Annotated in this window: 55 protein-coding genes (2 of these 55 cut by a window edge); 34 read left to right on the top strand and 21 right to left on the bottom strand. The window is 33.5% G+C overall.

Annotated elements, in window-relative coordinates; genetic code table 11:
• Positions 1-245 carry the 3' portion of a diguanylate cyclase domain-containing protein gene (locus JOC75_RS17090; protein ID WP_204955201.1) on the top strand. It extends 1393 nt beyond the left edge of the window, so the window shows 245 of its 1638 coding nt (coding positions 1394-1638); its start codon lies off the left edge, out of view; the stop codon is at positions 243-245.
• A gap of 138 nt (positions 246-383) precedes the next feature.
• Here the strand turns inward: JOC75_RS17090 and JOC75_RS17095 are convergent, their stop codons facing one another.
• Positions 384-932: a CBO0543 family protein gene (locus JOC75_RS17095; RefSeq protein WP_239589542.1), complete on the bottom strand. Its 549-nt coding sequence runs from the start codon at positions 930-932 to the stop codon at positions 384-386.
• Between the two features lie 270 nt (positions 933-1202).
• Here JOC75_RS17095 and JOC75_RS17100 point away from each other — a divergent pair, with 270 nt between their 5' ends.
• The 10 genes from JOC75_RS17100 (at position 1203) to JOC75_RS17145 (ending at position 11563) form a co-directional block, all read left to right on the top strand.
• The gene (locus tag JOC75_RS17100) at positions 1203-1400 is read left to right on the top strand and encodes a cold-shock protein (protein WP_026558957.1); all 198 of its coding nucleotides are present in this window, start codon (positions 1203-1205) and stop codon (positions 1398-1400) included.
• 194 nt (positions 1401-1594) lie between these two features.
• On the top strand, positions 1595-2305 hold the full coding sequence (locus JOC75_RS17105; protein ID WP_204955202.1) for a response regulator transcription factor: 711 nt from the start codon (positions 1595-1597) through the stop codon (positions 2303-2305).
• A complete protein-coding gene (locus JOC75_RS17110; RefSeq protein ID WP_338036602.1) occupies positions 2286-3692 on the top strand; it encodes a HAMP domain-containing sensor histidine kinase in 1407 nt (468 codons plus the stop codon). Before JOC75_RS17105 ends, JOC75_RS17110 begins: the two co-directional genes overlap by 20 nt.
• 383 nt (positions 3693-4075) lie before the next feature.
• Positions 4076-4966 (top strand): peptidylprolyl isomerase, encoded by an 891-nt coding sequence (locus JOC75_RS17115; RefSeq protein WP_204955203.1) that lies wholly within the window; start codon positions 4076-4078, stop codon positions 4964-4966.
• A 192-nt stretch (positions 4967-5158) separates the two neighbouring features.
• Positions 5159-6328 (top strand): tryptophan synthase subunit beta, encoded by a 1170-nt coding sequence (gene trpB / locus JOC75_RS17120; RefSeq protein ID WP_204955204.1) that lies wholly within the window; start codon positions 5159-5161, stop codon positions 6326-6328.
• A gap of 415 nt (positions 6329-6743) precedes the next feature.
• Positions 6744-7760, top strand: coding sequence for an alcohol dehydrogenase AdhP (adhP, locus tag JOC75_RS17125; protein ID WP_204955205.1), 1017 nt, complete (start codon positions 6744-6746; stop codon positions 7758-7760).
• A gap of 205 nt (positions 7761-7965) precedes the next feature.
• Complete coding sequence (locus tag JOC75_RS17130; protein WP_204955206.1) at positions 7966-8607, top strand: hypothetical protein; 642 nt, start codon at positions 7966-7968, stop codon at positions 8605-8607.
• An 8-nt stretch (positions 8608-8615) separates the two neighbouring features.
• On the top strand, positions 8616-9272 hold the full coding sequence (locus tag JOC75_RS17135) for a response regulator (RefSeq protein WP_204955342.1): 657 nt from the start codon (positions 8616-8618) through the stop codon (positions 9270-9272).
• Positions 9262-10632 (top strand): PAS domain-containing sensor histidine kinase, encoded by a 1371-nt coding sequence (locus tag JOC75_RS17140; RefSeq protein WP_239589544.1) that lies wholly within the window; start codon positions 9262-9264, stop codon positions 10630-10632. Before JOC75_RS17135 ends, JOC75_RS17140 begins: the two co-directional genes overlap by 11 nt.
• 208 nt (positions 10633-10840) lie before the next feature.
• Positions 10841-11563, top strand: a complete 723-nt coding sequence (locus tag JOC75_RS17145) for a Crp/Fnr family transcriptional regulator (RefSeq protein ID WP_204955207.1) — start codon at positions 10841-10843, stop codon at positions 11561-11563.
• Between the two features lie 654 nt (positions 11564-12217).
• Here JOC75_RS17145 and JOC75_RS17150 read toward each other — a convergent pair.
• The 3 genes from JOC75_RS17150 to JOC75_RS17160 are packed head-to-tail and all read right to left on the bottom strand — an operon-like array spanning position 12218 to position 14491.
• Positions 12218-13876, bottom strand: coding sequence for a b(o/a)3-type cytochrome-c oxidase subunit 1 (locus JOC75_RS17150; protein ID WP_204955208.1), 1659 nt, complete (start codon positions 13874-13876; stop codon positions 12218-12220).
• On the bottom strand, positions 13876-14346 hold the full coding sequence (locus JOC75_RS17155) for a cytochrome c oxidase subunit II (RefSeq protein WP_204955209.1): 471 nt from the start codon (positions 14344-14346) through the stop codon (positions 13876-13878). The genes JOC75_RS17150 and JOC75_RS17155 overlap by 1 nt, the downstream gene beginning before the upstream one ends.
• A 19-nt stretch (positions 14347-14365) precedes the next feature.
• Complete coding sequence (locus JOC75_RS17160; protein ID WP_204955210.1) at positions 14366-14491, bottom strand: cytochrome C oxidase subunit II; 126 nt, start codon at positions 14489-14491, stop codon at positions 14366-14368.
• Between the two features lie 111 nt (positions 14492-14602).
• On the opposite strand from JOC75_RS17160, the gene JOC75_RS17165 reads away from it, so the two are divergent.
• Positions 14603-15097 carry a cupin domain-containing protein gene (locus JOC75_RS17165; protein ID WP_204955211.1) on the top strand — a complete coding sequence of 165 codons (495 nt, stop codon included), beginning with the start codon at positions 14603-14605 and terminating at the stop codon, positions 15095-15097.
• 37 nt (positions 15098-15134) lie between these two features.
• On the opposite strand, the gene JOC75_RS17170 is transcribed toward JOC75_RS17165, so the two are convergent.
• Positions 15135-15452 carry a winged helix-turn-helix transcriptional regulator gene (locus JOC75_RS17170; RefSeq protein WP_204955212.1) on the bottom strand — a complete coding sequence of 106 codons (318 nt, stop codon included), beginning with the start codon at positions 15450-15452 and terminating at the stop codon, positions 15135-15137.
• Positions 15453-15710: 258 nt separating this feature from the next.
• Here JOC75_RS17170 and JOC75_RS17175 point away from each other — a divergent pair, with 258 nt between their 5' ends.
• The 7 genes from JOC75_RS17175 to JOC75_RS17205 all read left to right on the top strand — a co-directional run bounded on the left by JOC75_RS17175 (position 15711) and on the right by JOC75_RS17205 (position 26301).
• Entirely contained in the window at positions 15711-16658 is a 948-nt protein-coding gene (locus JOC75_RS17175) for an aldo/keto reductase family protein (protein WP_204955213.1), read from the top strand.
• Positions 16659-16670: 12 nt separating this feature from the next.
• Positions 16671-17522 carry an NAD-dependent epimerase/dehydratase family protein gene (locus tag JOC75_RS17180; protein WP_204955214.1) on the top strand — a complete coding sequence of 284 codons (852 nt, stop codon included), beginning with the start codon at positions 16671-16673 and terminating at the stop codon, positions 17520-17522.
• 380 nt (positions 17523-17902) lie between these two features.
• The gene (locus tag JOC75_RS17185) at positions 17903-18793 is read left to right on the top strand and encodes a 50S ribosomal protein L11 methyltransferase (protein WP_204955215.1); all 891 of its coding nucleotides are present in this window, start codon (positions 17903-17905) and stop codon (positions 18791-18793) included.
• Positions 18794-19043: 250 nt separating this feature from the next.
• On the top strand, positions 19044-19973 hold the full coding sequence (locus JOC75_RS17190; protein ID WP_204955216.1) for a manganese-dependent inorganic pyrophosphatase: 930 nt from the start codon (positions 19044-19046) through the stop codon (positions 19971-19973).
• A 333-nt stretch (positions 19974-20306) separates the two neighbouring features.
• Complete coding sequence (locus tag JOC75_RS17195) at positions 20307-21905, top strand: histidine kinase N-terminal 7TM domain-containing diguanylate cyclase (RefSeq protein ID WP_204955217.1); 1599 nt, start codon at positions 20307-20309, stop codon at positions 21903-21905.
• 316 nt (positions 21906-22221) lie between these two features.
• A complete protein-coding gene (locus tag JOC75_RS17200) occupies positions 22222-22788 on the top strand; it encodes a TetR/AcrR family transcriptional regulator (protein WP_204955218.1) in 567 nt (188 codons plus the stop codon).
• A gap of 435 nt (positions 22789-23223) precedes the next feature.
• Positions 23224-26301 (top strand): efflux RND transporter permease subunit, encoded by a 3078-nt coding sequence (locus tag JOC75_RS17205; RefSeq protein ID WP_204955219.1) that lies wholly within the window; start codon positions 23224-23226, stop codon positions 26299-26301.
• 140 nt (positions 26302-26441) lie between these two features.
• Here the strand turns inward: JOC75_RS17205 and JOC75_RS17210 are convergent, their stop codons facing one another.
• The 4 genes from JOC75_RS17210 to JOC75_RS17225 form a co-directional block, all read right to left on the bottom strand.
• Positions 26442-26723: a YkvA family protein gene (locus JOC75_RS17210; RefSeq protein WP_204955220.1), complete on the bottom strand. Its 282-nt coding sequence runs from the start codon at positions 26721-26723 to the stop codon at positions 26442-26444.
• A 107-nt stretch (positions 26724-26830) separates the two neighbouring features.
• On the bottom strand, positions 26831-27220 hold the full coding sequence (locus tag JOC75_RS17215) for a sporulation protein (protein ID WP_239589545.1): 390 nt from the start codon (positions 27218-27220) through the stop codon (positions 26831-26833).
• A 14-nt stretch (positions 27221-27234) separates the two neighbouring features.
• Positions 27235-27363 (bottom strand): FbpB family small basic protein, encoded by a 129-nt coding sequence (locus tag JOC75_RS17220; RefSeq protein WP_146948295.1) that lies wholly within the window; start codon positions 27361-27363, stop codon positions 27235-27237.
• Positions 27364-27637: 274 nt separating this feature from the next.
• Positions 27638-28564 (bottom strand): LysM peptidoglycan-binding domain-containing protein, encoded by a 927-nt coding sequence (locus JOC75_RS17225; protein WP_204955221.1) that lies wholly within the window; start codon positions 28562-28564, stop codon positions 27638-27640.
• Between the two features lie 475 nt (positions 28565-29039).
• Between JOC75_RS17225 and JOC75_RS17230 the strand changes: the two genes are divergently transcribed.
• Positions 29040-29216, top strand: a complete 177-nt coding sequence (locus tag JOC75_RS17230) for a hypothetical protein (RefSeq protein WP_204955222.1) — start codon at positions 29040-29042, stop codon at positions 29214-29216.
• 56 nt (positions 29217-29272) lie between these two features.
• On the opposite strand, the gene JOC75_RS17235 is transcribed toward JOC75_RS17230, so the two are convergent.
• Entirely contained in the window at positions 29273-29872 is a 600-nt protein-coding gene (locus JOC75_RS17235) for a response regulator transcription factor (protein ID WP_204955223.1), read from the bottom strand.
• A gap of 11 nt (positions 29873-29883) precedes the next feature.
• Positions 29884-31002 (bottom strand): sensor histidine kinase, encoded by a 1119-nt coding sequence (locus JOC75_RS17240; protein WP_204955224.1) that lies wholly within the window; start codon positions 31000-31002, stop codon positions 29884-29886.
• A gap of 679 nt (positions 31003-31681) precedes the next feature.
• Here JOC75_RS17240 and JOC75_RS17245 point away from each other — a divergent pair.
• Positions 31682-32374, top strand: a complete 693-nt coding sequence (locus JOC75_RS17245) for a TerC family protein (RefSeq protein WP_204955344.1) — start codon at positions 31682-31684, stop codon at positions 32372-32374.
• A gap of 76 nt (positions 32375-32450) precedes the next feature.
• Here JOC75_RS17245 and JOC75_RS17250 read toward each other — a convergent pair whose 3' ends face one another.
• Positions 32451-33593: a glycerate kinase gene (locus JOC75_RS17250; RefSeq protein WP_204955225.1), complete on the bottom strand. Its 1143-nt coding sequence runs from the start codon at positions 33591-33593 to the stop codon at positions 32451-32453.
• A gap of 414 nt (positions 33594-34007) precedes the next feature.
• On the opposite strand from JOC75_RS17250, the gene JOC75_RS17255 reads away from it, so the two are divergent.
• Both JOC75_RS17255 and JOC75_RS17260 read left to right on the top strand, forming a co-directional pair.
• Complete coding sequence (locus tag JOC75_RS17255) at positions 34008-34535, top strand: hypothetical protein (protein WP_204955226.1); 528 nt, start codon at positions 34008-34010, stop codon at positions 34533-34535.
• 208 nt (positions 34536-34743) lie between these two features.
• Positions 34744-35472 carry a YwaF family protein gene (locus tag JOC75_RS17260; RefSeq protein ID WP_204955227.1) on the top strand — a complete coding sequence of 243 codons (729 nt, stop codon included), beginning with the start codon at positions 34744-34746 and terminating at the stop codon, positions 35470-35472.
• 46 nt (positions 35473-35518) lie between these two features.
• On the opposite strand, the gene JOC75_RS17265 is transcribed toward JOC75_RS17260, so the two are convergent.
• On the bottom strand, positions 35519-35704 hold the full coding sequence (locus JOC75_RS17265) for a hypothetical protein (RefSeq protein ID WP_204955228.1): 186 nt from the start codon (positions 35702-35704) through the stop codon (positions 35519-35521).
• 243 nt (positions 35705-35947) lie between these two features.
• Here JOC75_RS17265 and JOC75_RS17270 point away from each other — a divergent pair, with 243 nt between their 5' ends.
• Positions 35948-36574, top strand: a complete 627-nt coding sequence (locus JOC75_RS17270; RefSeq protein WP_204955229.1) for a metal-dependent hydrolase — start codon at positions 35948-35950, stop codon at positions 36572-36574.
• A gap of 98 nt (positions 36575-36672) precedes the next feature.
• Positions 36673-37527 (top strand): AraC family transcriptional regulator, encoded by an 855-nt coding sequence (locus tag JOC75_RS17275; RefSeq protein ID WP_204955230.1) that lies wholly within the window; start codon positions 36673-36675, stop codon positions 37525-37527.
• Between the two features lie 329 nt (positions 37528-37856).
• On the opposite strand, the gene JOC75_RS17280 is transcribed toward JOC75_RS17275, so the two are convergent.
• Positions 37857-38582: a 3D domain-containing protein gene (locus JOC75_RS17280; RefSeq protein ID WP_204955231.1), complete on the bottom strand. Its 726-nt coding sequence runs from the start codon at positions 38580-38582 to the stop codon at positions 37857-37859.
• A 320-nt stretch (positions 38583-38902) separates the two neighbouring features.
• Here JOC75_RS17280 and htpG point away from each other — a divergent pair, with 320 nt between their 5' ends.
• Complete coding sequence (gene htpG, locus JOC75_RS17285) at positions 38903-40783, top strand: molecular chaperone HtpG (protein ID WP_204955232.1); 1881 nt, start codon at positions 38903-38905, stop codon at positions 40781-40783.
• A gap of 372 nt (positions 40784-41155) precedes the next feature.
• On the opposite strand, the gene JOC75_RS17290 is transcribed toward htpG, so the two are convergent.
• The 3 genes from JOC75_RS17290 to hxlR form a co-directional block, all read right to left on the bottom strand.
• Entirely contained in the window at positions 41156-41824 is a 669-nt protein-coding gene (locus JOC75_RS17290; protein WP_204955233.1) for a GNAT family N-acetyltransferase, read from the bottom strand.
• A gap of 27 nt (positions 41825-41851) precedes the next feature.
• Complete coding sequence (locus tag JOC75_RS17295; protein ID WP_204955234.1) at positions 41852-42709, bottom strand: carbon-nitrogen hydrolase family protein; 858 nt, start codon at positions 42707-42709, stop codon at positions 41852-41854.
• 706 nt (positions 42710-43415) lie between these two features.
• Positions 43416-43781 (bottom strand): transcriptional activator HxlR, encoded by a 366-nt coding sequence (gene hxlR / locus JOC75_RS17300; protein WP_204955235.1) that lies wholly within the window; start codon positions 43779-43781, stop codon positions 43416-43418.
• A 193-nt stretch (positions 43782-43974) separates the two neighbouring features.
• On the opposite strand from hxlR, the gene hxlA reads away from it, so the two are divergent.
• Positions 43975-44607 (top strand): 3-hexulose-6-phosphate synthase, encoded by a 633-nt coding sequence (hxlA, locus tag JOC75_RS17305; RefSeq protein ID WP_204955236.1) that lies wholly within the window; start codon positions 43975-43977, stop codon positions 44605-44607.
• Between the two features lie 6 nt (positions 44608-44613).
• Complete coding sequence (gene hxlB, locus JOC75_RS17310; RefSeq protein ID WP_204955237.1) at positions 44614-45171, top strand: 6-phospho-3-hexuloisomerase; 558 nt, start codon at positions 44614-44616, stop codon at positions 45169-45171.
• Between the two features lie 148 nt (positions 45172-45319).
• Here the strand turns inward: hxlB and JOC75_RS17315 are convergent, their stop codons facing one another.
• Positions 45320-45661, bottom strand: a complete 342-nt coding sequence (locus JOC75_RS17315; protein ID WP_338036603.1) for a DUF2642 domain-containing protein — start codon at positions 45659-45661, stop codon at positions 45320-45322.
• A 219-nt stretch (positions 45662-45880) separates the two neighbouring features.
• Between JOC75_RS17315 and JOC75_RS17320 the strand changes: the two genes are divergently transcribed.
• A complete protein-coding gene (locus JOC75_RS17320) occupies positions 45881-46249 on the top strand; it encodes a hypothetical protein (protein WP_204955239.1) in 369 nt (122 codons plus the stop codon).
• Positions 46250-46364: 115 nt separating this feature from the next.
• On the opposite strand, the gene JOC75_RS17325 is transcribed toward JOC75_RS17320, so the two are convergent.
• The 3 genes from JOC75_RS17325 to JOC75_RS17335 all read right to left on the bottom strand — a co-directional run bounded on the left by JOC75_RS17325 (position 46365) and on the right by JOC75_RS17335 (position 51450).
• The gene (locus tag JOC75_RS17325; RefSeq protein ID WP_204955240.1) at positions 46365-47921 is read right to left on the bottom strand and encodes a response regulator transcription factor; all 1557 of its coding nucleotides are present in this window, start codon (positions 47919-47921) and stop codon (positions 46365-46367) included.
• A gap of 5 nt (positions 47922-47926) precedes the next feature.
• The gene (locus JOC75_RS17330) at positions 47927-49657 is read right to left on the bottom strand and encodes a sensor histidine kinase (protein ID WP_204955241.1); all 1731 of its coding nucleotides are present in this window, start codon (positions 49655-49657) and stop codon (positions 47927-47929) included.
• Positions 49658-49767: 110 nt separating this feature from the next.
• Positions 49768-51450 carry a methyl-accepting chemotaxis protein gene (locus JOC75_RS17335; RefSeq protein WP_239589557.1) on the bottom strand — a complete coding sequence of 561 codons (1683 nt, stop codon included), beginning with the start codon at positions 51448-51450 and terminating at the stop codon, positions 49768-49770.
• A 344-nt stretch (positions 51451-51794) separates the two neighbouring features.
• Here JOC75_RS17335 and JOC75_RS17340 point away from each other — a divergent pair, with 344 nt between their 5' ends.
• From JOC75_RS17340 to JOC75_RS17360, 5 genes are all read left to right on the top strand, one after another.
• Positions 51795-52814 carry an ABC transporter substrate-binding protein gene (locus JOC75_RS17340; protein ID WP_204955243.1) on the top strand — a complete coding sequence of 340 codons (1020 nt, stop codon included), beginning with the start codon at positions 51795-51797 and terminating at the stop codon, positions 52812-52814.
• Positions 52815-53090: 276 nt separating this feature from the next.
• Positions 53091-54614, top strand: a complete 1524-nt coding sequence (locus JOC75_RS17345) for a sugar ABC transporter ATP-binding protein (RefSeq protein ID WP_204955244.1) — start codon at positions 53091-53093, stop codon at positions 54612-54614.
• 1 nt (position 54615) lies between these two features.
• Positions 54616-55638, top strand: coding sequence for an ABC transporter permease (locus tag JOC75_RS17350; RefSeq protein WP_204955245.1), 1023 nt, complete (start codon positions 54616-54618; stop codon positions 55636-55638).
• A complete protein-coding gene (gene yjfF / locus JOC75_RS17355) occupies positions 55635-56630 on the top strand; it encodes a galactofuranose ABC transporter, permease protein YjfF (RefSeq protein ID WP_239589546.1) in 996 nt (331 codons plus the stop codon). Before JOC75_RS17350 ends, yjfF begins: the two co-directional genes overlap by 4 nt.
• Positions 56631-56679: 49 nt before the next feature.
• Positions 56680-57671, top strand: partial view of an immunoglobulin-like domain-containing protein gene (locus JOC75_RS17360; protein ID WP_204955246.1) — the start only. It continues 4990 nt past the right edge of the window; the window shows 992 of its 5982 coding nt (coding positions 1-992); it begins with the start codon at positions 56680-56682; its stop codon lies beyond the right edge, outside the window.

Below are 57671 nucleotides of genomic sequence, written 5' to 3' on the forward strand. Positions count from 1 at the left end.
TCGCCCGCTCAAAAACATCATCTCCATTAGAAGAAGGAAAAAAATTAGGGCAACAAATTATAGAGTCTATTAACAAATCAATCTCTTTAAATGAAAAAGATGAAGTTGTTATAAAATGTAGTATTGGTGGCGCAATATGGCCAGACTATTCAATTGAACCAGATGACATTATTCAATTAGCAGATGAAGCCTTGTATCAGTCTAAACGTACTGGAAAAAATAAATTCACCTTTTATAAGAACTAGTTTACTGATGGGTTGTACGTGAGAATAGGTACTCTATAAATACTGATCGAAACCATATGTAAAGCCGAGGAAGCTAGCAACCTTCCCCGGGAACTTTTGTTTGAAGTGATATAGATCTGATTTATCACTTCCAACAAATTAACTGTGTCTGTTTCTAAGAATAAAATTTATGAATAATCTAAGAGATATTCCGTATAAACATAGTCCAAGAAATGAGTAGGTGTGCGTCCACCATTTTAGTTTTGTGTACATATCAAACTGTTCAAAACTGACTTCTATAATATAGGAGAGAATAAAGGATAATATCACATAACGCCATATATAAGAAAACCAACTCTTTGAGTATTGATAGATAAGCATTGAACAAATAGGAATGACAACAAGGTCTGCTGGAAATAGGGGTGGAAGAACTGGTATTAACTTATCAGGATATCCCCAAAGTCCTAATGTGGTACCGATTAAATCAAGGAAAGAAGCGCTAATTGCGCTGAAAAGACCAAAAACCGTAATTTCTAACAGGCGATTTTTATCAACTAATCTCCACCATATAAAGTAAGGTATAACAGTAGCTAATAGTAATACCCACCAAGTTACAGCAAATAAGTCATCTTCAAGCCAGTGGACATAGCTTTTTTGGTTAAGCTTGTCGCTTAATCTTTGTAGCTCGTTAAAGGACGGGATATGCATAATACCCTCCTAGTAATGTTTAATTATTATCATATTGTTTTCAAAAAAAGCGTTTTTATGTGCATGAAAATACATGAAAACATTTTCAATGTTTATCATTTATGATTCTTGATTTCAATAAATGATAATGTTACAATTGACTTAATTATTTTTGTTCGGATAAGACTGAAAGTAGGAATTTGCTTTTCTAAAGCACCTCTTAAAAGATCGTTGTCTAGCAAGAATAGTAATATCATGTGGATAATTATTTTCCACGTAGGAGGAAAAACAATGTTACAAGGTAAAGTTAAATGGTTTAACTCAGAAAAAGGTTTCGGTTTTATCGAAGTTGAAGGACAAGACGATGTATTCGTACATTTCTCTGCTATCCAAGGTGATGGATTCAAAACTTTAGAAGAAGGCCAAACGGTTACTTTTGAAGTTGAGCAAGGTGCTCGTGGACCACAAGCTGCTAACGTTCAAAAATAAGTATAATGCTGCTTAAGCAGCTACTATAAAGATCCCTTTTTGGGGTCTTTTTTTGTTATTAATATCTCATTCTAATAAAATAGCAATAATTCCGGAGACTTGAGAAATAGGATAAACAACTCTTTACTTTGTACATTAACTAAAAAAAGATAAAATAAATACATATACAATTACTTAATAACGGTAGGTGCAAAATGAAGGTTCTTGTCATTGAAGATAATGTAGGTGTGTGCTCGATGATCGAAATGTTTTTTTCAAAAGAAGGAATTAGTGGAGAATTTGTTCACGATGGGCAACAGGGATATGAAGCATTTAAAACTGGTCATTGGGATTTATTAATTATAGATTGGATGCTTCCTGGCTTGGATGGGATTTCATTATGTAGAAAAATTAGACAAGATAATTATACGACCCCAATTATCATGCTAACAGCTAAAGATAGTGAATCAGATCAAGTATTAGGCCTTGAAATGGGGGCTGATGATTATGTGACAAAACCCTTTAGTCCGCTTGCATTAATGGCTAGAATCAAAGCTGTTACAAGAAGATATCAAGTATTAGAGCAAGAAAAAACAGAACCAGAGACAGATCTTTTGAAATCTGAGAATTTTATTATTAGTAAAACAACAAGAGATGTATACCGCCAAGGAGAAAAAATCACAAATCTTACTCCGAAGGAATTTGATCTTCTTTATTATTTCCTGCAAAATCCAAGACAGGTTTTTACAAGGGAGCAGCTATTAGAACAAGTGTGGGGTTATTCATTTTATGGTGATGAACGAACGGTTGATGTTCATATTAAACGATTGAGAAAAAAAGTTGAAACACAAAAAAATCCATTCTTTCATACCGTTTGGGGAGTGGGCTACAAATTTGAGGAATTGAATGAAGACAATGAGAATTAAATATATTTACCAGCAATTTCTTAGTCATATTAGTGTTCTTATTGTGGCTTTTGTGATTCTAAGCTTTCTTTTTGCTCATTATGTAGAAAACGTAGTTTATCAAAATAAAGTAAATGAATTAACAAAGTATGGTGAAACAATATTAACTGATTTTGAACAAGTTGGGCAAAATCATGTATTGGTTCAATATAAGCGAGTATTAGATGGACAGAATATTTATTTTAGTATATTTGATCAACATGGTCGAATTGTTTTTCCCATTTCAAATAGTTCACCGCAAACGAGTATTACCGAGGAGGACTGGAATAAGCTTTCAAATGGTGAGAAGGTAGTGACAAAGCATAACGTCAAATGGGCTGATCAAGAGGTTTCATTAGTCGCGATACCTTATATCGCAAGAGAAGGCTTAATAGGTGGAATATTACTTATTTCACCAATCAGTGGTTCAAGAGAGATGATTACTGAGGTTAACCAATACATACTTTATACAGTTTTTGTTGCTTTATCAATTTCCTTTTTACTTAGCTGGATTCTTTCTAAGATTCATGTTAATCGAATTAAGAAAATTAGAAGTGCTACTTCAAAGATAGCAAAAGGTGATTATAATGCACATATAACCACAGCTAATTTCGATGAAATCGATGAAATGGCTAATGATTTTAATAAAATGGTAGATCAATTGAAGTTATCAAATGAAGAAATAGAAAGCTTAGAAATGCGTAGAAGACGGTTTATGGCAGACGTTTCACATGAACTTCGTACACCATTAACAACGATTAGTGGAGTGATAGAAGGTCTACGACATAATATGATTGAAGATGCAGAAAGAGAAAAAGGAATAAAGCTTGTAAGTGATGAAACAAAGAGACTTATTCGTCTAGTTAATGAAAATCTTGATTATGAAAGAATTCGTTCTAATCAAATAAAACTAGTTAAAGAGGAAATACAATTAAAAGAAGTACTAGAAGTAATTAAGGATCATTTGTTATATCAAGCAGAAACAAAGAATGTTGATTTATTAATTGAAGCTGAGGAAAATAGCAGTGTTTTTGCTGATTATGATCGGCTTATTCAGATATTGATGAATATAACAAAAAACAGTCTTCAATTCACAGAAACAGGCTGTGTTTGGCTAAGAGGCTGGCAAGCTAACCAACAAACAATTATAGAAATTGAGGACACTGGAATTGGTATGAATCAAGGAGAAATCGAATCGATATGGAACCGTTTTTATAAAGCTGATTTATCAAGATCAAGTAATCAATTTGGAGAATTTGGGTTAGGCCTCTCGATCGTTAAGCGTTTAGTAGAATTACATGATGGAGAAATATCTGTTGAAAGTAAAAAAGATCATGGAACAAAATTCATTATCGTACTTCCAAGCTAACTTCACTAATATGTAGTTAGCTTCTTTGGCTCTGTTAAACTTTGTTGTTGATTTCCTTACAGGCATTCGCTTTCCCAGGAAAAATAATAAAAAATCCCAACTACCGGCTTTTTTAAAGGACAATTCTTCCTAGGTCCGGGAGCCTCCCTCGTAAGCTTGAGCGCCTGTGGGGTTTCTCTTTGACACGCTTCTCTAAGCAGGAATCTCATATATTCACCTCCAATCAACAAAGTGCTAAAAATCAACATTAAGCTTTAACATAGCCTCTTTTAAAAACTCTAAGAACATCTACAATATTTAATGCTTTGTTCATAGTTTATTCATAATTGTAAGATATCATTTAAAATAAGCAAAAAATGATAATAGATGAAGGAGCTTTTTAAATGATAGAGAAAATTTTTTCAAGTAAAAAAACAGTGGCAGTTTTAGCTGTGCTTTTAATAGTAGTAGTTGCGGCATTTGTATTTCTTTCAACAAGAAGTGAGGTTGTTGCTAAAATTGGAAGTGAATCATTAACAAAGGATGACTTGTATACATTTTTTGTTGAACAAAATGGAGAAGCTGCTATTGACTCACTCATTACGAAAAATATAATTGAGCAGGAAGTAAAAAAGGAGAAAGTGTCTGTTTCACAGGAGGAAGTAGATACCGAGATTGAGGCAGTTATTGCTTCTTATGGTGGAGAGGAAACATTTAATCAAACGTTAGCAACTAGTGGCTTAACAATGGAAGATGTTGAAGGAGATATTAAAACAAATCTTCAAATTGAAGCATTATTGAAATCTCGTATTGAGATAACAGATGAAGAACTACAAACTTATTTTGATGAAAATAAGGATTCATTTGCTAAGACAAAGCAAGTTAAAGCAAGTCATATATTAGTAGAAGATGAAGAAACGGCTAAAGAAGTAAAAGAAAAGCTTGATGGTGGAGAGGATTTCGCAGAATTAGCGAAAGAATATTCAACAGATACTGGTTCAGCTGAAGCTGGTGGAGATGTAGGCTTCTTTGGTGCAGGTAGTATGGTTGCAGAATTTGAAGAAGCTGCTTTTGCGATGAAGGTAGATGAGCTTAGTGAACCAGTGAAATCAGAATATGGCTATCACCTTATTAAAGTAACAGATATACAAGAAGCAGAAGAAGCAACATTAGAAAATAGTAAAGAAGAAATTAAAGGCATTCTTTTCGATGAAAAACTGACAACTGAATACCCAACATGGTTAGAAGAGAAAAAGGAAGAATACAAGGTGAAAAATTACCTTGCAGCAGAATAACAGGTAGAAACAACACTTATTAAACTAAAAAATTAGTACTATAGAGGGCATAAACTAAGAACTCCATTTGTGGGTTCTTTTCTTTATTTTCGTTTTATTTACCTCTTATTAGACATGCATATGATCATAAATACATGATATAATTTATCTATTCAGAATATTTTAGCTTCTAGCAGAGGAGAGATTAGAAAGATGACAAATAGTACAGTAGAAAAGGGTTATTTCGGTGAATTTGGAGGTAGTTTTATACCACCTGATTTGAATAATGTATTAGGAGTTTTAGATGAGAATTTTGAAAGATATAAGGATGATCCTGAATTTATTGAAGAATTTAATTATTATATGAAAGAATATATTGGACGTGAAAATCCACTAACATATGCTGAAAATTTAACAAAGCAAGTTGGAGGAGCAAAAATTTACTTAAAGCGCGAAGATTTAAATCATACTGGAGCACATAAAATTAATAATGCAATTGGACAAATACTATTAGCAAAAAGGATGGGGGCAACACGAATCATTGCTGAAACTGGTGCAGGTCAGCATGGAGTTGCCACAGCTACAGCCTGCTCGATTATCGGTGGAATGGATTGTATCATTTATATGGGGAAAGTAGATACAGAAAGACAAGCATTGAATGTTTTCCGCATGGAGCTTTTAGGTGCAAAAGTTGTTTCTGTAGATAAGGGACAAGGTAGATTAAAGGATGCAGTAGATGCTGCTTTAGATGATCTCGTAGAAAACTATCAAAGCACATTTTATCTTTTAGGCTCTGCTGTAGGCCCACATCCATTTCCAACAATGGTTAAGCACTTCCAATCTATTATCAGTGAAGAATCTAAAAAACAAATACTAGAAAAGGAAGGTAAGCTACCAAGTGCTGTTGTTGCATGTGCTGGAGGAGGTAGTAATGCAATTGGTGCATTCGCACACTATATCGAAGAAGATTCAGTAAAATTAATAGGAGTTGAACCAGCAGAGGCACCATCCTTGACACAAGGTGTTCCAGCTGTCATTCATGGATTTAAATGTTTAACACTCTTAGATGAAAATGGAGAACCAATGCCAACATACTCGATTGCTGCAGGCTTAGACTATCCAGGTGTTGGACCAGAACATAGCTATTTAAAAACAACGAAACGAGCAGAGTATGTAACAGTAACTGGTCAAGAAGCACTTGAAGCATTTCAGGTTCTATCAAAAGTAGAAGGAATTATTCCGGCCTTAGAAAGCTCACATGCTGTTGCATATGCTATGAAATTAGCAAAAGAATTGAAGAAAGAAGATTCCATCATTGTTAACCTTTCAGGTAGAGGTGATAAAGACGTAGAACAGGTTTTTAACATGCTGAAATCTAAATAAGATAAGTAAACGAAGGCATAAAAAAGGTCATCATATCCTTTTTTATGCCTTTTTTATAATGGCACTTTTCTGGAAGATTGTTGCTAATAGACGTCACTATTTGTTGTAACCAGTGTGTTATCACATAAAAGGTATGATTTGTAGAAGAAAAGTTGTCACTATATTTAATACGATGCTGATTTCTTTCGGTATTTATAAGCAACAAAGTTTGCGAAGAGAGCCTTTGTTATTGTTGATTATGTAATGGACAGGAAGTGGATGATACCGTAAGAAGAGGTAGGCTGATCTATTTGTATACCAATGTTGATAAATTTAGTTAGTTGTGAGTTTTATCACATCTTAATAAGCCTTTTCCTATTAATCTATAGATAAGGAAATGATCATTTTCACTAACTTTTATATAGGGGGAAGTAGAGTGAAAGCAGCAGTAGTAAATGAATTTAAACAATCATTAGCTATAAAAGAAATCGATGTGCCACAACTAGAGCATGGAGAAGTTCTTGTTAAAATTAAAGCCTGTGGAGTATGTCATACAGATTTACATGCAGCACATGGAGATTGGCCAGTAAAGCCGAAGCTCCCATTAGTTCCAGGTCATGAAGGTGTAGGTATTGTAACAGAAGTAGGAGAAGGTGTTACACATATCAAAATTGGTGATCGTGTTGGAGTACCTTGGTTGTATTCAGCATGTGGTCAATGTGAGTATTGTTTGAGTGGTAAAGAAACCCTATGTGAATCACAGCAAAATTCAGGCTACTCTGTTGATGGAGGCTATGCAGAATACTGTAAAGCAGATGCAAATTACATTGTGAAAATACCTGATCAATTAACATATGAAGAAGCAGCACCAATTTTTTGTGCTGGTGTAACAACATATAAAGCGTTAAAAGTCTCTGGTGTTAAGCCAGGAGAATGGGTAGCAATCTATGGTGTTGGTGGTCTTGGGCACGTTGCTGTTCAATATGCAAAAGCAATGGGAATGAATGTAGTAGCTGTTGATTTAGGAGAGGAAAAGCTTCAATTAGCTAAAGAATTAGGTGCAGATTTAGTTGTTAATCCCATTGAAGAAGATCCAGATCAATTTATAAAAGCCCGAACTAATGGTGTGCATGGTGCCGTTGTTACAGCTGTATCTAAGCCTGCGTTTCAAGCAGCATTTCAATCTGTTCGCAGAGGTGGGACTTGTGTGCTCGTCGGATTACCTCCAGAGGAAATGCCGATACCGATCTTTGATACTGTGTTAGGTGGCATTAGTATTATTGGTTCTATTGTTGGTACGAGAAAGGATCTTCAAGAAGCTCTTGAGTTCGCCGCAGCAGGAAAGGTGAAAACAATCATTGAAGTTCAGCCTTTAGAAAATATTAACGAAGTCTTTGATCGAATGGTAAACGGTGACATTAACGGTCGTATTGTTTTGAGCTTAGAAGATTAAGTATAAATGAATATGTAACTTACCACTATTCTAATTAGTGGTAAGTTAGCTACTTATAGTAAAGACATACTTTTTAATTTTGAAATATTAATCAAAACCTTATTGAAAGAACGTCCTTTTACACTATTTTTTTATTTATTTTCTTCAACTGCTCTAACTACTCCAATACTTTTTTCCCAATGATTAATCAACAAAGGTGGATCACATGAATAGCCAAATTAAACAGAAACAAGTGATAACTCAAATTATTGCAGAGTATGAAAATGAGTTAAAAGAAATTTCGATGTTTCTCCATGAAGAAATTGCTCAGAATTTATATGCAGTATTTAATCATTTACAGTTTTTACAACAGCATATGGACAACCAAGATAGAATGACACTAAATAACATGATAAAATTAACAAAGAAAACAATCGAAGATACAAGGCGGCTATCAACTAAAATTAACCCATTTGTTCATAAAAGGCTTGAGGGAGCTTTAGCCACATTTGTTGCTGATATTAGAAAAGATACACAAGTTGAAATAAAGTATGTCAACTTTAATGGATTAAAGCAAATATCTTTATTTACAGAAGTAATATTATATCGAATCGTTAAAGATATAATTACAGCTTATACTGACCATTGTAAAATTCAGCATATACTAATTGAAACAATTTGGGAGGAAGAGCTTAAAGTAAAAATAGATATTGTAGAGGTCGAAAAAACATCAATGGAAAAAGACGAATTTTCATTGTTATATCATGGAATTGAGGAAAGAGTCATGCTAGTAAGTGGGAGAGTTAATTTGTTAAATCCATGTAAAAATCAAACAATCTTAAATCTTAGTATACCGAATGTGAGGTGAATGAGTTGATAACGTCAATATTATTAGTTGATGATCATGCAGTGGTACGAACAGGGTTAAAAATGCTATTAAATGATTTGAGTGATATGGAAGTAGTTGGCGAAGCTTCTGAAGGAGAAGAAGCAATAAAGAAGGTAGAAGAGCTTCAGCCAAGGGTTGTATTAATGGACCTTAGCATGCCACATGGAAAAGACGGACTATCAGCAACAGTTGAGATAAAAAAAAGATGGCCGGAGGTTCAAATTTTAATTTTAACAATGCATGATGATGAAGAATATCTATTTCGCGTTATTCAAGCAGGAGCATCAGGATGTATTTTAAAAAGTGCTCTACATCATGAACTCATTCATGCGATTTCGGTAGTTGCAGAAGGCTCAGCTTATTTGTATCCTACTGCAACAAAGAAATTAATGGAAGATTATTTAGAGCGTATGAAAAGTGGGAAAGATGCTGACACATACTCACTACTAACAGATCGTGAAAAAGAGGTATTAACCTTAATAGCTAAAGGTTTTTCAAATAAAGAAATAGCTGAGAAGCTTGTTATTAGTGTTAAAACAGTTGAAAACCACAAATCGAATATTATGGAAAAACTAAAACTGAAAACAAGACCAGAGCTTGTTGAATATGCGTTAAAAAAGGGATTATTAGGTTATGGAATATAGCACACCAATTAAAACGTATAGAAAGGAACAGATGGTGAATAAAGAGAATGCTCCACTGATTATTGTCAATAACAATGGTAACATTGAATCCTTAAATAAAGCTGCTGAGGAGCTACTTGGATACCGATTAATTGATATCAAGAACAGAGACGTCTCCTCTATTTTCACGAATATAAATAGTAATGACTTATTGAATTCATCAGAAAAAATACTAGAAACAATGTTAAATGTAAAAAATGCCCAAAGATCTGTTAAGGTTCATTCTGAGATCGTTGAACTGTTTGGGCAATCACTCATCTTTCTTTCTATTGAAGAACAAATTGAACAACAGCACTATTTTCAAAAAATCGAAATAGAGCTACAGGAATCTTTATCTGAATTGATTGACTTGAAATTTGCCTTAGATGAATCATCTATTGTTGCGATTACAAATCAAAAGGGGATTATTACATATGTAAATGAAACATTTTGTACGATCTCTAAATATACAAATGAAGAACTTATCGGTAATAGTCACAAAATTATCAATTCAGGTTACCATTCTAAAGAGTTTTTCAGAGATCTATGGAACACTATTTCTTCTGGGAAGGTGTGGAAAGGAGAAATAAGAAATAAAGCGAAAGATCATACTTATTATTGGGTGGATACTACGATTGTTCCATTTTTGGATAAAACAGGAAATCCGTATCAATATTTAGCTATTCGTAATGAGGTTACAGCTCGTAAACATGCAGAAGAAGAATTGCAGAGAATGATGTCAAAACTAATTGGTATCCAGGAGGAAGAAAGAAAGAATATCTCCAGAGAGCTGCATGATGGAATCGGTCAGAATCTGTACAGTCTCCTTATCATGATCAATCGTTTAAGAACAAATTCAAATCCAGAAATAATTGAACAGCTAGAAATGGAAATCTCTACGATTATTGAAGAAATTAGACAAATATCTTGGCAGCTAAGACCTTCTATACTTGATGATCTCGGATTAGTTCCTGCTATCCGTTCTTTTGTAAATAAGTTTTCAGAGCATTATGGTTTTAAGACAGATTTTACATATAAATTACAAAAACGACTTCCATCTGAAGTTGAAACTAGTATATACAGAATTATTCAAGAAGCTATGACAAACATAAGGAAGTACGCGGAAACAAAAGAGATTTTCCTATCATTATCTGAAGAAGAAGACTATTTACTTGTACAAATTAAAGATGATGGAATTGGCTTTGATCCAAATATAAAAAGAAATGGTGTCGGGCTATTTAGTATGGAAGAAAGAGCCCGTTCTATAAAGGCAAAAATCGATATTAACTCAAAGATAAACGAAGGAACCATAATAACAGTCAAGGTTCCGTTTAATAAATAGGAAGAAGAGCATCAGTTATAAAAGCTGGTTGCTCTTTTTTAGTGTTAACATTCGCTCTTCACCGATTTTTAATACCGGAAATTTATGTTTTTATACTTAATAGGGGATATTTCCTAAACAAATAAGGGAATTCCCTGATAACAATTTATGTCTTTATTTTTTAAAATGGAGGTAGATAAAAAATTATGATTATGGGATGTGGATGAAAATGCCAACAACTATAAACCGAAAAACAAACCAAAATGTAGCAAATACAAATATTTTTTCAATAGATAGTATGAACTCATTAAAAAATAAAATGACAATAATGACAGTAAAGAATGAAGACCATTTATATTATGAAGGAGATAAGGTTGATAAGCTTTACTATATAATAGAAGGAACGATCACCTTATATAAAAGTACAGAAGATGGAAAAGTATTAACATTAAATTATTATGAAGCTGATGATCTGCTTGGTGAGTATCATACAAACGAAATGCGAGGAGCCATGGAGAATGCGAAGGCATTGGGAACTACAGTAATTGGTGTTATTAATAAAGAGGATATTGAAATGTTGATTTGGCAAAATCCTCAATTTTCCCTAGAATTCACAAAATGGATTAGCTTTACACAGCAGCTTACTCAAACAAAGCTTCGTGATTTAATGTTTTTTGGGAAGAATGGTGCACTTGCATCAGTTATCATTCGAATGACAAACACATATGGAATTAAAAAGGGTAATGTGTGGGAAATTTCAAAGAAATTCACACATGATGAAATCTCTTGCTTAATAGGTACACCAAGAGAAACGGCCACACGTATGCTTAATCAATTTAAAAAAGACGGACTTATTGATAATCAAAAAGGCTTTATAACAGTTTATGATCTTCAGGGACTTCGTCAAATTTGCCGCTGTGAAGCTTGTCCATTACAGGTTTGTCGACTGTGAAGGATAAATATAGGGATTGTATTATATGATAAAAGGACTCAAATTTGTGTGTAAACTTTGTTGCTCTATAACAAGTATTGTGGTGGTTGATTTTAGCTACAGGTTGCTCGCTTTCCGCGGGGCGGGCGGTGAGCTTCCTCGGCGCAAGCGCCTGTGGGATCTCACCTGTCCCGCTGCTCCCGCAGGAGTCTCGCACCTTCCGCTCAAATCAACCCTAAATAGTTTCCGCTAATTAAGTATTGTCAACCCAAGAAAATATATTGAAAACAAAAGCGCTGTTGAATTCAAAAATCAACAGCGCTTATATCTATGTGAATTTCTTTATATTTTTGAAAGAGCATTCTACGTAATATAGGTTTTGTGTATTGAACCATTATTTAGTGTAGGCTCTTTTCTGAAAGATTGTTGATAATGGTACTAATCACATATTAAAGACAGTTTTTTAATGATTTAATGAATATAACGTGCTAATTTAATAAGAAAGTTGCCACTAGGCAATAGCAGGAAAGTTTACGAAAAGAAAACAGCCTTAGTGAAAAAGTCTCAATATACACTCATTAATCTTCATTCGTGGTAAAATCAACAACCATTGCTGTTAAAACCGTTGTGACAAGCAGTAAAGCGCAAACTACTGAAAACATATCAATCATCTCCCTACCATGTTTTAAATCCAGAAGAACCAGGAGGTGCATGTTCAATCATTTGTATCAATGGAATCGTATATGCAATAGCAATTAAAGCAATGGCAATACCAATCCAAATCCACCAATTTTCCAAAAATTTAGGTGTATCAGACACATCACTTTCGGCCATCGGAAATTCAACTGTATCTTCTATTGAATTAGCTTTAGGTGAAGCAAGTAATGTGTAAAACACAATATAAATTAAAATCATCGCAGATAGAAACAAAATCGTTCCACCAATCGCCATTGTTACATGATTAGACAGAATTCCTTGGAACCACTCTAAAGCATTGGGATCATCCATATAACCGGCATAAGCTGTTCGTCTTGGTGCACCTAGTAAGCCTAAAATATGCTGAGATGTACTCATAAGCAACATCCCGATTGACCAAGTTATCACTTGAATGAAGGCAAGCTTTTGAATTGCTTTTGTTAGTTTTCTACCAGTAAGATAAGGTATCAACCAAAATGTTAACCCCATAAATGTCATCGCAACAGGAGTTCCAACAGTTATATGAAAATGCCCAACAACCCATAATGTATTATGAATCACTTCATTCAGCTGGAAACTAGCATTTATAATTCCACCAGCTCCACCTGGTATAAAGAAAAACATCGCAATAAATAAAGAAGTAAATCGAATGTCCTTCCAAGGCAATTTAAAGAACCATCCAAATAATCCTGTTGCTCCTTTATCTCTACCTGTTTTTTCAAATGTCCCAAACATAGAGAAAGCAGTCATTAAAGAAGGAATAATAACCATAAAAGTTAAAATAGTTTGTAGAAACTTCCAGAAGCTTGATATACCAGGCTCTGTTAACTGATGGTGAAATCCTACAGGAATTGAAAATAAAATAAACAATACAAAAGATAAACGAGCTAATGAATCACTAAAAACTTTTCCCCCAATGATTTTTGGTACAATCAAATACCATGCAATATACGCTGGTAAAAGCCAGAAATAAACGAGTGGATGACCAAAATACCAGAACAATGAGCGACTTAATTCAACATTAATTGTATCAACCCAACCAAATGCCCAAGGAATAAACTGGAATAAAACAGTTGCAACTACTCCTAAACAAGCAATAATCCACAGGATAAGCGTTGAGATAGTCATAAAAGCAAATAATGGACTTAATTGACCTTTATTTTGTTTTCTCCATTTTACATAATGTCCGATTAAAGCAAAGCTATATATCCATGTGCCTACTACAAAAAGCGCTAAGCCAACATAATACCAGCCACTAGCTTGTAATGGAGCATAAAATGTATAAAGAACAGAAGCTCGACCTGCAATGATTTCAACAATGGCGAGTAATGTTCCAGCAGTTGTCACAATAAAACCTATCCATGAAAATAAATGAACTTTAGGTCCAAATGAACCAAGTGAATAACTCATACCAGAAATAAGAAAGCCAAATATAAAATAAGTAGTGAAAATAAGTGCAAGTAATACACCGTGTGCTGTTAGAATTTGATAGTAGTCAAGCCATGGTGGTAATGTTAATGCATCATTACGTATAAAAACCTGAAGTAAACCACAAAACGTACCAATCAAAAACGCGATGTAAGCAAAAATAATATTTGTTAACGCTAATCGTTTGTCTGCTAAACTAATTTGTTTCATTACTCAATCACCTCAATCTTTGTCTTCATAAAATGATGACCTGATCCGCAATATTCGTTACAAATTACTAAATACTCACCGGGTTTATCAAAGGTATATTCCTTTGTATTGATTTGACCAGGAACCACCATCATATTCACATTTGTGTTTATGATTGAAAAGCTGTGAGTCACATCTGTACTAGTAACCTTAAAGATTATTTTCTTTCCAGCAGGAACCTTTATTTCAGGAGGTTCATAGCCAAAAGCCTTTGCAACAATAATCACCTCATACGTATCATCATTGATTTTATGAACGCCTGGATTATCAAATGGTGCAGTTTGATCTACTTTCTCAGGATCAATAGTTTCTAATCCTCCAGAAGGCTGATGATTAAATGCGAAAGCAGTTACACCAATAATGCTTAAAAATAATAGTAATGATAAAATGCCAAAGCCTAACCAAATTTTTTCAAACTTATGAAAATGCATCTTAAAAATGCCCCCTTAATTAACGTGTGATATAAAAGAAATAAACACTAAACCACATGACCAAGATTAATAACCCTATTGAAAACACACTAATCAATGTTCCTTTAAGCTCGTTATTATCTTCACCTTTGTATTTTTTGCTCACTGAGATCCCCCCACGTTTTACTTTCGTTAATGTAAGGGTAAAGGAATTTTATAATAATAGATGTGATAAATCTCACGAATTGAAACGGAAATAGAAGAGGAGGAAAAAAGCATGGCTATAGAAAGTAAAGCAGTTTTTCTTAAAAAAGGGGAAAGAATCCCAAATAATGAAAAATTGCCAGTTGTTATTTATCAACAAGTTAATCGTAAGGATATCGAGGAGTTATTTCATCAACATAATTGGTTGAACAGTTGGACAAATGGAGTTTACAACTATCATCATTTTCATAGTAATACTCACGAGGTGCTAGGTGTGGTAGGTGGTGAAGCAGATATTTTACTTGGAGGAGAAACAGGGGAGGTTATGCATATATCTTCTGGTGAAGTAATTGTTTTACCTGCTGGAACTGGTCATAAAAGAATATCATCTTCTAGTGATTTTAAAGTTGTAGGAGCTTATCCATCCGGGATGGAACCAGACTTAAAGAAAGAGGATTTACATTGTGAAAGGTTTAGAGAAGAAATTAATTCTGTACCTTTGCCTGATCAAGATCCTATCTTCGGGAATCATGGTCCTTTAATAGAATACTGGAATATAAAAAAGTGAACTTCATTTTTGAAGTTCACTTTTTTATAAGTCACATTTACCCCCATTGTGCGCCCCATTTTTTCATTTCCTTTAACATCATATGAAGGGAATGACCTTTTTCCGTTAATGTATATTCAACAGTAACAGGTACTGTCGCAAAGGACTCACGAGTTAAAACTTCATTGCTTTCCAAATGGCGGAGTGTATCAGTTAATGCTTTAGGACTAATTTTCGGGATTGCTTTTTGTAATTCACCAAATCTTCTTGTTCCGTCAAAAAGCTGTTTAATAACAAGAAAAGACCATTTGCCACCTATAATATTTAGTGCCTTTTCAATAGAACACTCGACATGTAACTCGTTCATTTTCTCCATAGTATCCTCCTTGTAGCTACTATAAAAAGTATAGTAGATTACTTATTTTTTATTATATCAATAATATTTCAGTACTTGTATACACATATTGAAATATTTATAATTTATAAATGTAAACGATATCATAAATGAAAGTATTTAGAGTGATAGTAAGGAAGTTATTAAAAATAAGGAAATATGCGATTAGTTTTCAAGCAAGATGAAAATTACTTACTATAAGATAACGTAACAAAACTTTATGAAATGGAGATGTTAAAAATGAAATATAGACGATTAGGAAGATCAGGATTAAAAGTGAGTGAAGTGAGCTTAGGAAGCTGGCTTACTTACGGGGCTTCGACAGATAAAGAAAAAGCTATTAAAACAATTGAAACAGCTTATGATATTGGAATCAACTCATTTGATACAGCAAATGTGTATGCAACTGGAGAGTCAGAAAAAGTTGTTGGAGAAGCACTTGCAAAGTATAGTAGAGATTCTTATGTGTTAGCAACGAAGGTTTATTGGCCAATGGGAGAAGGGCCAAATGATAGTGGTCTTTCAAGGAAACATGTATTTGAGCAGCTTCATAGTAGCTTAAAACGTTTAAATACTGATTATGTCGACATCTATTATTGCCATCGTTATGATGCGGAAACACCAGTAGATGAAACATTAAGAACAATTGACGATCTTATTCGCCAAGGGAAAATTTTATATGCTGGTGTAAGTGAATGGACAGCTCAACAAATTCAAGAAGCAGTTGGAACAGCTGATAAATATTTATTGAATCGAATTGTCGTGAATCAACCAAACTACAATATGTTTCACCGTTATATTGAAAAAGAAGTTGTCCCAGTTAGTGAGCAGCATGGTATTGGTCAAATTGTGTTTTCTCCTTTAGCACAAGGTGTTTTAACTGGAAAATATAGCTTAAGCAATCGAGCTCCAGAGGGAAGTCGTGCGACAGATCCTAATTCAAATATGTATATGAATCAATTTTTAACTGATGAAACTCTTGCAAAAGTGGAGAAATTAGGAGGGATAGCAAAAGAATTAGATATTAGCTTATCTCAATTAGCAATTGCTTGGATTCTACGTCTACCGAATATTGCGAGTACATTAGTTGGTGCGACTAAACCAGAGCAAATAATTGAAAATGCTAAAGGCTCTGATGTTATTTTATCAAACGATATCATTACACAAATTGAAGAAATCTTAATATAAGGTGTGAAATTCATGAAAAAAGTGGTTGTAACTGGTGGAAGTGGTCTTCTTGGTCATTCTGTTATAAAAGAATTTCTTGATAACGGATATGAAGTATTAAATGCAGATATGAAACATCCAGAGGATCCAATCTGTAAAACAGTGATAACAGATTTACAAAACTTAGGTGAAGTATATGGAGTATTAGCTGGTGCAGATGCTGTTGTTCATCTTGCAGCCATTCCTGTTGCTTATTCACATCCTAATGAAGTCACTTTCCAGAATAATGTCATATCTACATATAATATATTAGAAGCAGCAGGAACTCTTGGAATTAAAAAAGCGGTTATTTCATCTAGTGAGTCTTCTTATGGTTTGGTCTTTGCTTTGAAAGAACTGAAACCACAATATGTTCCAGTTGATGAAGATCACCCTCAATTACCTGAGGATAGCTATGGATTATCAAAAATAGTGAATGAACAAACAGCTGATATGATTCATCGACGAACAGGGATGCAAGTTGTTTCTATGAGATTAGGTAATATCATTGCTCCTCATATGTATGATAACTTCCCTCAATTTATCAATGATCCAGAGCAGCGAAAGGTTATTATGTGGAGTTATATTGATGCAAGGGATGCAGCAGTTGCCTATCGGTTGGCTGTTGAAGCAGATGGCCTAGGATCAGTTGCATTAAATATTGCAGCAGATGAAACAAGCATGAACATTGAAAGTCAAAGTTTGATGAAAACAGTTTATCCTACTGTTGAAATTCGCAAATCACTAGAAGGGTATGAAACACTATTTTCTAATGAAAAAGCTAAAAAAGTACTAAATTGGCAGCCACAACATAAATGGAGAGATTATGTGAAGGTTGAGAAATAATGAATTATCATGAGGACCTAGTAAATTACTGGGTCCTTTTTACGAGGTAAGGAAGAAATAATATCCTGAAACTCCATGAACAAAAGAATGTGTAAAATCCAACAAGTAGGTTTCATATAACTAAAAACAATTTGCTATCTTAATTCAATTTATATTAAACTGTGAAAGGACAATAGAGCATCTTGTTTTTACATAAAGTCATATACGTACATAAACTTTGTTCGTGATGTTTAAAATTTAAAATGAAACATATTTTATTAACTTAATTGTATCTTTTCAAATCACAAAAAAACTTAGTTATGCCTGTTTCCATAGAATGATTAAGTAAATTAGCAAGTAATTTGCAGAAAAGAGACTTACACAAAGAGAGGGAAAAAACAATGTTACATGAATTTTCAATAGATGTACCATTTAAAGAGATCGATGAAGTTACTGATCTACTAAATGCAGCAGGAATTTATAATTTATATTACGAATCACCTATCGAGATTATCAAGGTTCAAAATGGTTACGGGTACGAAGAAAGAGAAGATCAGCATGTAGAATTAAAAATATATGCTAGTGATTTAGAGGTTGAAAATCTCCCTGATGCTTATTATCCTTTATTACAATCAACATTAACAATCTCAAGAGACAGTATTACACATACTGCACATGAAGAAACAGACTGGGAGCAAACCTACGATTTCCAAGATATTGACCTAGGAAATAACTGGGTTATTCAGTATCCTTCTTCTAACGAAATTTATGAGAATAAAAATGTATTAAAATTCGATCCTTTAGCTGCATTTGGGACAGGTCTTCACGAGACAACTCAAGGCTGTTTACGAATGATCGTAGATAAAGATTTTACTGGAAAAACAGTTCTTGATTTAGGAACAGGTTCTGGTATGCTGGCAATTGCTGCATCATTAAAAGGTGCCAGCAAGGTAGTTGCAGTAGATTATGAGGATGTTGCAAGAGAGCTCTATCATAATGCAAAATTAAATGAGTTAGAAAATGATTTGCAGGTAGTGCAGGCTGATTTAATTACTGGAGATTATACAATTGATGCAAATTACGATTATATCTTTATTAATATTGGTGCAAATGAAACGATGAGTATCTTGAAAAAACATACATTATTAAATAACAGTAATGAATTTATCATTTCAGGTCTTGTTGAATGGCATATTGATCAGTTGATAGAAATGTTCCAAATTGATGGTTTTTCAATAAAAGAAAAACAGCAAACAAATGAATGGGTAACAATTCATTTTACAAAGGCTTAATATCTGCACGATCGTTTATCTTAGAGTAGGGAATAGTGGATAGGTTAAGATGTATGTGAAAGATAAAACAATTTTAGAGCCAGAGGTAATTACTTTCATCAATTCCCAGGTGTGTTGATTGCTGCTTTCATTGGCAGAATAAATCTTGCTTCTTTTTCCTTCTATTAAGTTGGTATTTTTGGTATTTTCTTAATTTATAAATTAAAATTATGATATGATAGACTATATTTCATTTATAAAGGAGATAGTTATGGAAAAAGTACTTGTTTTTGGTCATAAAAATCCTGATACAGATACAATCTGTTCTGCGATTGCCTATGCTGAATTAAAAAATAAAATTGGTCAGAATGCTGAACCTATTCGTTTAGGTGAGATTAGCGGTGAGACTCAGTTCGCCCTTGATTACTTTAAGAAAGATGCACCACGTCTTGTAGAAAAAGTAGCAAGTGAAGCGAGTAGTGTAATTTTGGTGGATCATAACGAACGCCAACAAAGTGCTGATGATATTACTGAAGTACGTGTACTTGAAGTAATTGATCATCACCGAATTGCAAATTTTGAAACAAGTGATCCTTTGTATTATCGAGCTGAACCAGTTGGTTGTACAGCAACTATCCTTAACAAAATGTATAAAGAAAATGGAGTGCAAATTGAAAAAGAAACAGCTGGTTTAATGCTATCAGCAATCATTTCTGATTCATTATTATTCAAATCTCCAACATGTACTCAAGAAGATATTGATGCAGCTAAAGAATTGGCTGAAATTGCTGGAGTTGATGCACAGGTTTATGGTTTAGATATGCTTAAAGCTGGAGCAGATTTAAGTGATAAATCAGTAGAACAATTAATTTCACTTGATGCAAAAGAATTCCAAATGGGATCTAGTAAAGTAGAAATCGCTCAAGTAAATGCAGTTGATACCAATGATGTACTTAAACATAAAGCTGAAATTGAAGCAACACTTGCTAAAGTGGTAGAAGAAAAACAATTAGATTTATTTTTATTCGTGATTACTGATATCTTAACAAATGACTCTGTTGCTGTAGCAATTGGAAATGCAACAGCTAAAGTTGAACAAGCTTTCAATGTTTCACTTGATAAAAACGAAGCAGTACTTAAAGGTGTAGTATCTCGTAAAAAACAAATTGTTCCTGTATTAACAGAAGCATTTGCAAAATAAATTAGAAAAAGCCACAAATCTTTCATATGATTTGTGGCTTTTATTTTTGGTCAGATTCTATAACTTATTTATGATTGGAAAATAGAAGCAAAAGTATTCATAAAACTTGAACTTCCAATGAAAAGGTAAGGTGTAAAGTTAATGTTCTATTAAGCACATTTTAAATAGAAAATTATCTCCATATTACAGGTTTATATGGTAATATTTAACTAGGTAAATGATAGTAGGATTTTTATAGAATGCAAAGTCAAAGTCTGTTTCTTTCCCTTTTATACTTTAAGTCAGTATAATAAAAATCGTAAAAACAAATAAATAGTGGAGTTATGATAAAAAATGCCCTCAGATATCTTTATTTATATTGTTTTAATGTCTGTTGCAGGTGTTTTAAATATTTTCATAGGTATTTATGCATATGCAAAGCGCAGAAGCTTTTTAGGTAGTCAAACATTTATTTTTATATCGTTTTTTTCTTCTATATACACTTTTGGACATGCATTTGAACTTTCGAGTCAATCATTAGATATGATTGTTTTGTGGACTTATTTTCAATATCTGGGATTGCCTTATATAGCTCCTTTGAGTTTAATGCTGGTTTTACAATATATAAGAAAAGATAAGTATTTAACAACCAGAAATCGTTTTTTTCTACTTCTTATACCAATTATTACAACAATGCTGGTTTTAACTAACCATCTTCATCATCAGTTTTACCAAACTGTTTACTTAAGAAATGATGTAATACCGATGATTGATTTTGTTATCGGACCATGGTATATCGTTCATGGTAGCTATACATTTGGCTGTTTACTAGCAGGTGGAGTTTTGTTACTAAGTTATTGGAAACAAACAAAATCAACGTATTGGAAGCAAATTTTTGTATTACTTTTAGGACTTTATCTACCAATGATCTCATCATTTCTTTATTTATTAGGATATACTCCATATGGCATGGATCCTGTGCCGATTGTGATGAGCGTAACCTCTTTCTTGTATATATGGGCATTTATGTCTACCAATATACTTGAATTAGCTCCAATTGCTAGAGGACTTATTTTTGATAGCATGAGAGACGGTGTACTAGTTTTAGATCCTAGTCAGCGTATTGTCGACTTTAATGATGCAGCAAAGAAAATAATAGGTGACAAATTAAATGATAAAAAGATCGGGGAAAACATTCATTCTTTATGGCAGGAAAATGAGTTGAATACATTTTTGTTCCCATCAATTGATCATCTAAACCATAAGGAAGAATTTGAACTAGAATGGTCAGGCTTAAATTCCTATTATCAAATTCGTTCAACACCTGTTAAGAAAAAATCAGGCTTTATTGTTGGAAGTACAATTGTTATCGCTGATATTACCGAACAAAGACAGCTTTATCAAAAGTTAGAGCGACTTGCCTATACAGATGGTTTAACGGGTATTTTAAATCGTAAAACTTTTATTGACCGTAGTGATACGATCATAAAGGAAATGCATAAAGAAGGAATTTCTAGCTCCCTAATAATTTTTGATATTGATCATTTCAAAGCTATAAACGATAAATATGGTCATCGAATGGGTGATGAAGCTATTTGTCACGTAGTATCGATTTGTCAAAGGTTTTTGCAGCCAAGTGACCTGTTTGGCCGTTATGGTGGTGAGGAATTCGTTATTTGTTTACCTTCAACTACACTTCACGAAGCTGGTGAATATGCAGAAGCAATTCGACGAAGTATCGAGAATACACCATTTGAACGAGAAAATAAAAAAATCCCCATCACGGCAAGCTTTGGTGTTACACATGCTAATAAAGATATTGTAATAGAAGACTTATTGAGTTATGCAGATAAAGCATTATATAAATCTAAGCATAGTGGTAGAAATACTGTACATCTTGCGCAAACAAATCGAGTATACCATCGTGGTGATCAATTATTGATTAAGACATAAACCTAGGCTATTTTCGTAAACTTTGTTGCTTTTACAATTCTAATGAAAATAACTCTGTAGAAGTCTAGTGGCATCCATTCATCTACAAATCGCGCCTTTTATGCGATAATCCACTGGATCTAACAGATAAAGGTATCAATTAGCAACGATCTTTCAGAAAAGAGCATAAACTAAAGATGAGAAGCCACTTACGTATGTATGATTCAGAAAGTGGCTTTTTGACTCTTAAAAAAGCACATTAAAATTTGACGTTAGAAAAAATCAGTTCTATATTTACAATATCAGAGAATAAATTTCTTAGAAGAGGAGGATTGCGTTGACAAGAGGAGAAGATCAAAAAGTGAAAATACTTAAAGCTGCAAAACAAATCTTCGGTAAAAAAGGTTATTATGATACGAAAATGCTGGAAATTGCTGAACAAGCTGGAGTATCAAAAGGAACAATCTATTTATATTTCTCCTCTAAGGATGAACTGTATATTGAAACACATGAACAAGGATTTCGCCAATATCTAGTGATGCTTGAAAATGAAGTAAATAAATTTACTACCTTTAAAGAAAAATTAATTTGTATTGCCGAGAGACAATTAGCTGTTTTTTATAATGACAGACATACACCTAATAAATATCTTCAAGCTTATAACAATGACCCAAAAATGATTCAATGTTTACATAACTTTCTTGATAACTATCATAAATATGTTGTGTCTATTATGAAAGAAGAACAAATCGAAAATCCGAATGAACATGCAAAAGCATTTATTGGTATACTTGAAAATTATAAAAGAGATATTTTTTTTAATAAAGATTATGATTATGCAATGTTACTTCAAACTGTATTGTTCGTTGTTGATTTATTTATACATGGCTGTAAAAAAGGGTGATTTGTATTGAGGAGATTCCTCATGCTCGTTTAGTACTCACTGGTCATTTGTTTTTTAGTATAAAGTTTAGTTAAATTGATCCTTTGATTGTTTATTGAGTACCCACTGGTCATTTTGTTTTTTATTTTAAAGTGTTAGCTCGAAGATTTTGTCGAAAATTGTCTGGTCGCTGATAAACCCGAATAATCGCTGATAAATTTCTAGAATCGCTGATAAATCCGAATAATCGCTGATAATTTTCCAAAATCGCTGATAAATTCGCCAAAACGAAGTTGAATTTCTAATGTGTCTTTTAGAAGCTCATATAATGAGTGATTTACTAGTATATAAGCAGTTATCTAGTATTTATTTGAAACATTAGAGCATTTTTGCAATGAAAAAACATTTGATTTATTGAATACATTAATATGTTTAAAAAACGGAGGGAATCATAATATGTTTGATTTGTTAATAAAAAGACCAAAAGTCACATTAACATTTTTAGTATTATTAGTTATTGTTGGTGGCTTAACAGCTTTGCAGCTTTCTAAGCGGGAAATTCCAGAAATCTCGGTTAATGTTGGGACTGTAACAACGATTTATCCTGGAGCAGAACCTGAAATGGTTGAAAGAACGATAACAAATCCTTTAGAAGGAGAGCTTGAGTCTATTAAAGGCATTGAAAAAATCACCTCGGTTTCTGGAGCGGGTATTTCAAATATTGTTCTAGAAGTAGCAGATAACGAAGATAGAGATAAAGTGTTCCAAGAAGTACGTCAAGCTGTTTCAGACACGAGTAAAGCTTTTCCAGAAAATGTACTGAATTCAACAGTAAATTCAGATATTCAAACAGGCGCTTTGTCTTCATATCATTTGCTAAGTGATGAACGGGAATTATTACAAAGTCAAAGAGAAATGATGATGACTTGGCAGAAGGAACTGGAAAAAATAGCCGGTGTACGAAAAGTAGGATTTAAGGGAATTAGTGAGGATGAATATTTACTAACTCTACAACAAGAGAAAATGAAAGAGTATGGAATTGTTTTACCTGATATTATTAATGCAATTAATAATGAGGTTGAAATAACACCACTAGGTGCTCAAGAAATAGATAGTGAGAAAAAGCAGCTTTCTCTAGAACATATAGAAAATATTGAGCAAGTTGAGAAAATCTTTGTTACACAAGTTAATGGTGAAGCAGTCTTTATTGGTGATCTTGCAGAATTAACATTGGTTCCAAAAGAGAAGCCAAGTCTTGTTAATTATAATGATTCCCCAGCGATTTCTATGACAATTTTTCAAGAAAAGGGAGTAGATATTCCTTCTCTTCATGATCAAGTTGACAAAAAAGTAAAGCAGCTTAGTAAGGATTTACCACAAGATATTACCTTAGATATGTATTATACACAGGACACAATTGTTGGGAAGATTTTTAAGGATTTAGGAACTTCATTTTTCATCTCTATCCTAGTTGTTGTGCTTGTTACTTTATTAGGGTTAAACTTCAACTCAAGCTTATTAGTAGCAATTGCGATTCCATCTTCAATTGCATTAGGATTGATTCCTCTTCCTTATATGGGGGTGGATTTAAATCAAATATCGATTATCGGTATGATCATTGCACTTGGTATCCTAGTTGATGATGCTATTGTTATTAATGATAATATCCGCAGAAGATATCGCTTAGGTGACAGTCCATTACAAGGAGCTTTACAGGGTGCCAAGGAAGTAAGAGTATCGATAATTACGTCAACATTAGCTATTGTATTCACTTTTTTGCCTCTACTATTTATAGGTGGTTCAAGTGGAGCATTTATAAGAGCATTACCTTCTGTTTTGATCACGACAATAATTGGATCAACAATTATTGCCTTAACTCTAGTACCTATCTTTCTAGTATGGAGACAAAAGGTCTTTGAAAAAAATCCAAAAGCTACGCAAAAAGATGGACTACTAGGAAAACCGTTGGAAGCATTAGCAAACTGGTATAGTCATAAAGTATTGAAAAAAATAGTGAAATTCCCGATGAGAATTGGTTTGGGTGTCTTACTATTTTGTACCCTTATTTATGGGTTAGTGCCATTTATTCCAGTTGTCTTTTTCCCTAGTGCAGATCGTGAAGAGGTAACCATCACTGTAACACTACCACCAGAGGAAACACTATTAAATACAGAGGAATATTTAGAAGAAATGAGCTCTTATTTACAAAAAAATGATCCTGCTATCTATGAATTGACAATGTTTGCTGGTACAAGTGAACCTGGGTTGTTTGGAAGTGTTGTTTCAAATCCTGGAGAAAACATAGGGCAATTGGTGGTTAGGGTGGACCGAGAATCTCAGACTGCATCTGAAACAATCGACAAATGGCAGGATCAATTAAGAGAAATCTATTCTGAAGCAATAATTTCCATGTCAACAATCGAAGCTGGACCTCCAGTTGGAGCACCGATTGCGGTCACTGTTAAAGGAGAAAAATTAGATGAATTAATGAATGCTGTAAACGATATAAAAGGAGAGATAAGTAATCTAGAAGGCAGTGGTGCTGTTTTAGATGATGTGGGGATATCACGTCCAACAATTACTTATAATCCAATTAGAGAAGAACTTCAGAAACATTCAATTACCACTAGTGAAATTAGTGAGCAAATAAGATTAATCACAGATGGAATTCCAATGGGATCTTATGATAATGGGATAACTAGTCGTGATTTCACAATTAAACTAGATGGTGTTGCAAAAGGTGAGAGCATAAATTTAGAAGAAATCCAGTTACCTTCTAAAGCAGCTAATCAAGAGGGACCACCATTACTAGTTCCTTTGTCAGATCTGATAAATGTAAATGAAGGAGAGCAAATTCAGTCGATTCCACATATAAATGGGGAACGAACTGTTACCATAAGAACATATCCAAAAGATGAACAAAAAGCAGAAGTAGAATCTGAAATTAAAGGAATCGCTGATAACTATACATCTGATTCAATTTCAGTTTCTGTGGGCGGTGAGTCCTCAGCTCGATCTGATTTCTTTGTTGAAGTCGGAAAGCTATTTATAATTGTGATTTTCTTAATTTATCTGTTAATGGTTGTTCAATTCAACTCATTACGACTTCCATTACTCATTATGAGTTCAGTATACCTAGCGATTTCAGGAGCTTTAATCGGTCTTTTCATTACACAAACTGGTTTAGGGTTTATGGCTATGATGGGGATTGTGTCGTTAGCAGGTATTGTTGTAAGAAATGCTACTGTATTTATTGAATTTATGGAGCAGCGAATTCAAGAAGGAGCTAGTTTGGTAGATGCAGTTATAGAATCAGGTCAGGCGAGATTACGTCCTGTTATCTTAACAGCTGTGACATCAATGGGAGCTTTACTTCCAATTGCTTTTAGTGGTGATGTATTATTTACGCCACTAGCCATTTCAATAATTTCTGGTATCTTTTTCTCAACAATATTTACATTATTATTTGTTCCAGCTTTTTATATAATGATTAAAAGAAAAAAAGTAAACAACCAGGAAACAGCTGTTAATTAATTTGGGTAATTTTTCATACAATTTATATTTACTATTGTAAATAATCATTACTATAAAAAAGAGGTTAATCCATGGTGCCAAGAATCGGCACAGGTTTAACCTCTTTTTTCCATGACTATTACTTAAGTTAAAACATTAATTTACTCCTTATAAAGTCCATGCTTTTCTTTCAGAGAATCTGGAGCCATCTTAATCATTCTTTCTAAAATAAACGTTGCAATAACAATATCATCCACAATTCCAAACAAAGCTAAAAAGTCTGGAATTATATCAAATGGAAAGAAGGCATACGTGATAATGAATAAAACACCAAGTAGTTTCTTATGACCTTGTACTTCGTTCGTAAGAAAGAAATCCTTTAAAAAGGGGATGAACTTCCAGAATTTAAAGATAAACTTTATTCTCTTAAAATATTTAAACATCTAATCACCCCTAGTCATTTATGATTGTATAGAGTTGTATGGAAGAGCAATAGCTTGATGTAATCTAGGGAGATATTTGATAGCCTTTTACCTTCAATTTTCTCCGATTAAACGACTTGAATAATATCTTGATCTCTACTTTCCACACCTTCATTAAAGGTTAATCTAGTTTTGAATCGGTAGGATATATCATCAGATGATGGTGGAATATCCTCTGGTAGTTTGAAAGTGAATGATATTTTATTTGCTTCTTGAGCATTAATTAATTTTGTAGACAAAATTGTTGTGCTATCTATTACTTTTTCAACATTAGTAGATTTATCGATTAAAACAAGATCACTATCTATTCTTCTAAGCTGTTGTTCAATTGTTCCACCTTTAATATAAAAATGGCCGCTAATAAGTTCACCTTTACAATATCTATCTTTAGGTAATATGAGGTCAATGATCGCAGAACCTATACCTAAAAGTGACATGTATTTTCTAAGTAACATCATTGATTTCCTCCTTATTATTTGTTTTGAATACTATATTTTTCATCAATACGTTTTTCGATTTTTTCCAGCTGCTGTTTATCTTTAAGAAGTTCTTCTTTATTCTTTTTTATTAAATCTACCATTGCAGTCTTTTTAGAAAACATAATCATTCTCCTTTTTAAATCGTTCTCCAAATGTTAAAGGTGAATAACAAAGAAAAAACCTTTACCAATGAGGTAAAGGTTTTTTAAAAAAATAGACCTTTACCAAATAGTAAAGGTCTTGCTAACAACTTTCGTTGCCAACAAAGCCGAGAGCAATTAGCTCTGTAGTGACGACTCTGTTGTAAAAGCTACTCCCCTTTAGGAGACCGATTCAGTTATTTAAATTAATAATATGATACTTTTATTTAAACGTCAACATTATTTTGAAAAGTATTTATTTTTTTATTTTGATAGTTTGAAGAATGTCAATCATTTGTGGAGTTATTTCTTCTGATTCTTCTTTATTCAAATAATGAATGGTAAATCGAATAAGTACACCATCAACCTTTTTAACGACAATAGCTGTTTGTGTTTTATTTGTGTAACCATGAAGAAAGAATGCAGCATTACGGTAAAATTCAGGGAAATCATTGTTTATAGGAATTTCCTTTATTGTATTTCCTTTTAAATATGCTTTTGAATTCTCTTTAATCTCAGGTAATTTTGTCTGAGAATCTAACACTTCTACTCTAGAAAAATAGGCATCTTCATCCGTATATTGGAGTAGATATCTCCGAGGTTCTTCTGCATCAAAAGTAAAGTCAGAGCTGAGCTTAACAGATAATTCTACGTGTGAAGCATCAAAATGATGATTGACACGAGTTTTTGCTGCTACATTAAGCAATTGTCCAACTTTAATGGTATTTGAAGATAAATAGTTTAGTGATTTTAATTCTGAAACTGATAACCCATAATTTCTAGCTATACTATATAGAGTATCACCTTTTTTTACAGTTACATTTGTTGGAATAATAAGCTTTTGCCCTTTAAAGATCATATTAGATGATAATTGATTGATATGCTTTAGCTGGGAAACAGTGCTGTTGTATTTTTTCGCAATGCTATACAAAGTATCTCCATGAATGATGGTTATTGTAGAGGGGATCGATAATGTATGACCGGAATAAATCAACGAAGAAGTTAGATTGTTAAGCTGTTTTAACTGCGCAACGGTAACATCATTTTCTTGAGCTATATTGTATAGAGTATCACCTTGTTTGATTTCATAAGGTGTTGATGCTTCTACTTGATTTATTCCAAACATACATGTAAAACCTAAAGCTAGGGCGATTGGTTTAATGATAAAGCTTTTGTGTTTCATAACTGGACCTCCTTATTATTTTTTATTGCTAAACTCCCTAGTAGCTACAGAAGCTACAATAGAATAGAAGAGCCATTTTTACGGATGGAGAGACCGTTGATCATTTTTTAGTGAAATCAATTTTAATATTCCGTATTACTTTATTTGACGTTTTATAATCCTTAATGTTTCATAGAGATAAGCCTATTTTAAAGGTTTAAGGTAAAAGGTGAAAAATGGAGAAATTTGCAGATTTTTTTATTTGAATTTAAAGTGTTTTAGTGAGACTTTTTTGGTCTATAGAGTTATAATTTTGAATATAATAATTTTCACTAATGAACTTTGATTTTATTTAGTGAAACATGTAATATAAGGTAAAATTTGCAGTCTATGTTTAGTGTTTGCTCTAGGTGACTTGCTTATTTTTTATGTGTTTCACATATACACAGCAAAACTATAAAGCCTAATATATTGGTAGAAGGGTGTGTGTAATAACATGGAAGCTAAAATCAATAATAATATTACAGTTAATTCAACAATTTCTTTAAAAGGTATTGTAAAAGCAATTTTTCAAGATACAGTTCATGTACAAATCGGTGGGAAAATTATTACCATGCCTATTGCCGATTATAATCTTTTAAAAGGTGATCAGACACCTAAGAGTGAGTCATAAAAAAATCGCGACGTGTTTTATACACGTTGCGATTTTTACGTTTCACATGATTAGCTCTATTTAAACCAACCTTTTTCCTTTGATTGAGTAATAGCTTCGATTCTATTCTTTACATCTAGCTTTTCTAATATCGTTGATATATAGTTTCGAACTGTTCCAGTTTTTAGGCTAAGCTGATCAGCGATCTCTTTCGTATTTAAGCCATCTGCCACAAGTTCAAGTACTTCCTTTTCCCGATCTGTTAATGGGTTTTCTTCACCATATACATCATCCATTAATTCAGGTGCATAAATACGTCTCCCTGCCATAATATCTCGTATAGAGCTAGCTAACTCGTCGCTAGGACTGTCTTTTAAGAGATAGCCTTTTACACCTGCTTTTAAGGCTCTTTGAAAATATCCAGACCTGGAGAAGGTTGTCAGAATAATAACTTTACAATCAATATCCTTGAGCTTCTCAGCTGCTTCTAGACCAGTCATACCTGGCATTTCAATATCCATTATACAAATATCAGGCTGATGCTGAGTGACAAGAGCTAGTGCTTCTTTCCCGTTACTAGCTTTTCCGACTACTTCCATATCATCTTCTAAATTAAGTAATGATCCTAATGCACCTAAAAGCATTTGTTGATCTTCCGCAATAACAATTCTAATCATAAGAGCCCCTCCTAATCGATCTGTTTTACGACATTAGGTACTTTTATGACTAGCTTTGTACCATCTTCCGTAATAATTTCAGAACTTCCATTAACAAATTCTAGACGTTCCCTCATTCCAGAAAGTCCGTTACCCTTTGAAAAATCAACAGCTTCACAACCAACCCCGTCATCCTTTACGATCATTTTCACTTCATTTTCAGTTTGTTCTAATGAAATAAAACAAGTTGATGCTTTACTATGACGGACAACATTTGTAACTGCTTCTTTTAAACACATACTTAAAATATTTTCATTTAGTAATGGTACATTTGTTAATGATATTTGTTCATCCATTACTAATTTGATTTCGGCAGCATTTAAAATTTGTTTTACATGAATTAATTCATCTTTTAATCGTATTCCTCGCATCTGCGACACAATCTTACGTACTTCATTCAGTGCAGTTCTCGCAGTTTGCTGCACATCCTTCATTTCATTCTTTGCTTGCTCTGGATCTTTGTGAATGATTTTTCTAGCCAAATCACTTTTTAAACCAATCATTGACAGCTTTTGACCTAACGTATCATGAAGATCTCTTGCTATTCGCTGTCTTTCTTCTTTTATGACTAATTCTGATATTCTTTTATTTGCGTCCTCAAGCTTTTCCTGAAGTTGATCACGTTCTTTACGACTATGAACACTAAACGGTAGCAAGACAACACTAAGGGAGCTTAAAATAACAAAAGGTAATTGTTTTAATAATAAATCCTCGTGTAAAACAATACTAAAATTTATTGCTATCGCTGTAATAACTAAATGCACAATATAAATCGTCATAAATGGTATGCGTTCCTTTATATTTCCAATAAAATACGCAATATAAAAGGAAAAGTAAAAATAATTAAAAAGATAGGTTGATGTAAAGGAAATACTAATTAAAATGAATGCTAATAAATAAACTCTCCACTTCTTAGCAATAAAGGCATATCGAAAAGTGATGAAAAATACAATCGTTAATAAAATTCCGACAATAATTTCTGCCGTAGAAGAGGACTGGAAAATAAAATAAAAAGGTAAAATGCTTAAAAATGCCCATATATATGGGGATACTCCATTACCCTTTTGGAGAATTGTTAACTTTTTCTTCATAAATTAGGCCTTCTTTTGGTGGAATGACTTAGTATAATTTTAGTGATATTTTACCATATTTCTCTATTTTATGCTAAAAGAGATGATTGGAAATCATAAAACTAAGATTCGATGATAAAATACCTATATATTCATTTTAATACTAAATCTGATTAAATAGACTTCCTTTTTGAAAATACATTTTTTTAGGGTGTTTTGTATATTGTTGTAGATTCTAAGGTGTTGGCTAATTTTTAAATCATTTCATCCTTCGCTCCAAAGTGGAATGTAGCAGAAGAGACTTGATACCTATGGGTGTTAGGACGGTCAAGCTCCCACAGGTGAATTCTTTTGTCTTGAGAATTGAAACGAACTCGGCACATTTAAAAAATTCAAAGATCCTAAAAAGACCCTGCAAATCTTTTAATCTAAGAAAATATACTAGCTAGATATAATAGACATATACTAGGCTGTTGCAGTATAATAAAAAACATCATAAACAATCCTAAAGTATCTTCCAACGTAAAGGGGAGTAGCGTCAGGTAATAACCTGAAACAACGTCGTCATCACATGAACAGTAGTTCATCGGCTTTGTTGGCATATTTTGTGCTCAGCGAGACCTTTGCCTATATGGCAAAGGTCTCTTTTGTGGGATTTTTGAGAATTTGATATAGGTTATAGGGGGCAAATATTTTGGAAATGGAATTTCTCAGTGCGCTTTTGGCAATTGTTGTAATTGATTTAGTTTTAGCAGGAGATAATGCAATCTTAATTGGACTAGCTGCAAGAAACTTGCCAAAGCATCAACAAAAGAAAGTAATCTTATGGGGATCAATCGGAGCAATCGTTATACGTATTATTGCAACATTAGCAGTTGTATGGCTGTTAGAAATACCAGGTCTTCATTTAGTCGGTGGTCTTTTATTAGTTGTTATCGCTTATAAGCTACTTGTTGATGATTCAGATCATGGTGATGTTAAAGCAGGTGATAACTTCTGGGCAGCGATTCGAACTGTTATTATAGCAGATGCTTTAATGGGACTAGATAATGTACTAGCAGTAGCAGGTGCATCACATGGTAATATGACTTTGGTTGTTATCGGTTTATTAATTTCGGTACCAGTTGTAATGTGGGGAAGTACGCTTATTCTTAAGTGGATTGATCGTTACCCTATCATTGTTACAATTGGATCGGCTGTACTTGCATGGACAGCATCTAAGATGATTGTTGGAGAACATTTCTTAAGTGGATTCTTTGCAAACAGCTTTGTAAAGTACGGTTTTGAAGTACTAGTTGTTGCCGGAGTTATTTTAGCAGCGCGATATGTAAAAGCAAAGGCAACAATCAAAAAAGAAGAAGCGGTTCTCTTGAAAACTGGTTCATCTAACTAAAAATATACAGTTAAAGGCTCAAATCCAGTTTAATAGTGGAATTGAGCCTTTTTTTTATCTACGTGTCTATAAAACCTTATTTAAGAAGATCCAACTTTATAATGGAAGCAATATTTTTTGCTGTTATTGTTGTATATATTTCTGCTTGATCTACAGCCTGAGCTAGTGTCATAGCACCTGGAACAATACTAAATAGGGCAGCAATTCCATGATCCTTCACTACTTCACTTTCATTTGATAATGCCCCTGTAATAGCAATAACAGGAATATTGTATTTCTTAGCGGCTCTTGCCACTCCAATTGGCGCTTTGCCGTGTATTGTTTGAGAATCAATTCTTCCTTCACCTGTTATAACACATGTTGCATTCTTAACATGTTTATCAAAATCAACCTTCTCTAAAACAATATCAACACCACTTTTAAATTTAGCTGATGAAAAAGCTGCCATTACTCCAAATCCAAGGCCTCCAGCAGCACCTGCACCAGGTTTATTTCTTAACTTTAATTTTAGTGTTGTTTCAATAAGATCTGCAAAATGTTCTAAATTTTTATCGAGAATCTTTACTGTTTCATTTGTTGCTCCTTTTTGAGGACCAAAGATTGCTGAAGCACCTGATGGACCAATCAGAGGATTATCTACATCACAAGCAACTTCTATTTTAGTTTTGTGTATTCTTTCGTCGATCGTTGTTAAATCTATCATTGATAAATCAAGTAAACTAGCTCCACCAAATTTGATTTGCTGGCCTTTAGAATTTAGGAGTTTTCCTCCTAATGCTTGAATCATACCAGCACCACCATCGTTTGTAGCACTTCCACCAATTCCAAGTATAATGTGTTTTGCTCCACAATCTAAGGCAGCAGAGATAAGCTCACCTGTTCCATAGCTGGTTGTTAAAAGTGGGTTTCTTCGTTCAGGGGGAACATGTTGCAAACCAGAAGCTGCAGCCATTTCGACAACTGCTGTTTCACCGTCACCGGATAAACCAAAAAACGCTGGCACTTGTATACCTAATGGACCTGTAACATGGTATTCAACAATCTTGCCCTGTAATGCATCTACAATTGATTGAACAGTTCCTTCACCACCGTCAGCCATTGGTATTTTAATGTATTCTGCATCGGGAAGAACTTCTTTAAAGCCCTTCTCAATTAAGCTAGCCACTTCTAATGCAGTTAAGCTTTCTTTGAAAGAGTCAGGGGCAATGACAATTTTCATTTTTTAGTCACTCCTATCTCTTATTAATTTATGTGATAAATGACATGATAATGTTTTTCTTGAAAAACTTTTTAAAAAACTTGAAACCTTTTGTGACCAGCAATCGACTAATACATGTAGTAAAGATTATTTAGCTAACTATCATAATAATCTGAAAAATCCGACTGCTTTATTGACTTCCCAAGATAAGATATAAAAAATATTATGATGCTAAATTGCTGTAATGCTGTTAAAGAGCTTATATGCTATTAACCTATTAAATTTTCCTAAAATAATAGTTGAAATTCCTTAAAGGAAAAACTATAATACTATAGGTGAATTGATATTTCTATAAATTTACAATAAATGTTTCTTTTTGTAAATTATGAATGTCTTCATACATACATAACAAAAAGAAAAACGGAGGGTTATTACATGAAAAAGATTTGGTTTTTAATTTCCACTTTGGTATTATCTATTGCTTTAACAGCTTGCTCAGAAGAGAGTAACGGTACAAAGGATGAAAAGGAATCAACAAATGATGAAGCTAAAGCAGAAACAGAGGATGCTGCAAAAAATGCAAAGAGTGCAATGATGCAATTTTATATGAGTGTCTCAAAAGCAATTAATTCACAAGATGGGGATCTAAATACATATGAGGCTTCAGAAGAAGAGCCAACAGCAGAAATGAAAACAAGTGCTGAGGCATCAGCTACAGCTGTAGTTGCTGAATTAGAAAAGGTAGAAATTCCTGAACAACTTAAAGATCAAAAAGCTGACCTTGAAGCAGCTTTAAAGGATCTAACAAGTTCTTACCAAACAAAAGCTGAAGAGCTAAAAAAAGACACACCTTCACTAGAAGCTGCTAATGAGACATTTACAAAGGCAGAAGAGCAAATTGGTAAAGCATTTGAAAGTGTGGGATTGAATGCTTCAAGTCTAGGTACAGAGGTTAATGGATAATAATTGATTGTTTGGAAAAGCCAGTCTTATGTTTTGAGACTGGCTTTTATTTATCATGAAAAGGTAGGATTAGGGAAGAATGATCTTGAATAGGTTACTATAAGGGACAGTGTAAAAGTAATTGTGCATTACAATTTCTCGTTTCTGTAAATATCAATATATAAATAAACAATAAGAGTATGCACTACACGAATTATGGGGGGCATTTATGGAAGAGCTTTTTTTGCCACAAGGTAATAATGAGTTCACTTTATTTTCTCTTGAGCATTTGCTTACTTTATCTGTTTTTATTATCTTAGGAGCTTGTATATTTTTATTTAGAAAAACACTTAGAAAAGAACGGTATAACTTTATTGTGCGACTTTTAATATTTATTATCATGTTAATTTCGGAGGTTAGCCTTCATATATGGTTGTATTGGTATGATTCTTGGACTTATAGACATTCGCTTCCATTACATTTGAGTAGTATTACACTTTTGCTATCAGCTATTATGTTGCTAACAAAACGGTATTCCTTATTTGAATTCACATATTTTGCTGGAGTTGGTAGTGCATTGCAAGCAATGGTCACACCAGATATAAGTCACTACACATTTCCCCATTACCGCTATGTTCACTTTTTTATCGCCCATGGACTCACAATTATTGCGAATCTCTTTATGGTTTTTGTAAATGGATTTCTTCCAACATTTAAATCAATTTGGAAGGCATTTCTATGGTTAAACGCTTATGCCATTCTTATTTTTATGATTAATCTTTGGGTTGGTGGAAATTACATGTATATTTCACGAAAACCTCTTAATCCTACAATGATCGATTTTTTTGGACCGTGGCCATGGTATATAATTCCACTAGAATTTGTGGCAATAGCAACGTTTCTGCTATTATATCTTCCTTTTGCCCTTAGAAATTTCAAAAGAAAAAAGTCCTTGTAATGTCCTTTTCGAGCGCATACAAGGACATCTTTACTTTTAAACAGATTTAAGAACGTTGAATGGTACTTGTTGAAAATCCTTTTACTAATTTTTGTAAATTACGATGACCTTCTCTTAATTTTATTGTTTCTTCAATTATCTGTTGAAATCCTTCTAAATCTTTATCAGATGCATTTAAAACTGATTTAGGTATACCTTCTGCAATTTGTTGTAATGTTAAATCATCTCTCATAGTTAAAACACCCTTTCTATCGTTTCGAATCTCTACCTATAGTTTTTTAGAAAGAAGCTGCAATATCCTGCTCTCTAAAGATAAAATTTATCTACATTTCTCGCCAATTTTCCGAATATCTACATAGAATTCTCCATCATCATTAAAAATATGACGTAAACTGCTAGAACACATCATTTTTCTCCCTTTTAATCGTGTATACTTAAAATCTAAATTTATATAAAAATAGAAATAGGTGAAAAAATGAAAGGAACAACACATGCTATTTTAGGTGGTGTAGGAGGCTTAGTTGTTAGTCAATCACTAGTAACAGATCCAACACAAGCAGCAATATTAATAGGAGTTGGATGTGTGGCAGGTCTTGTACCAGATATGGATATTGACGGGAAGTTAAGCAACAAAATTACGTTTTCTCATAAAATTGTTCGAACCATTGTCCAATTAATAGGGTGTTTTCTTATCTTTCAAGGACTACTTTTTGAGGCAAAAGAAGGGCAGATCATCAGTGTGCTCATTGGTGTTAGTTTATTTGTACTTTCAACATTGATTAAACAAAGACATATGTTAACTGTTACAGGAATTGGAGTTTTAGTAGCAGGGGCTTCAATAGAAGAATTATGGTTGAGTTTGCTTGGAATATACATATTAATAGCTTCAGTTGTTTCTCACAGAAGCTATACGCATTCTCTTCTCGGACTATTATACTTTGCTTTCATAGCTTTTTATTTAGAAAATGCATATGAACTAGACGGAATTTTTTGGACCTGCATACTAGGATATAGCAGTCATTTAATAGCTGATTTGAAGCTTTTACCAGTAAATAAAAGGGGAGTAAAGTTATTTTTGCCGCTTTCGAAAAGAGAATTTTAATGAATATTTTCATTTATATAAACCTGTCACACTTGTGCAGAAAATGACAGGGAATTCTTTTCATTGATTGATATTGTATATATGGGAGGTGGAAGCTTATGGAAGGGTTGCAAAGAATGAATGATTCTCTTCAATATATTGAAGGGAAATTAGATTCTACACTTCAAATTGAAGAAATTGCTAAAGTACCTTGTATGTCAAAATTTCATTTTCAACGTATGTTCCAAATGATAACAGGTGTGTCAGTAGCAGAATATATTAGAAAGAGAAAATTGACATTAGCTGCTCAAGAATTAAGTCACTCAAGAGCACGTGTACTAGATATTGCTTTAAAGTATGGCTATGAAAGTCCAGAATCTTTTTCAAAAGCATTTCGTAAAGCACATGGAATTAGCCCTGTTGAAGTAAGAAGAACTGGCATAAATATAAAGGCCTTTCCAAAGTTATCCTTTCAAATTCAATTAAAGGGAGAACAAGAAATGAATTACAAGATCATTCAAAAAGATGAATTTAAGGTGGTTGGTAAGGGGATTGAAATTTCGATGGATCAAAACAACAAAGAAGTTCCATTGTTTTGGGAGCAGTCAAATAAAAGTGGATGGACTAAAATGTTAGCTGCTCAAGCTGGTGTAATGGGATTAATGGGTATTTGTTTAGATCATAACCACAAACAAGAAAATATGACTTATTTTATTGGAATAGAAAAGAACAGTGAAAAAATCATTCAAGATTGCGAAGAAAGAATCATACCTGCATCTACATGGGCGGTTTTTGAAGTAGTTGGGCCAATGCCACATTCGATACAAACATTATGGAAGAGAATCTTCTCAGAGTGGTTTCCATCAACTGGCTACGAGCATGGAAATGCTCCTGAAATAGAGGTATACCCAGATGGTGATCCAAACGCTGAAGATTACCGATCTGAGATATGGGTACCGATTATCAAGAGATAATTTTTGGGGAAAGTCTTCATCAAGATGATGGAGACTTTTTTGGCGGAAGGAAAATGAAACCTTTAGTGTAAGAGGTTAAGAATGTAAAGGGATCATAGGGTTGATGAAGGACATTGAAGAAGCAGAACCAGTATGAATTGGTTCTCATAAAGCGTATGAAGGACATTGGAGCAGCAGAACCGGAATGAGTTGGTTCTCATGAAGTGGGTAAAGCACTTTAGAGAGCAAGATAAACACGAAAAAGGGTCTACATTCAATAATGAAGACCCACACGATCTATTAAAATATCAATTGTTTAACTAGTTACTAAACATATCCAGAACTCCGACCTACTCCAACACTTTTATTCTAACTTCTTTCCTACCCCAATCCAATGCCGCAGATTTACTAGGAATGAATAGATCAATTTTATTTCCTTTAATCGCACCGCCTGTATCTCCTGCAATTGCCTCACCATAGCCTTCTACATAAACTTTTGAGCCAAGTGGAATAACGGAAGGATCAACTGCAATTACTTTTGCACTCGGGTTTTTATGTAAATTGATACCTGTAGCAGTTGTCCCAGAACATCCTTCACAATTTGCTGTATAGGCCGTTGCTGTGACAGTTAGTTCTTTACTGTTAGCTTTTGGTGATGTTGTGGTCTGCTTTACCTTTGTATCTGCTACTTGTTTTTTTGAAGATGATTTCGAGCTATCTATATTTTTAGCATTTTGAACGATTAGTTCTTCACCAGGTTGAATAATCGCGGAATCTAATTTATTCCAATTTTGTAGCTCATCTATAGTAACATTATATTCTTTTGCAATATCCCAAAGAGACTCACCTGCTTTTACTACATGTGTATGATGTACAATTAATTTATCATTTGGACGAATTAGGTCACCTGATAAATTGTTTAACTCAATCAAAGAATCAACTGTGACATTTTCTCTTTCTGCAATAGTCCAAAGGGTATCACCTGCATTTACCTCTACCTCGTGTGCTGAGGCGCTTGTCGCAAATCCAGCACTAATTGCTGCAGCAGCGACGAAACCTAGTATTCTTCTTTTCATAAAAATTACCTCCTTGTTAGCTTGTTGCTAATCAATGCACCAATCTTAACACGAAAAACTAGCTTTAAAAGAACAAGCAGTTAACAGTTTGTTTACGTTGTTACGATCATGTAATAGAAACATTACAATCTGTTCCGTTTATTTGAATAATAGTGATATAATGGTTTTGTTTACATAAAAAGGAACTTATGTGTTCGATTATTGTAAAATTATTGACAGTTCTTTTTCTATATGATATTTAAAATATAGTGTTAGCACTTGATAGAGTTGAGTGCTAAAATTAAAAGATAGGCAGTTAATATTGAAAGGAGAAATTGATCATGGCAAAGCAACAATTTAAAGCAGAATCAAAACGATTATTAGAGATGATGATTAACTCTATTTATTCTCAGAGAGAAGTATTTTTAAGAGAGCTCATTTCAAATGCAAGTGATGCGATTGACAAAATTTATTACAAAGCATTAACAGATGAATCATTAACCTTTGATCAAGAAAACTATTACATAAAAGTAACACCTAATAAGGAAAAAAGAACATTAACTATTACAGACACTGGAATTGGTATGACGAAAGAAGAGCTAGAAAATAATCTTGGTGTGATTGCTAAGAGCGGCTCTTTAGCTTTTAAAACAGAAAATGAACTAAAAGATGGACATGATATTATTGGTCAGTTTGGTGTAGGTTTTTATGCAGCATTTATGGTAGCAGATGCTGTAACAGTGATTAGTAAAGCACTAGGAAGTGAAGAAGCGTTTAAGTGGCAATCAGAGGGAGCAGAAGGCTACACAATTGAACCTCATGAAAAGGACACTGTTGGTACAGAAATTATTTTACAAATAAAAGAAAATGCTGAAGAAGAGAGTTATGATGAGTTTTTAGAAGAATATTCTCTAAAAACAATTATCAAAAAATACTCTGATTTTATTCGCTATCCAATTAAGATGGATGTTTCTGGTCAAAGACCTAAAGAAGATAGTGAAGATGAGCTAGAATCATATGTAGAAGAACAAACAATTAACAGTATGGTTCCAATTTGGCGTAAAAATAAAAGTGAATTAACAGACGAAGATTATGAAAAGTTTTATCAAGAAAAGCATTATGGATTTGATAAGCCATTAAAGCATATTCATATTAGCGTAGATGGAACGATAAGATATCAATCAATTTTATATATCCCAGAAAATATGCCATTTGATTATTATTCGAAAGAATATGAAAAAGGTCTAGAACTTTATTCAAATGGTGTGTTAATTATGAATAAATCAGCAGATCTTCTTCCTGACTATTTTAGCTTTGTCAAAGGTATGGTAGATTCTGAGGACTTATCATTAAACATTTCTCGTGAAATGCTACAGCATGATCGCCAGTTAAAATTAATTGCTAAAAATATTAATAAGAAAATTAAAAATGAGCTACAAAGCTTACTGAAAAATGATCGTGAAAAATACGAAACATTTTATAAAGCTTTTGGTAGACAGTTAAAATATGGAGTGTATAGTGACTTTGGTAGCAATAAAGAAGTGTTACAGGATTTATTATTATTCCACTCATCAAAAGAAAGTAAGCTTGTTTCACTAGATGAGTATGTATCAAGAATGCCTGAAGATCAAAAATATATTTATTATGCTTCTGGTGAGTCAATTGATCGAATTGAAAAATTACCACAAACAGAGCTAGTATCTGAAAAAGGCTATGAAATTTTATACTTTACTGAAGATATTGATGAATTTGCGATCAAGATGCTTATGAATTATAAAGAGAAGGAATTTAAGTCTGTTTCAAGTGGTGATCTTGGAATAGAATCAGATGAAAATGAAGCTCAAACAGAAACAGAGCAAGCTGAAAACAAAGATCTATTTGACTTTATGAAAAATATCCTTTCTAGCAAAGTTAAGGACGTAAGAATTTCAAAACGTTTAAAATCACATCCCGTATGTTTAACAACGGAAGGTGATGTGACAATTGAAATGGAGAAGATTTTAAGTGCAATGCCTGATAATCAAAATGTGAAGGCAGATAAAGTGCTTGAAATTAATAGTAACCATGAAGTATTCCAATCATTGAAAAATGCGTTTGAACATGATAAAGAAAAGGTTACTTTATATACAAACCTTCTATATAACCAAGCTCTGCTAATTGAAGGATTACCAATTCAAGATCCAGTTGAGTTTACAAATGATATGTGTAAGGTCATGGTTTAAAAATATAATCAATCAAAGAGGATGGGACATAATTAAAGAAATCATTCAAAAAGACGAATAAACCTAAATTCAGTTAAGTTGAAAGAAACAAGTTCGTTCCATTGCGCTGCAGACATAAGATTCGCCGGGGAGGAAGCTAAGCCTCCTCGTAAGCTGCGCGCCTGTGGGGTCTCAGCCTTTCCTCTGAACCCGCAGGAGTCAAATGTCTTCCGCTCCATTACACTAGTTTTTAAAAATAGTATGCAAAATCAAAAAACATTGAAGACTGCAAATAAAAACCCGAACTATTAGGCGAATGTTTAATTGACATATCACCTAATAATTCGGGTTTTTCATTAGCTTGAAAATTTATGTCCCAGCCTATTTTTCACTTTAAAATGCAACAAGCATAAGTTTATCCTTACCTGCTAAATCATTAATCATCTTAATCCAAGATTGAGGCTTATTAGGTAAAACTGTGTAATATCTTTCTAAAAATGCCTTAACTAATTCAGCTTGAATCTCTGTTCTTCCGTCCATAGGTAAAAAACAGAGATCTAAATCTGTTACTTCTTCTCCGTCATTGTTCCAAGAAGGATGAACATATGTGAAGTCAATGCGCTTGTAGCCAAGATGCGCCAGCACTTCACGACGTACGAATGGGTCCATTGGTTTTATGCCACCAAATTCATGATTTTCTACTTTATATGGATCATAAATTTCCGCAAACATTCCAGATAGTTCCTGCCCATTTGCTTTAGCTAGTTCGTTTAAATCTTGTTCTCTTTTAGTAGCTAGAAATGGGCCAACCCCCAAGCCAGCAGAGCCAATGATTGTAAAATCTGTCATGGCAACGTTAAAATCTTCGTAATAGCGATATTCTGTTGCTCCAACAACTTTACCATCATTTACTGCAACAAAAACGCGAATTCCTGGATCTTCGAGAGGTTCTTTCCATAAATCAAACTCTAGAACTTCCTCAGGTGGAAATATATTCTGCATTAACTGGTGCATTTGTGTAAAAAGTGGATCTTTAATGTTTGTTATTCTTGTATAGTTCATCGTTTTAATCTCCTTTTGCAGTGTATTTTATGACCAATCCGGATATAAATCTGTACGTCGATCACGCCATGTTGTAACAGAGCCATTTTGACGAACTTTATAAAGAGGCTCCAAATCAAGATCAGCTGTAACAACCATATCTTGATTGATTTCTCCTTCAACAAGTATTCCACGCGGTGGAAATGGAATATCATTAGGTGTAATGATGGCAGCTTGTCCAAAATTAGAACGCATAAAATCAACAGTTTGAAGAGAGCCAACTGTACTTGAAGATACAACATAAAGTTGATTTTCTATTGCTCGAGCATGGCTCGTATAACGGACACGATAATAGCCATGACGATCATCCGTGCATGTAGGGCAGAAAATAATATCGGCTCCTTTTGCTTTGGCCATACGCACAATTTCCGGAAATTCAATATCATAGCAAGTTAACATAGCTACTGTTCCCTTTTCTGTTTCAAACACTTGCAGATTTTCTCCTGGAGTCATATTCCATTCTTCAATTTCCGTTGGAGTTAAATGCAATTTAGCTTGCTCAACTACTCGACCATCAGGATAAAACATATGAGCCACATTATATAGCATTCCATGTTTTTGAATAACATGTGTACCACCTATAATATGCATCTTTGTTTTCATAGCCAAATCTATAAACAAAGAACGATATTGCTCTGTAAAATCAGGTAGATCCTGTATCGATAACGTTTTACCTTCAGAATCACCGATTGACATTAATTGAGTTGTTAAAAATTCTGGAAATAACACAAATTCTGCATCAAATTCCTGAGCTGTTTTTATATAATGTTCCACTTGATCTGCGAAATCATCAAAGGATTGGATGGTATGGAGGTGATATTGTACAGCAGAAACTCTTAGTTTCATCCAAAATTACCCTCTTTCTTATGTTAGTTTAGTTAATGTAAATGAAGGAGACGAAGTATGTCGCTTCTTTTCTCAATAATGACATTATTGGATAGTATGAAAGATTTAACAAGTAGACACTTTGAAGTTACTAAGTGTGTAAAAGTATACTGTAATCTTTGAAAAATATGATTTTATTAGCTTTTGTTTACTATTTAATTACATATAGCAGTTATATTGCCATTTTTTCTGAAAATAACATAATAAAAAAGAGGTTGGGACATAATTAAAGATGTCATACAAAAAGACGAATAAATCTAAATTCAGTTAAGTTGAAATAAACAAGTAAAGGCTGGGATATAAGTATTTAAAGTAATGGTAAACCCGAAATATTAGGAGATATTTCAATTAATTATTCGCCTAATATTTCGGGGGTTTTATTTGTTGTCTTCAATAGATTTTTAAATTTTGCATATTATTTTTAAGAACTAGTGGAATGGAGCGGAAGACACTAGGGCACCTACGGGAATAGAGGAAAGGCTGTGACCCCACAGGCGCGCAGCTTACGAGGAGGCTCAGCTTCCTCCCCGTGGAAAGCGAGTGTCTGCAGCGCAATGGAACGAACTTGTTTCTTTCAGCTTAACTGAATTTCGATTTATTCGTCTTTTTGCATGACTTCTTCAATTATATCCCAGCCTCTTCTTTACTAATTTAATGCCAAGTATATTTATTGATTAGATGATTTATTTTCATCTATGTTTGGAATAACATTTTCCATATAATTTTTTCCCCATTCATACATCGAATCGAGAATCGGCATCAGGCTTTCTCCTTCTACTGTTAAAGAATATTCCACTTTTGGAGGTACAACAGGATATACCTTTCTGCTTACAATAGAATCTTCTTCTAGTTCGCGCAATTGATTAACGAGCATTCTTTGTGTAATACCAGGAATAAGCGATTTTAATTCACTAAACCGCTTTGTACCTTCTTTCCCCAAGTGCCATAGGATAATCATTTTCCATTTTCCACCAATCACAGAAAGAGTTAGCTCTTTTTCACAATTAAATGTTTTTTCTTCAAAACGTGACATTTCTTTCACCTCATCTTTTATGTTCTCATCTTTCACTTAGTATACTTTTAGACACTATGTAAAGAAAAAGTGCGTACTTTCACTCAATGAATATACAAAGTATACTACACATAACACATGATTTGTGTAGGTTTGTGTTGTGAATCATTTATTCCAATTGAATAGTTGGATTCTAAAATAGGAGGGAATATTAATGGAATTACAGTTAGCGCTAGATTTAGTAAATATCCCAGAAGCAATTAAGTTAGTTAAAGAGGTTGAAGAGCATATTGATATAGTTGAAATAGGGACACCAGTAGTAATAAATGAAGGACTTCGAGCTGTAAAAGAAGTGAAAGCTGCATTTCCTAACTTAAAAGTATTAGCTGATCTTAAAATTATGGATGCTGCAGGGTATGAAGTGATGAAAGCATCTGAAGCAGGTGCAGATATCGTAACGATCCTTGGAGCAGCAGAAGATATGTCAATTAAAGGTGCGGTAGAAGAGGCACGCAAACAAGGGAAAAAAATCCTTGTTGATATGATTGCTGTAAAGGACTTAGCTGGTCGTGCGAAGGAGCTAGATGCATTAGGGGTGGATTATATTTGTGTTCACACTGGGTATGATCTACAAGCTGTTGGTAAAAACTCTTTTGAAGACTTACAAACAATTAAAAGTGTTGTTAAAAATGCAAAAACTGCTATTGCAGGGGGCATTAAATTAGAGACTTTAGCAGAGGTTATCAAAGTCCAACCAGATCTTGTTATTGTTGGTGGAGGAATTACTAGTCAAGAAGATAAAAAAGCAGCAGCTGCTAAAATGCAAGAAATGGTAAAGCAAGGTTAAGGTAATATGAAAACTACTCAATTATTAGCTGAAATTCTGAAAGAACTTGAGAATAGCAGTCAATTAATTTCTGATGAAGAAGCTGAAAGATTAGTAGAAGAAATTCTTGAATCCAAGAAGGTATTTGTAGCTGGGGCAGGTCGTTCTGGTTTTATGGCAAAGTCGTTTGCTATGCGGATGATGCATATGGGTTTTGATGCCTATGTAATCGGAGAAACGGTAACACCTACCTTTGAGAAAGACGATATTCTTATAATTGGCTCTGGCTCTGGGGAAACAAAGAGCTTAGTTACGATTGCTGAAAAGGCTAAAACTCTTTCAGGAAAAATTGCTGCTATAACTATTTTCCCAGATTCTACAATAGGTCAATTAGCAGATTTTACAATTAAATTACCTGGAGCACCAAAGGATAAAACAGAAAATGCTTATAAAACAATTCAGCCGATGGGATCTCTATATGAACAAACACTTTTACTTCTATATGATGCGATTAATTTAAGATTAATGGAAAAAAGAGGTCTTGATTCAACTAAAATGTATGGAAAACATGCAAACCTTGAGTAATGGATATGAATAGATAAAGTATTTCAGAAACTTACATATCTGAAATGAAATTAAAGAAATAAACTGACTTTAGTAGTCATTTGGTTTCCGGTTTTATAAGTATAAAAGGGTTTGGAATGAATTTATTCCGAACCCTTTTTATGCGTTTTTAAGAATAAGAGGCTTTAGGACCTTCAAACCAAATAATTTGTGACAGACGTATATGCAAAGAACGATCTTCTGTATTAAGTTGAACATGGTCAACGGCGACTCCGGCTACTTCGCCTTCCACTCTGCCGGCTGTTGTAACAAGGGCAACTAGCTGTCCTTGGTGTCTACTTAGGTGCTGAACAAAAACTGGATCTAAATTAGTTGAATAATTTGTAGGCTGAGGTATACCAGCGAATGAATAAATAAGAGAGTGGGTTGCAGGCTGATTATGTATGTATCCTGGCTGAACGATTGGATTTTGGATGTATGGAACTTTTTTAGGAAGATTTATAATTAACACTCCTTTATGAAGATATTTTTCGGTTATAAATATGTAACGTTTGCTGAAAGTATGCCGACAACATCTGCTTATAAGTAGTTTAACGAGCAATATAGGTAGATGAATACACATCTTTAAGTCAAATACCCATCAAAAAAGATTATTTATTTCTTTTAGAAGATTGATAAAATCATTTTTTAACCGATATATATAGAAGAATACGTTTAAAGGGGCCTCAAGATGAGCATCGTTGAATTGATAAATACTATAAATAAAAAAGTTGAAGAATTAGATTTAGTTACTGCCAGAAAATTAATTGAAGAAAATATTGAACCATTAAGAGAAAATCGTACAAAATTAAAGAAAAACGCAAGAGAGTTATTTGAATTTATTACGCAGGCCATGGATTCTGGATATAAATCACCAACAAAGCAGGAGCTTTTCATTATAAGTGCAATTAATTCGCAAGCTACAAAATTTGATTTAAGAGGACTCAAGCAAACCCTTAAAGGAAACGAACATTTACTATTAAATAAAGTAGCAAGAGAATTCCTAAATTCTGATGCAAAAGTTTTATTAGAAGGCATGGGTGCAATAATCAAGGAATAATAGAGAAGATACGAAAATGTAAGGATTAATCTTCTTTTTTAACCTGTTGTGATGAATATAAATTAGAATGGCTCAAACACTTTTGTTAAATTCGATCTAGAACAACATTATTGTTCTAGATTGAAATGTTACTACTGCTTTGATTCTTATATTGGCGTGTTGTCAATCCAGTTACTTTTTTAAATGTTCTACAGAAATAGTGTGAATCAGTATATCCAACTTTATTTGCTATTTCATATGTTTTGTCGTTTGTAGTTTTTAATAGCTCCTTTGCCCAATTAATTCGTGTTGTTGTTAAATATTCGATGAATGTGTGACCGGTTTCCTGACTAAACAAATGACTTAAATAAGATGCGTTTACATTTACCTCATCAGCTGCATGCTGAAGTGAAAGTTGTTGATTAGTATAGTTTTCATGAATATATTCCTTTACCTTCTGAATGATTGAGCCGTTTTTGCCAATCAATTTGTCTCTAGAAATGATTGTTATTTTTAGCAAATCAGCCATATATGTGAGTACATCTTGGTATTTCCTAATCCAGCTTGCTTTCATTTCTAATGTGTTAATTTCCTGCATAATTTCTAGTTTTGCAATTTCATATTCCTTTAAATAATGTGTGATGGTAATAGTGAAATCCATTAAAAAATAATAAGTGATAAATGGAGAGCGATTATTATCTTTCTCAAGGTATGAGGAATAAGAACGTGAGAAATTATGAATATCACAAAGCTGACCTGTTTTAAGAAAATGAATTAAGTCTTTTCGTTTAAATTGGTATAATGCTTTCTTCGATTCAATGTCTCTATCAGTTTCTTTTGAATTATATTTATAAATAATACTTGAATAATTTTTTTCTTCATCAGCCTCTGCAAATGATATAGATATTCCTCGAATACGGCTCTCAACGCCCCCAATCCCAAAAATGATAGAATTCTCTACGGTATTTTCTTCATGAGAAATTAATCGCTTTCTAATAAGCTCTGATTCTGTTTCAAGTAACTCCTTTGTTTCTCCTATCATAATAAAGATTGATTCTTTTAATTTTCTACTAAATCTAACACAATTGAATTCATTTTCAATCCAATCCATAGAATAAGATTCAGATGTTGCTTCCACCACAACAACATAGTAATAGCTTGAAATTATACTAAGATTTAAGTTAGCGGCTTTTTTAATTGCATCTGAGGAGTTGTATACACCTTCACAAAGACCATATAAAAACTTATCCCGCGATTCAGTTTTATTCTGAATGGCTTGACTTTCTAAATCAATAAGTCTTTTATTCTCTAATTCTTCTATTTTAATTTGTGAAACCACCCTTGCTAAAATTTCCTGTAAATCCTGGGAACTAACAGGCTTTAAGCAATATTCAGTAATTTGAATTCGCATAGCTTCTCTTGCATATTCAAATTCGTCATGACCACTAAGAATAATGATTTTTATCGAAGGAAATCTTTCTTTGAGAATACGACTAAGTTCAAGACCATCCATAAAGGGCATTTTTATATCAGTAATAACAATGTCTGGTTGATGTTTCTCAATTAAAGGAAGAGCTACTTCACCATCTGAAGCACTTCCGCAAAAAACTAATCCTTCATTCTTCCAATTAATACTGTTCATTATGCCTTCTCGGATATTCACTTCATCATCTACTAAAAATACCTTTTTCATATTTATCACCTTTCAGCAGGAATAATTAAACTAACACGTGTTCCAGATCCATACCAGCTATTTATCGTTAATCCAAACGGCTCTCCATAATGAAGTGATATTCGCTGATGAACATTCACCATACCGAAGCCGCCTTGGTCTTTTTCAAAAGGAACACCTTTAGCTAATTGTGTTCGGATGCTTTCAAGCTTTTCTTCCTTAATACCTATTCCATTATCTATCACATCAATACAAATATATCCCTCAGGAGTAAAGTCAGCTTTAATCCGAACAAATCCCTTGCCTCTTTTATTTTTGACTCCATGATAAATCGCATTCTCAACAAGTGGCTGGAGCGTTAGCTTGACAATTGAGTAGTTTAAAATATCGTTATTTAAGTGAAAAGTTACATCCAAAATATCTTGATATCTCATTTTCTGGATAATAAGATAATTTCGTATATGTTCGATCTCATTCTCCAAAGAAATCACATCTTTTCCTTTACTTAAAGAGATCCTGAAAAAGTGAGACAGAGACTTAGTAATATCTATTACCTGAGGAGTTTTTTTTGCTTCTGCCATCCAAATGATCGTTTCAAGGGTGTTGTATAAAAAATGTGGATTAATTTGGGCCTGCATTGTTCTTAGTTCAGCCATTTTGAGTTGTTTTTGTTCATTAACACTTTTGTAGACAAGTGTTTTAATTTTTGTAATCATACTATTAAAGCTTTGACCTAATTCTGCAATTTCATCTGTTCCTTCATTGATAATTTTCGTATCAAGATCTCCTAGGGAAGCCTCTTTCATTTTACCTGTCAAATTACGAAGGGGACGAATCAATTTAGATGTAATAAAATAGTATAGTCCAATGGTGAAAATAATACTTGATGCTACACTTAGGAAGATTAGGCTTTTAATTTCATTTGCTTCTTTTGTCATTTCAGCTAATGGAACAGATCTTATTATTTTCCAGCCTGTGATTTTAGAGGTTTGAAACACATAAAATGTAGATGACTTTGTAAAGAAACCAGAGATTTTTTCTTTCATTGCCTCATCTTGTGATATAGAAGGCAGTTTTGAGCCTTCTGGTGAAGTGAATAAAATATCACCTCGTTCATTTTCAATTTGGAAAATCCCAGATGAATTGGTAGCAGCGTCTAGAAGAATTTCCTCAAAAATTCTCGCCTTAATGATAATATTGATAAAACCAATTACTTCTTTGGATGAATCAGATATGATTGAACTCGTCATTGATAGAGCAGGGTTGCTGTTTTTGTATACGGGTTCAATAAATGTTTTTCCTGGATTAGAAAGGAGCTTAAACGAAACAATATTTGTTGCTTCGTTATTGAGCTGGTGCACACCGCGATCTTCACTAACAGCTTTTCCATCTCGATCGATGATTCTAATGTTCATTATGCTATCACTATACTGATAACTTTCTCTATATAGTCCGATCATACCTAATATATTATTAGCTTCCTCAGCAGTGTTCACATGATCAATTAAAAATTGGACGGTACTTTCTTGTTTTCCAATTTCGGTAAATCTTTTTATATCTTGAACAACAGAATCAAATTCTCTTCCAAGCTGGTCGACCTGGATTTGAGCCAATGTATAAGATTTTTCAGATACAATATTATAAGATTTTACATAGGAAACGATTCCGACAAAAATAAGAGGAAGAACTGTTAATATAATAAACATAACAAGGAGCTTAATTCTTAAACTGGAATTCAACCATTTTTTAAACTTCATGAGTAACCCAACCATTCAATTGTGTTTATTAAAGGCTTTTTTGAAAAAAGTGTTTTCTAGGATAAAAGGAAATAATCTTAGGAAGAAATATTGAATAGCAAGATAGTGAATTATATAGTAAATTGCCTTATATTATCTTTCATTTTCTGAATTCGTTCCACAAGCTTATATGAAGCATCTGAAACTTCTTCAAGTGTTGTTAGCTGTTCCTCTCCCATTGCAGCAATTGCGACCACCTCTGATTTACTGAGCTTTGAACTATATTCAATCTCAGCAATACTTTGGCGAACAGATTCCATTTGTTTAAAAGCTTCCTGCATGTGTGATGATATATGTTGATATTCTATATCTTCATTTTCCTTGATTGTTTGATTTTTATGAAAATGAGATTGAAGTTGCCTAGTGATATCTATGCTTTCATTAATATCACGTAGATAATAGTTGATTTCCTCTTTAATAGAAGAAATCCTTTGATGAGCTTGAAGCATCTCTTTCTCTGTTAGATGAAAATGATTGTATAATTCATGGAAAAGCTCACTTGCTCTATTTAATTCTGTTTTGTTTATAACTTCTTCTTCTTCATTAAGAAGTTGTCGTGACAGTATATTAGGCTCTTTGGCAATAAGTCTTATAAGTAGAGACATTTCATCAAATTGGTTAGTTGAGCGATATATATACTCTAGATCAACATTTATTTGCTGTAACTTGATCCTAAAATTGATAAATTTTTGCTCGAAGCATTTAATTTGCTGTTGAATTTCTTCATTCGTTTGAAGTGCTTCACTAGAGTGAGAATTGATTTTATTCGTTTTTAATAATATTTCGTTAAATGTTTGAAAAACAAGATCAAAGGTAGAAGCTGACTTTCTAATAAGTTCATCCTGTTTATGTAGATTAATAGATATTGTTTGAGTTGCTTCTGCAACCTCTTCACCTGCGAGTCGGTTTTCAAGAATACTTTGGTGAATATCTTTAGAAGTTAGTACAACGAGGTCATTTGTATTTCTGACATTCATAATGATATCTTTCAGATTAAAAAACATGCGGTTATAAGAGCGACATAAATCCCCAATCTCATTTTTAGACGGAATGGCTATTGCACCAATTGTTAAATTACCTTCTGCAATTTCATTTGTTTTCTTGCCTAGAGCTCGTATTGGCTTGACAAAGCTTCCAGATATATACCATGCAAATAAAAAGGATAAGATAATAACTCCTATAAATGAAGCTATGTATATAGTAATATCTCTTTTTAAACTCGTAATAATGCTGTTTTGTGATAACTCACTTGCGTTAAGAGTTGATTGTAAAAGTGTTTGAACCTGGTTATCAATAAGATCTGTTATGATCGTTATGTATTCATAGGTAGTATTCTTCTCGTCTGCAGGAGCATTCCGTTGAATCTGTTCCCCAAGCTTGTCAATATAGTCATTTGCAGATACTAAATTTTCTCTCACAGCACTAATTTCTTGGACAAAACGCCCTTTTTTATCATCCTTCTCAATTTGGTTTAAATTTTCTCTCATATTAGCAAGAAACTCATACTGATTGCCTTCTCCAAAAGGAACTCTTCCATATGCGATATCGCGTATTTCGTTATCAAGCTGCTGTTTTAATTCTCCATTGATAGAATTCGTTAATGTAATAGTCTCCATCATTGCGTTATATTGCTTAACATACCCAACAAACAAATAAATCTGAACACAATTGATCGCAGCAAGAGATAGAAGAATAACGATAAATACTAGGATTAATCTTGTGCGTAATGAGAGGTCAGACAATTTTACATTCATTTTCACTATATCTCCCCCTATTATTTATCTTTTATATTTTACATCTTCACTTTTTAAATAAATGTCTAAGGTGAGGTAGTTTTTCTTCATATTAATATATGTGAAATTAAAACTCATATTATCAGAAAATAGGTAAAAATACTGAATAATAAAAATATTGCACTTTTACATAAAAATAATGCAATAAAATATGCTTTGACATTTTATTGCTAAATAATTTGAAATTTATTCAAAAGTTAATCCATTTCAATCTATCTTGGAAGCGCTTTATAATTAGGATATACCAATTCTGGAAAAAATGCTATTTAAATCAAGGAATTGGAAGAAAAGGGGAGGAAATACTTATGAAAAAAATATTTAAAGGAAAAGCACTACTTTTTATGATCATGTCACTCATGCTTTTACTAGCTGCATGTAGCTCATCTGGTACTGGGGGAAATACAGATAACTCAGATGCTAGTTCAGGAGATTCAAAATCTAGTGATAAGCTAGTGATTGGCTTTTCACAGGTTGGTGCTGAAAGTGAATGGAGAACTGCTAATACAAAATCTATGCAGGATGCAATTAAGGATGCAGGACATGAATTGAAGTTCTCTGATGCACAACAAAAACAAGAAAATCAAATAAAAGCAATACGCTCATTTATTGCTCAAAAAGTAGATGCAATCGTCTTTTCACCAGTTGTTGAAACTGGGTTTGAAACAGTTTTACAAGAAGCTAAAGATGCAGGAATTCCAGTATTCCTATCAGATCGAGCTGTTGACATTGAGGATGACTCATTATGGGTAACGTTCTTAGGATCTGACTTTGTAGAAGAAGGAAGAAAAGCTGCTAACTGGTTAGTGGAGGAAACAGCTGATGTAGATGGTGATGTAAATATCGTTGAATTGCAAGGAACAGTAGGTTCAGCACCTGCAATTGATCGTAAAGAAGGATTTGAAGAAGTTATAGCAGATCATCCTAATCTGAAAATCACTAAATCTCAAACAGGAGACTTTACACGTGCAAAAGGGAAAGAAGTTATGGAAGCGTTCTTAAAATCAGATGGAGATAACATCGATGTTCTTTATGCTCATAACGATGACATGGCGATTGGCGCAATTCAAGCGATTGAAGAGTATGGTTTAAAGCCAGGTGAAGATATCAAGATTATCGGAGTAGATGCAGTTAAAGGAGCTTTCGAGGCTATGGCTGCTGGAAAGATGAACGTAACTGTTGAGTGTAATCCATTATTTGGTCCGCAAATGGTTGATTTAATTGAAGCACATCTTGCTGGTGAAACAATTGAAAAGCGTGTAGCTGTTGAAGAAAGCATGTACACAATGGATCAAGCTGAAGAGCTACTTCCAACACGTGAATATTAAAGGCTCTTTTTTTGAAGGTTGTTGTTAATTGACGTAAGTATCAGTAAAACAGTGTATGATCTCATATTGGTTCAATTTGATAAGAAAAGATGCCACTAGATTTAATACAACGCTGTTTCCTTTAAGTTACTTAGCAACAAAGTTTAGGGAAAAAGCCATATTAAATAACACCCGAACTAGAGCCACTAAGTCATAGCGAAGTCATCTTTAAAGAGACTTAAAGCTAATTCTTATGTGGCTTTATTAATCAGAAGATTTCTGTTAGGAGGAAATTTTATGCAGCAGAAGCTAACTCCGATGCTTGTTATGGAAGGGATAACAAAGGAGTTTCCAGGAGTAAAAGCTTTGTCAAATGTACATTTGAATTTATATCCAGGCGAAGTTCATGCCTTGATGGGGGAAAATGGCGCTGGTAAGTCAACATTAATCAAAGTGCTAACAGGTGTATATACAATTGATGAAGGTACCGTAACTCTTGAAGGTAAAAGCATTAAAGTATCAAATCCCTTAGATGCTCAGGATTTAGGTATTAGTACGGTTTATCAAGAGGTTAATCTCTGTACAAACTTATCTGTCGTCGAAAACATATTTATCGGCCGTGAAATCATGAAAAGAGGTCGAATCAATTGGAAAGAAATGAATCGCCAAGCAAAAGATCTATTAAAAACAAGGCTTAACTTAGATATTGATGTGACAAAATTATTATCTTCGTATTCAGTAGCTATCCAACAAATGATTGCTATTGCACGTGCACTTAATGTCTCAGCAAAAGTATTAATTTTAGATGAACCAACTTCAAGTCTTGATAAAAATGAGGTAAATCACTTATTTAATGTGATTAGAAAATTGAAAAGTGAAGGCTTGGCCATTGTTTTTGTTAGTCATTTTCTTGATCAAATTTATGAAATAACCGATCGTTTAACTGTTTTGAGAAATGGTCAATGGATTGGTGAATATATGACAAAAGAGATCACGAGATTTGATCTTGTCACAAAGATGATCGGTAAGGAATTAACAGAGCTTGGTCAAAAAGCGAAAAGCATTGGTGAGGTAAAAGAAAAGGATAGCAATCTTTTTTTACAAGGTAAGAATGTATCAAAACAAGGAAATATAGAAGCATTTGACATTAATATACACGAGGGTGAAATTGTAGGTCTTGCAGGTCTTCTTGGATCAGGAAGAACAGAGCTAGCAAGATTATTATTTGGTGCAGATAAAGCTGACACAGGTGAGATTTTTATACAAGGTAAAAAGACAAAGTTGAATTCTCCTAAACAAGCCATTTCAAATGGAATTGCTTTTTGCTCTGAAAACAGAAAAACCGAGGGTATCATACCAGACTTGACGATTCGCGAAAATATGATCCTTGCCATTCAAGGTATACAAGGCTGGTTTAACTATATTCCAAAGAAAAAGCAAATCGAAATTGCTGATGAATATGTGAAGCTACTAAATATTAATCCGCCAAATCCAGAGCAATTAATAAAAAATTTAAGTGGTGGAAATCAGCAAAAGGTCATGCTAGCAAGGTGGTTAATAACGAACCCTAAACTTCTAATTCTTGATGAACCAACAAGAGGAATTGATATTGGGGCAAAAGCTGAAATCCAAAAACTTATGCTTTCTTTAAGTGAAGATGGAATGTCTATTTTGTTTGTTTCTTCAGAATTAGAAGAAGTTATTAGAACGTGTAGAAAAATTGCAGTTCTAAGAGATCACAAGAAGGTTTCAGAAATTGAAAATAACCAACATGTTACCCAAGAAGACATAATGAAGGCAATGGCTGGAGGAATGGTATGACATGATGAAATCTAAACTATTTTGGCCAATCCTTGTATTGGTTTTAATCCTTTTAATCAATCTATTTTTTGATAAAAGCTTCTTTTCTATTGAAGTAAGAAACGGACATTTAGCAGGTAGTTTAATAGATATTCTAAATAGAGGTGCACCTCTTATTCTCATTTCAATCGGTATGACATTAGTTATTGCTACAAAAGGAATTGATCTTGGTGTGGGTTCAGTCATTGCAATGGCTGGTGCAGTTGGAGCTATGACAGTTAGTGGAGCAAGCGGAGACAGCTTAATGCCGCTATTTATGGCAATTGCTTTTGTGATAGGAATTTCTTTATTAACAGGTGTCTGGAATGGTGTTCTCGTTTCACATATTGGAGTACAACCAATTGTGGCTACTCTTATATTAATGGTTGCTGGTAGAGGTGTCGCACAGCTTATTACAGACGGACAAATCATGACTGTTTATTATGATCCTTACACGTTTATCGGTGGAGGTTATCTTTTCATGATTCCCTTTTCCATTTTTATTGTAGCGGCAGTTTTAGCAATTGCGTCTTTTTTAACGAGAAAAACAGCGATTGGTTTATTCATCGAATCCGTTGGCGCTAATCCAGAGGCAAGTCGTTTGTCAGGTATAAACTCTAAAAACATCATGTTAATGGTTTATATGTTCTCTGGTCTTTGTGCTGGTATTGCAGGGTTAATTTTAAGTTCTAATGTTGCAAGTGCTGATGGAAATAATGCTGGTCTTTGGTATGAGCTTGATGCAATTTTGGCAGTAGTAATAGGTGGAACTTCGTTAAATGGCGGAAGATTTTATTTAATGGGAACTGTCATTGGCGCTCTTATTATTCAAAGCCTAACAACAACAATTTATTCAATTGGTATAGCACCTGAGATCAATCTTGTTGTAAAAGCGGTTGTTGTATTAATTGTTTGTTTATTACAATCACCAGAGTTCAGAAAGAAATTAACAAATTATTTTCCAGCAAGAAAAACAGCGAAGAAAAATGAGGGGGTTGCTTTATGATGAACAAGCTGCATTTAGATTCAAAACAGTTACCCTTAATTGCGACAATTTCGCTGTTTATTTTGATGTATTTATTTGGGTCTTTAAGGTACACAGGCTTCTTTTCAACACAAGTATTTTTAAATCTATTCATTGATAATGCGTTTTTAATTGTTGTTGCAGTGGGAATGACATTTGTCATTTTATCTGGTGGAATCGACCTTTCTGTAGGCTCAGTTATTGCATTAACTAGTATGGTAGCTGCTAGTTTAACAATGAATGCTCAGTTATCACCATGGCTAGTCGTTCCTATTAGTTTACTAGTTGGGACAATACTTGGGTTTGGTATGGGATGTCTTATTCATTTTTTTAATCTACAACCATTTATCGTTACACTTGCCGGGATGTTTCTAGCAAGAGGCTTAAGCTACTTAATAAGTGTAGAAACAATTTCAATAGATAGTGAGTTTTTTAGCTTTATGGCAAGTACAAGAATACCGATCGGGGGAGGGAATTTTATCTCGATCAGTGTAATCATTGCATTAATCGTCGTGTTAGCAGCGATCTACATTGCTCATTTCTCTAAATATGGACGTAATATCTATGCTATAGGTGGAAATGAACAATCTGCACTATTAATGGGATTACCTGTTGGAAGAACAAAAATCATGATTTATACAGTGAGTGGATTTTGTGCTTCTCTTGCTGGGTTAATTTTTACCTTTTATATGTTATCTGGTTATGGCTTACATGCAAATGGACTTGAATTAGATACGATTGCTGCTGTTGTTATCGGAGGTACTTTGCTTACTGGTGGTGCTGGCTATGTAGCTGGAAGTGTTGTAGGTGTCCTCATTTTAGGTATTATTCAGACGGTTATTGTGTTTGAAGGAACATTAAGTTCATGGTGGACTAAGATCGCCATTGGTGTATTACTTTTATTGTTCATTGTACTGCAGCGAGTGATCGTAATTAGAAGTAAAACGAATAAGTCCGCAGTATCTTCGCATTAGGTAGGTTAAGTTCAGAAATGAAAATCAAATTCCTATTGGAGAGTGAATGATGAGAACGAGTAAAAAGAAATATATTTCTGTTTTCGTACTAACTGTCATGTTATTTAGCACCCTTTTAGGATCGTTTCAACCAGTTGCTTCTGCAGAAGAAGGAAATACTTTGATTTTACATTATGATATGAAAGCAATTTCTGAGGATTCAAATGGAGCAATTAAAGTAAAAGACCTTTCAGGTAAAGGGATGGATGGGACTTTCAAAAATCCTGAAAATGGTCAAATAGTCAACAATTCAAAAGCAGGTTATATCTCTTTTAATGGGGGGAATGCCAATTCGAAAAGTGGCTATATTGAAATTCCAAAATCTAATGATGGAGCAGATCTATTAACAGGAGTGGAGGATGTCACAATATCCTCTCTTGTTAACTGGAGTAATGATGGACAAAACCGTTGGATCTTTGGTTTAGGGAAAGTGTCAAGTGATATAGAAAACGGAAACAGCTATTTTTTTGCTACGCCTAGACATGGGATAAACAATAGCAATGTTGCTGCAACTGGAATTTCTCAGGCTGGCTGGCGAAATGAAGCACTTATCCGCGCAACAGAGGGATTAAAAGCAAATTCATGGGAAGTTGTAACAGTTGTCTTTTCAGGCTCTACAGATACATTATCACTATTTGTAAATGGTGTGAAAGTAGCAACAGGATCGGCTAAAGGGAAAAAGCTAGCTGACATTATTGATTCAACTGCAAGCTTTTCTGGGTTTATTGGTAAATCAATTTTCCAGAATGATCCCTATTATAAAGGGATGATTGGAGATTTCCAAGTACATAGTAAAGCTTTTACAGATGAAGAAGTGAAAGTGCTAGCTACTGAAACTGCTAGTAAAATAAACGAAATTGATCAGCTTGTTATTGAAGATGCGAAGAATTCTTTGGATGTAACAAATTATTTAACAAATGGAGATAGTGATAAAGATCAAATAAAGCATAATATTAATCTTCCGAACAAGGGAAAACATGATGTTGATCTTACTTGGAAATC

Source organism: Metabacillus crassostreae, assembly GCF_016908395.1.
Taxonomy (GTDB): domain Bacteria; phylum Bacillota; class Bacilli; order Bacillales; family Bacillaceae; genus Metabacillus; species Metabacillus crassostreae.

Excerpts from the sequence above, each read along its gene's own strand:
- JOC75_RS17095 (WP_239589542.1), bottom strand. The coding sequence starts at position 932 with ATGCATATCCCGTCCTTTAACGAGCTACAAAGATTAAGCGACAAGCTT.
- JOC75_RS17100 (WP_026558957.1), top strand. The coding sequence starts at position 1,203 with ATGTTACAAGGTAAAGTTAAATGGTTTAACTCAGAAAAAGGTTTCGGT.
- JOC75_RS17105 (WP_204955202.1), top strand. The coding sequence starts at position 1,595 with ATGAAGGTTCTTGTCATTGAAGATAATGTAGGTGTGTGCTCGATGATC.
- JOC75_RS17110 (WP_338036602.1), top strand. The coding sequence starts at position 2,286 with ATGAAGACAATGAGAATTAAATATATTTACCAGCAATTTCTTAGTCAT.
- JOC75_RS17115 (WP_204955203.1), top strand. The coding sequence starts at position 4,076 with ATGATAGAGAAAATTTTTTCAAGTAAAAAAACAGTGGCAGTTTTAGCT.
- trpB (WP_204955204.1), top strand. The coding sequence starts at position 5,159 with ATGACAAATAGTACAGTAGAAAAGGGTTATTTCGGTGAATTTGGAGGT.
- JOC75_RS17130 (WP_204955206.1), top strand. The coding sequence starts at position 7,966 with ATGAATAGCCAAATTAAACAGAAACAAGTGATAACTCAAATTATTGCA.
- JOC75_RS17140 (WP_239589544.1), top strand. The coding sequence starts at position 9,262 with ATGGAATATAGCACACCAATTAAAACGTATAGAAAGGAACAGATGGTG.
- JOC75_RS17145 (WP_204955207.1), top strand. The coding sequence starts at position 10,841 with ATGCCAACAACTATAAACCGAAAAACAAACCAAAATGTAGCAAATACA.
- JOC75_RS17150 (WP_204955208.1), bottom strand. The coding sequence starts at position 13,876 with ATGAAACAAATTAGTTTAGCAGACAAACGATTAGCGTTAACAAATATT.
- JOC75_RS17155 (WP_204955209.1), bottom strand. The coding sequence starts at position 14,346 with ATGCATTTTCATAAGTTTGAAAAAATTTGGTTAGGCTTTGGCATTTTA.
- JOC75_RS17165 (WP_204955211.1), top strand. The coding sequence starts at position 14,603 with ATGGCTATAGAAAGTAAAGCAGTTTTTCTTAAAAAAGGGGAAAGAATC.
- JOC75_RS17170 (WP_204955212.1), bottom strand. The coding sequence starts at position 15,452 with ATGGAGAAAATGAACGAGTTACATGTCGAGTGTTCTATTGAAAAGGCA.
- JOC75_RS17175 (WP_204955213.1), top strand. The coding sequence starts at position 15,711 with ATGAAATATAGACGATTAGGAAGATCAGGATTAAAAGTGAGTGAAGTG.
- JOC75_RS17180 (WP_204955214.1), top strand. The coding sequence starts at position 16,671 with ATGAAAAAAGTGGTTGTAACTGGTGGAAGTGGTCTTCTTGGTCATTCT.
- JOC75_RS17185 (WP_204955215.1), top strand. The coding sequence starts at position 17,903 with ATGTTACATGAATTTTCAATAGATGTACCATTTAAAGAGATCGATGAA.
- JOC75_RS17190 (WP_204955216.1), top strand. The coding sequence starts at position 19,044 with ATGGAAAAAGTACTTGTTTTTGGTCATAAAAATCCTGATACAGATACA.
- JOC75_RS17195 (WP_204955217.1), top strand. The coding sequence starts at position 20,307 with ATGCCCTCAGATATCTTTATTTATATTGTTTTAATGTCTGTTGCAGGT.
- JOC75_RS17205 (WP_204955219.1), top strand. The coding sequence starts at position 23,224 with ATGTTTGATTTGTTAATAAAAAGACCAAAAGTCACATTAACATTTTTA.
- JOC75_RS17210 (WP_204955220.1), bottom strand. The coding sequence starts at position 26,723 with ATGTTTAAATATTTTAAGAGAATAAAGTTTATCTTTAAATTCTGGAAG.
- JOC75_RS17215 (WP_239589545.1), bottom strand. The coding sequence starts at position 27,220 with ATGATGTTACTTAGAAAATACATGTCACTTTTAGGTATAGGTTCTGCG.
- JOC75_RS17220 (WP_146948295.1), bottom strand. The coding sequence starts at position 27,363 with ATGTTTTCTAAAAAGACTGCAATGGTAGATTTAATAAAAAAGAATAAA.
- JOC75_RS17225 (WP_204955221.1), bottom strand. The coding sequence starts at position 28,564 with ATGAAACACAAAAGCTTTATCATTAAACCAATCGCCCTAGCTTTAGGT.
- JOC75_RS17230 (WP_204955222.1), top strand. The coding sequence starts at position 29,040 with ATGGAAGCTAAAATCAATAATAATATTACAGTTAATTCAACAATTTCT.
- JOC75_RS17235 (WP_204955223.1), bottom strand. The coding sequence starts at position 29,872 with ATGATTAGAATTGTTATTGCGGAAGATCAACAAATGCTTTTAGGTGCA.
- JOC75_RS17240 (WP_204955224.1), bottom strand. The coding sequence starts at position 31,002 with ATGAAGAAAAAGTTAACAATTCTCCAAAAGGGTAATGGAGTATCCCCA.
- JOC75_RS17245 (WP_204955344.1), top strand. The coding sequence starts at position 31,682 with ATGGAATTTCTCAGTGCGCTTTTGGCAATTGTTGTAATTGATTTAGTT.
- JOC75_RS17250 (WP_204955225.1), bottom strand. The coding sequence starts at position 33,593 with ATGAAAATTGTCATTGCCCCTGACTCTTTCAAAGAAAGCTTAACTGCA.
- JOC75_RS17255 (WP_204955226.1), top strand. The coding sequence starts at position 34,008 with ATGAAAAAGATTTGGTTTTTAATTTCCACTTTGGTATTATCTATTGCT.
- JOC75_RS17260 (WP_204955227.1), top strand. The coding sequence starts at position 34,744 with ATGGAAGAGCTTTTTTTGCCACAAGGTAATAATGAGTTCACTTTATTT.
- JOC75_RS17265 (WP_204955228.1), bottom strand. The coding sequence starts at position 35,704 with ATGAGAGATGATTTAACATTACAACAAATTGCAGAAGGTATACCTAAA.
- JOC75_RS17270 (WP_204955229.1), top strand. The coding sequence starts at position 35,948 with ATGAAAGGAACAACACATGCTATTTTAGGTGGTGTAGGAGGCTTAGTT.
- JOC75_RS17275 (WP_204955230.1), top strand. The coding sequence starts at position 36,673 with ATGGAAGGGTTGCAAAGAATGAATGATTCTCTTCAATATATTGAAGGG.
- JOC75_RS17280 (WP_204955231.1), bottom strand. The coding sequence starts at position 38,582 with ATGAAAAGAAGAATACTAGGTTTCGTCGCTGCTGCAGCAATTAGTGCT.
- htpG (WP_204955232.1), top strand. The coding sequence starts at position 38,903 with ATGGCAAAGCAACAATTTAAAGCAGAATCAAAACGATTATTAGAGATG.
- JOC75_RS17290 (WP_204955233.1), bottom strand. The coding sequence starts at position 41,824 with ATGAACTATACAAGAATAACAAACATTAAAGATCCACTTTTTACACAA.
- JOC75_RS17295 (WP_204955234.1), bottom strand. The coding sequence starts at position 42,709 with ATGAAACTAAGAGTTTCTGCTGTACAATATCACCTCCATACCATCCAA.
- hxlR (WP_204955235.1), bottom strand. The coding sequence starts at position 43,781 with ATGTCACGTTTTGAAGAAAAAACATTTAATTGTGAAAAAGAGCTAACT.
- hxlA (WP_204955236.1), top strand. The coding sequence starts at position 43,975 with ATGGAATTACAGTTAGCGCTAGATTTAGTAAATATCCCAGAAGCAATT.
- hxlB (WP_204955237.1), top strand. The coding sequence starts at position 44,614 with ATGAAAACTACTCAATTATTAGCTGAAATTCTGAAAGAACTTGAGAAT.
- JOC75_RS17320 (WP_204955239.1), top strand. The coding sequence starts at position 45,881 with ATGAGCATCGTTGAATTGATAAATACTATAAATAAAAAAGTTGAAGAA.
- JOC75_RS17325 (WP_204955240.1), bottom strand. The coding sequence starts at position 47,921 with ATGAAAAAGGTATTTTTAGTAGATGATGAAGTGAATATCCGAGAAGGC.
- JOC75_RS17330 (WP_204955241.1), bottom strand. The coding sequence starts at position 49,657 with ATGAAGTTTAAAAAATGGTTGAATTCCAGTTTAAGAATTAAGCTCCTT.
- JOC75_RS17335 (WP_239589557.1), bottom strand. The coding sequence starts at position 51,450 with ATGAATGTAAAATTGTCTGACCTCTCATTACGCACAAGATTAATCCTA.
- JOC75_RS17340 (WP_204955243.1), top strand. The coding sequence starts at position 51,795 with ATGAAAAAAATATTTAAAGGAAAAGCACTACTTTTTATGATCATGTCA.
- JOC75_RS17345 (WP_204955244.1), top strand. The coding sequence starts at position 53,091 with ATGCAGCAGAAGCTAACTCCGATGCTTGTTATGGAAGGGATAACAAAG.
- JOC75_RS17350 (WP_204955245.1), top strand. The coding sequence starts at position 54,616 with ATGATGAAATCTAAACTATTTTGGCCAATCCTTGTATTGGTTTTAATC.
- yjfF (WP_239589546.1), top strand. The coding sequence starts at position 55,635 with ATGATGAACAAGCTGCATTTAGATTCAAAACAGTTACCCTTAATTGCG.